This is a genomic window from Cupriavidus sp. FW305-3-2-15-C-LB2, assembly GCF_058787575.1.
On the sequence record NZ_JBYSZW010000048.1, the window covers coordinates 1 to 55,538 of the forward strand.

Genomic DNA, 55,538 nt, shown 5'->3' on the forward strand with positions numbered 1-55,538 from the left:
CACCCCACCCGCCCGCAACTGCCGGCAGCGGCGCTTGCCACGCTGGCGGCGGTGCTGCTGCTCGCCGCTTGCAGCCGTGAACGCGCCGACACCTGGCAAGGCTATGTCGAAGGCGAATTCGTCAGCGTGGCCTCGCCGTTCGCCGGGCGCCTCGACACGCTGTCGGTGCAGCGCGGCCAGCAGGTCGGCCAGGGCGCCGCGCTGTTTGCACTCGAATCCGACGACGAGCGCGCCGCGCGCCAGCAGGCCGAAGACCAGCTGCGCGCAGCCGAGGCACAGCTGCAAGACATGAAGACCGGCAAGCGCCCGGTCGAAGTCGAGGTCAGCCGCGCCCAGCTGGCGCAGGCACAGGCCCAGGCGCAGCGCAGTGCCGCGGCCTTGCGGCGCGACCAGCGCCAGTATGAGATCGGCGGCATCGCGCAGGCGCAGCTGGACGAATCGCGCGCACAGGCCAGCAGCGACGCCGCCCGCGTGCGCGAACTGCAGCGCGATATCGACGTGGCCCGGCTGCCGGGCCGGGATGCGCAGCAAGCCGCGCAGGCCGCGCAGGTGGCGGCCGCGCGCGCGGCGCTGGCGCAGGCCGAGTGGAAGCTGTCGCGCAAGACCGTGGCCACGACCCAGGCGGGGCTGGTCTACGACACGCCCTACCGCCTCGGCGAGTGGGTGCCGGCGGGCAGCCCCGTGGTGCGCATGCTGCCACCGGGCAACGTCAAGGTGCGCTTCTATGTGCCGGAGACGGTGGTGGGCGCGCTGCGCAACGGCCAGGCGGTGCAGGTGCGCTGCGACGGCTGCGCCGCGCCGGTGGCGGCCACCATCAGCTACGTAGCCAACGAGGCCGAATACACGCCGCCGGTGATCTACAGCAACGAGACGCGGCGCAAGCTGGTGTTCCTGGTCGAAGCGCGCCCGGCGGCGGCCGATGCGCCCAAGCTGCGGCCGGGCCAGCCCGTCGAGGTGGTGCGGCAATGAACACCAGAGCGGACGGCGGCGCGGCCGCACTCGCCATCGACGTGCGCGGCCTGAACAAGCACTTCGGCGACAAGCACGTGGTCAACGACCTCAGCATGCAGGTCGCGCGCGGCGAGATCTTCGGCTTCCTCGGCCCCAACGGCAGCGGCAAGACCACCTCGATCCGCATGATGTGCGGGCTGCTGACGCCCGATTCCGGCGAGGGCACCTGCCTGGGCTACGACATCCGCAGCGAGTCCGACGAGATCAAGCGCCGCGTCGGCTACATGACGCAGAAGTTCTCTTACTGGGACGACCTGTCGATCCGCGAGAACCTGGACTTCGTCGCGCGCGTTTACGGCATGCCGAACCGGCGCGAGGCGGTCGACCGCGCGCTGGAAGACCTGGGCCTGGCCACGCGCTCGGCGCAGCTGGCCGGCGCGCTGTCTGGCGGCTGGAAGCAGCGGCTGGCGCTGGCGGCGTGCCTGCTGCACGAGCCCGAACTGCTGCTGCTCGACGAACCCACCGCGGGCGTGGACCCCAAGGCCCGGCGCGACTTCTGGGAGCAGCTGCACCAGCTGGCCGCGCGCGGCATCTCGGTGCTGGTCAGCACGCACTACATGGACGAGGCCGAGCGCTGTCACAAGCTGGCCTATATCGCCTACGGCAAGCTGCTGGCGCAGGGCACCGCCGATGAAGTGGTGGCCAGCCAGAAGCTGTCGACCTGGAGCGTGGAAGGCGACGACCTCGCCGCGCTGTCCGAGCAGCTGCAGGGTGCGCCGGGCGTGGAGCAGACCGTGGCCTTCGGCACCGCGCTGCATGTGACCGGGCGCGATGCGCAGGCGCTGGCTGATACGCTTGCGCGGCTGGCCGGACCGGGCCGGCGCGTCGAGCAAACCCAGACCAGCCTGGAAGACGTGTTCATCCACATGATGAGCGGGGCCGAAGACAATATGGCAGCCCGCAAGGCCAGGGAGGCGTCATGACAGCCGCCGCCCGCAACCCGGCCGCGCAACAGCGCTTCTCGTTGCAACGCTGGTGGAGCATCGTGCTCAAGGAATTCCTGCAGCTGCGGCGCGACCGCGTCACCTTCGGCATGATCATCGGGCTGCCGATCATGCAGCTGCTGCTGTTCGGCTTTGCCATCAACACCGATCCGCGCCACCTGCCGACTGCGGTGATTGCCGCCGACCAGAGCGAATTCACGCGTTCCTTCATCGCCAGCATGGAGCAATCGACGTATTTCAAGCTGGTCGGCACGCTGCCGGACGAACAGGCCGGGCGCGAGGCGCTGATGAAGGGCGAGGTGCAGTTCGTGCTGACCATCCCGCCCGACTTCACGCGCCGTCTGCTGCGCGGCGAACGGCCCGCGCTGCTGGTCGAGGCCGATGCCACCGATCCCTCCGCCACCGGCCAGGCCATCGCCGCGCTACCGCAGCTGCCCTACCGCGTGGCCACGCATGACCTGAAGGGATCGCTGGCGCCGCTGGCCGGCGGCAAGCCGCCCTTCGACGTGCAGGTGCAGCGGCTCTACAACCCGGAAGGCATCACGCAATACAACATCATTCCCGGCCTGATGGGCGTGATCCTGACGATGACCATGGTGATGATGACCGGCCTGGCCATGACGCGCGAACGCGAGCGCGGCACCATGGAGAACCTGCTGGCCACGCCGGTGCGGCCGCTCGAGGTGATGACCGGCAAGATCGTGCCCTATATCTTCATCGGCCTGATCCAGGCGACCATCGTGCTGCTGGCCGCGCGCTGGATCTTCAGCGTGCCGTTCGTCGGCTCGGTGCTCGCGGTGTACCTGGCGGCGCTGCTGTTTATCGCGGCCAACCTGACGGTGGGCATCACGCTGTCGTCGCTGGCGCAGAACCAGCTGCAGGCGATGCAGCTGACGTTCTTCTACTTCCTGCCCAACATCCTGCTGTCCGGCTTCATGTTCCCGTTCGCCGGCATGCCGGGCTGGGCGCAGGCCATCGGCAACATCCTGCCGATGACGTATTTCCACCGCATGGTGCGCGGCATCCTGCTCAAGGGCAACGGCTGGGTCGAGCTATGGCCCAATGTGTGGCCGATGGCGCTGTTCATCGTGGTGGTGATGGCAATTGCGGTGCGCTTCTACCGCCGCACGCTGGACTGAAGGGGTTGGCCATGCAACGACTCACGCCTCTGTTTGCCGCCGCGGCACTGTTGTGCGGCTGCGCCGTCGGCCCCGACTTCCGTGCGCCCGCGCCGCCCGATGACGCCGGCTACGTGCCGGGACCGCAGCCGGTGGCAACCGTCGCGGCCGACAGCGCCGACGCCGCCGGGCAATCCCACGCGCAAACCCTGGCCGCCGGCGCTGACGTGCCCGCGCAGTGGTGGACGCTGTTCCGCAGCCCGGCGCTGGACGCCACCATCCGCAGCGCGCTGGATGCCAGCCCGACGCTGGCGCAGGCGCGCGCCCGGCTGCGCGAGGCGCAGGAGAACCTGGCCGCGCGCACCGGCGCGACGCGCTGGCCCGCCGTCGACGCAAAACTGAACACCACGCGCCAGCAGGTCGACTTCCAGTCCCTGGGCATCACCGCGATCCCCAGCCCGGGCCCGTTCACGCTTTACGGCGCCACGGTGCAGGTGTCGTACGTGCTCGACCTGTTCGGCGGCCAGCGGCGCGAACTGGAAGGACTGCAGGCAGCGGTGGACTACCAGCGCTATGAACTGGAAGCCGCGCGCCTGGCGCTGGCCGCCAACGTGGCCACCGCGGCCATCCGCGAAGCCGGCCTGCGCGCGCAACTGGCCGATACCGCCGCCGTGGCGGCGGCCCAGCAGCGCCAGCTTGGCATCACCGAGGAACGCCTGCGCGCGGGCGGCGTCGCGCGCGTCGACGTGCAGCGCCAGCGCGCGGAGCTTGCGCAAGCCCAGGCCCTGGTGCCGGCCCTGCAGCGCCAGCTCGATGCCACGCGGCACCAGCTCGCGGTGTACACGGGCCAGACCCCGGCCTCGGCCACGCTGCCCGAATTCCGCCTCGACGACCTGCACCTGCCCGACACGCTGCCGGTCAGCCTGCCGGCCACGCTGGCACGCCGCCGTCCCGATATCCGCGCGGCCGAGGCCCTGCTGCACCAGGCCTCGGCCAATATCGGCGTGGCCACCGCCAACCTCTATCCGCAGATCACGCTGAGCGCCAGCGGCGGCACGCAGGCCACCGCGGCGCGCGACCTGTTCAGCAGCCTGAACGTATGGAGCCTGGCCGCGGGGCTGGTGCAGCCTGTATTCCGCGGCGGCGAGCTGCAGGCACGCAAACGTGCGGCGGAGGCGGCTTATGAGCAGTCGCTGGCCGCGTATCGGCAAGCCGTGCTGCAGGGCCTGCAGAACGTGGCCGATTCGCTGCGCGCACTCGAAACCGATGCCGCCGCGCTGCGCGAACGCGCCGACAGCGCGCGGCAGGCGCGCGATACGCTGGCGGTGGTGTCGGAGCAGTACCAGCTCGGCGGCGTCAGCCAGCTGACGGTGCTGGATGCCGAACGGCAGTCGCGCCAGGCGTCGCTGGAACTGGCGCAGGCGCGCGCCGACCGGCTGGCGGATTCGGCCGCGCTGCTGCAGGCGTTGGGGGGTGGGTGGTGGGAGGAGGAAGGCGGCGCTGTGGCGGCAGCACCGCGGTGATGGCGGCTGGCTAGGTCTTGTCGCTCTGCGTGTGCCAGTAGGTGCGCTTGCGCTTGCCGGTGCTGGCGGGCTTCACCTCCTGGCCGCCCAGCGATGACTTGTCGTCGCCGCCCGAGGCACCAGCCTTGCCGCCCCCGATCAGCACCGGGACCAGCCGGGTCGATCCGTCGGTCTGCGTGACCGACACCATGCCGAACACCGGCGACGGCGGCAGCCCGCCGTTGTCGAACCTGACAAACCGCGGCCCGTTGTTCATGCCAAGCCCGCTCAGGAATGACACCGCGTAGCCCCGCGCAACGCCCAGGTCGGGGTAGCAGGCTCCGGGCTCGACCTTGGAAGGCGTGTTGGTGCCGAAGTACGTGTAGCCCGCCACGGTCAGCGGCGCATTGACCGCCTTCTCGCCGAATTCCAGCGACAAGTAGAAGCCGCTAGCCACCGCCGAATCGCGGTAGGCCACGTTGGTCGCATCGACAAGATCGGCCGCCTTGACCGCCGTCCAGGTCGAAGGCAGCCTCCCATCGACGTTCGGGTCTTTGACCATGAAGAAGCGGTTCTGCACGTTCTGCGCCGCGCCAGGGGTCTGGCTCAGCGAGTACAGCGGCTTTTCGCGGTCGCCCGAGGCGATCATCACCGCGTCGTACTTGCCGGTCGCGACGACATCGGGCGGATAGAGAAACTTGCGCGCCTCGTTGGTGTCCACTGCGCCGCCCAATTGCGCGAGCTTGCCGACCGTCCACGTCGACGGAGTATCCGTATCCGTCGATCCGAAGTCGATACGCCAGACATTGCCGCCGACGTCGCCGACATAAGCCTTTTCGGCATAGCCATCACCATTGCGGTCCACCACGGCAACGTCGGAAGGAATCGCGCGGCTGTTGATGGTGACGCAGGTGCCCGTGCTGATGCCAGCGCAATTGGCCAGGGCTGCCCAGACCACGTCGCCCGTCCCGGCGTCGAGCACGATCACGCCGCGGCCTTGCTTGTTCGTCGCCGTGGCGATGCCATTGAGCGCTGGGTCGGTATCCTCGCCATCGGGGTCGTAGCCCGCACCCATGATCAGCACAGGCGTCGGGTAGCCGCGCACGCGCATCACCCGCGGCTGCGACCAGGTCTGCCCCAGTTCAGGGATGTCGGCGTTGGTCTTGCTCCAAAGGTACTCCGGCTTTGCCGGATCCTTGACGTCCAATGCATAAATCAGGCGACCGCCGCGCCGTGCTGTCAGGTAGATCTTTACCTGGGGCGTGGCCGGGGTGCTCAGGTCCTGGTAGACCGTCGTGGTGCCGTCGAAGAAATAGTCGCGTGGAACAAACTGGACCTCGGCGGTGTCCTGGGGGCTGCCCGTCAGCCGCACCTCGGGAGCGTTGCTATAGATCCGCGCCAGCTTGCCGTAGAACTCGGGAGCGATGAAGCCCCACAGTTCACCGCCCGCGCGCACCGTGCCCGCGGTGGTGGAAATGGCTGCAGTGCGGTTACCGTTGACGGCATGGAACACACCGTCATTGGCACCGTAGAAAACCACTACGCCAGTGGTGCCGCCGTAGTCGACCACCACCGGGCGCGAATGCAGCACGTCGCCGTGGATCGAGCCGCGCACCGTGACGTTGCCGCCGGGGCCGGGCTCCGCCTCTTTCTTGGGGTCGGTGCCGGTCAGCGTGGCGAAGACGTCCTTGCCGCGCACCCAACTGATCATATTGGCCACATCCGCGGCAGTGGTCTTCAGCAGCGACGGACCGTTGCCCTCGGTGAGGGCCTTGTTGGCGGTATCGAAATTCGCCAGCGCGGTCCCCTTGCTGCATTTCGCGTCGGCGCAGGTCAGCAGCCGGCGCCCGGCCTGACTGGTCAGGTAGTCTGCGCGCAGCATTTCTCCTGCGCCGCCCTTCTCGACGACCTCGCCGTCGGGTGAATCCTTGGCATTGCGCAGCAGCGACGAGGCATTCTTCCAGAACCCGTCCGAGGGCCAGTCCGTCACGATACTGGAGCTGCCCACCGCCTTCGGCGGATCCTCGGTCCAGTAGCTGCGGGCATTGGGCGATATAAACCCGGTCCCCGCGTTGCTAACCGCATTCTTCGGGGGCTGGTCGATCGCGCCTTGCACCCCGGCGTCGAGCATCACCAGATTGCCGTTGCTGTCATAGCCCAGCTTGTACTGTTTGAGGTTGCCCACCCAGCGCGGACGGGCCTTACCGTCCGGGCGGAACATGCCGATATAGACCTGGTTCAGGTACGAACCCTGCCCGTTCACGCTGACCGGCAGGCTGACCGAGGCAAATACGTTGTTGACCGCCTGCATCTCGTTGAAGATGTCCTTCAGCGCCTTCGAAAGCGCGTCGTCATCTCCGGCCCGGACTGTAAAGTTGCCGCCCCCGCCCTTCTGGGCCATGCTGGTGACGAACTGCAGGTAGTCCTGGCTTTGCTGACTGCCGTCAGTGACGCCGATGGTGTAGGTAATGATGTTCTGGCGCGTCGCCGTGGTCGAGCCCGCGTTGTTGGCGGCGTTCAGGTCCAGGTCGTTCAGGAAGCGCGCCCACTCATCGCCCCAGTTGTCGATGTTGTTGCCCTTGGGCAGCGGGATCGGAGTGAGCTGCGCGGTGGTGGCGCCCGCCTCCTTGAGCTTGTTGTAGGCATCCTGGCCGGAGTCCTGCGGCTTGCCGTTGTTGAGCGCGTTGGCAATGTAGATGATGAAGTTCTTCTGGCACGGGTTGGTGATCGGCGACTTGTATGTGGTGCCGGACAATCCCGTCTTGCCGGAGAAGAAGGCCCATGCCTCCTGCATGGCGCCGCCGACCTGCGAGTTGTTGGCACTGTCCTTGGTACGGTCGATGGTCTTGATGTAGTCGAGCATGTCCTGTCCGCCCGCACCTTTCTCCATCAGCACCAGCCCGGACGGCGCGGTGGGCGGCGTCACCTTCGGGAAGCGGAACTGGCCACCCGTATTGGTGCCCTGCCCGAACATCATCACGCCAAGGTTGATCTTGCCGTTCGTCTTGTCATCATTGATCAGGTCCGACACCGCCTTGTACAGTGCGCACTGCTCTGCGCCGACGTTGCTGTTATCGTTGTTGGCGCTCACCACGTTCTGCATTTCGCAATCGACCTGGGCATTGGCATTCCACGCCGATGCGTTGTCGAGTATCAGCAGCACGTTGGGACGCGACCCGGAGTTGGCCTGCAGGCCGGTGAACAGGTCGATGTCTTCGGCTATCGCCGCGGGCGCGGCAGCCAGCCCGAGCAGGGCTGTGGCACAGGCAGCGGAAGCGCGAAGCCGGCGAGCGGGCATGGACATGCTGGTTCTTCCTTTCAAGATCCGGATCTGGCCCGAGACTTCAGGGGCAAGTGGAGCCATACAGCGTGCGCACCGCAACGCCCTGGTGCACCGTCGCGACGGCGCCGGTTGTATTGACGTCATTGACGGTGGCTGCTACATCCCACTGCGTATCGTTGCAAAGCGAACTGATCGCACTGACACCGCTTGCGCCCATGACCAGGTTGCCATTGCCGGTGCTGCTGCCCAGCGTGCATTCGGCATCCTCCGGGTGCTTTTCCGGATCGATCACCTTGGCCACTGGCTTGCTGGTCACGCAGGTCGGTGCCGCCACCTGCGCGATGTAATCCGCCTTGCCGTCACCCGTCACGTCCACCGGCACATCCACCGCAACCGGCGCCTTGGTGAAGTCGTCGCTGATCACCTGCTCGATCGCCTGCTGCGCCACGTCGCGTGCTTCGGCGCTGTGCTGCTGGTTGCCCGCCACCTTGACGTTGACCAGCCCCGAATTGACCATGGCCACGGCGACCAGCAGGAACAGCACCATGAACACCAGCGTCACCACCAGCGTGACCCCGGATTGCCTGCGGCGCAGCGGCCTGCCCGTTGACTTCATCATTGCTCGCTCTTCGCTGTGTTGAATCGGTATGGCGTTATTGCTCGCGCAGCCCGGCCACATTGACCAGCCGCGCCACCTGGGCGTAGACGTGGCGCTTGTAGCCGTCATTGAACGGGCCTGCGGCCGCCGCGCGGCCGAGGTCATAGGTGCGGTTGTCTGAATGCCCGCCCGAGGGCTTCAGCGTGCGCGCCAGCAGGTGCACGCGCACCGTGGTGACATTGGCCAGGTTGTTGAGCACCACGCCCCAGTCATAGCCGGGAACGGCGGTGCAGACGGCGCTGTTGTTCGCGCGGGGATCGGACACGTAGCAGTCGGCCGAGCCGTTGCTGTCCTGGTCGACACCGTACAGCACATGCATGTCTTGCACCCCCTGCGCGACCGAGCGCGACTGGAACGCACCGTTGACCAGTTCGGCCATCTTCAGCGTGGGGATGCCGTCGCCGCCGTTGCTGCAGCGGTCGCAGCCGGCCAGGTAGAAGATGCGCACCATGGCGCGGCGCAGTTCAGCCGGCTGGGCCGGATCGCAGGCCTTGGTGCGCAGCCCGAAGGCCGCCGCGCCGCTGGCATCGAAGACAAAGGTCTGCGTGTCCTGCGAACAGGCCGATACCTGCAGGTAGGGCACGCCCGGTGCCGGGGCGGCAACCGCCGTGGTCGACACGCGCCGAATCACCAGCACCTCGGAAGTCGGCGCCAGGTCCGGCAGGCATGGTGCCGCCACGCCCGGCGCATAGCCGGTCAGCGCCACCGGCACGGTTTCGGCAGCAGGCGAGAAGCCAAGGGCGGCTGCATCCGTCGCGCACAGCGCCGGATCCGCGGCCTTGGTGCTGCGTGCAATGTTGCCGACGCCGAAGAACCCCGCCAGCTCCACTTCGCGCCGGATCTGCTCCAGCGCGTAGCGGCCGTTCTCGACCTGCTCGGCAGACTTGGTGAATTCGGTGCGCGACAGGCTGTTGGCAAGGTACAGGCTCGCCAGCGCGGTCAGCAGCACCAGGCCGATGGTGATGCCGATCATCAGCTCGACCAGCGAGATGCCGCGCTGGCGGCGCAGGCGGCGCGCGGACAGGCGCAGGGGGCTCATGACACGGTTCCCAGGGTGCCGATACGGATCTGCGTGCTGACCGCGCGGCGATAGGCATCGTTGCCGTACTGGCCCTTGCCGCAGCCCAGCGCGGGCGCGCCGGTGGTGGCCAGGCCCTGCCAGGCCACGGTGATGCGGTAGATATTGTTGACGGCGTCGACGGTCTCGATGCAGCCGCGCGCGCCGATCATGGCGCCGACGGCCTGGGCGGCATCAGCGGCGCTGGCCCCCAGGCGCATCTCGGCACTACCCAGCAGCGCGGTGTTCCAGGCCTGCAGGTCCGCATCGGCGGTAGCCTTCTGCGCGGCGGTGCCCTGCGTGCACGCCGCCGGCGGCGCCGCCGCGTTGCCCAGCTGCATGCCGGTCGCGCCGTTGGCATAGCACGATGCCACCTGGCGGTTGGCGTTGAGGCGCGCAACCATGTCCTGCAGCAGCGCCAGCGCCTGCACGCGCTGGTAGGACTCCATCTCGGTCTGGCCCGAGCGCGCCACCAGCCCGGCGGTGCCGAGCAGCGCGACCAGCAGGATCACTGCCGCCACCAGCACCTCGATCAGCAGGAAGCCGCGCTGCGTGCGGCGGACAGGCATGCTCGGCCGCAGCCGCGGAATTCTTTGCTTCATGAGCAGGCTCCCGTGTCGGAAGCGACGCGGCCTGTCTCGCTGACCTGCACGCAGACGCGCGACGCCGCTGCCGTATCGCCGTTGGGCGCCACTTCGAAAGTCATGGCCGCGCCCGTGAGGCGGCCGTCGTTGCCAAGCGCAAGGGCCCCGGCAGCGCTGGGCGTGATGGTCAGGCCGCCGTAGGGCCCGAAGCTGCGCACCGTCTCGGCGCCTGCGGTGACTGCCCAACCGGCAGTCCATGCGGCGCCGGTGGCTGCCAGCGTGACCGTGGCATTGCGCTTGACTGCCTCGCTGCGCGCCAGCAGCAGTGCCGAGGTCAGGTCATGTGAGGCGCCGCGCACGCGCTGGTTGGCGATCAGTGAAGAGAACGACGGCGCCGCCGCGACCGCGAGGATCGCCAGCACCGACATGGCGCACAGCAGTTCGACCAGGGTGAAGCCGCGGCGGGTGGGCCGGCCGGGCGAAGACGGCGGGAACGTGGCGCGCCGCATGGTCAGTTCCAGCAGTCGGTGCCTGAACCAGACGCGGATTTCGCGCCGGCACTGGTCAGCGTCAGCGAGCCGCAGTCGGCGTCGCCGGCGAGCTGGCTGCCCTTGGGCGTGGCCACGATGCTGTAGCCGGGCGGCAGCGCCGCGTTCGGCGTCACGGCGACGTCGTAGCGCGTTGCCTGCGCGGCCGGCACCGACATGCCCAGCGCGCCCAGATTGGCGGCATAGGCGCGGTTGTCGACCAGGTAGCGCTCCTGGGCGCTCGAGACCTCCAGCATGAAGGACTCGATCGCGGCCCGGTGCGAGCGCACGACGTGACGGCTGTAATTTGGAATGGCGACGGCGGCAAGAATGGCAATGACCGCCACGGTGATCATCACCTCGATCAGCGTGAAGCCATGCGCTGCCCTGGCGCCGCGCAGGCGCCAGCCCCGGCACGGATTGCCGGTTGCCCCAACTTCCCCAATGACCCGAAACGACGGGTTGACCCTCCCGCCGTGTCGCACTGCCGGGCTTCTATGTCCCATGCCGCGCTCCGATACCAATTATGTTCCGGATGACCAATTCCGGAGGTTATGGCGCGGAGTGTAAGTCACGATCTGCTAAGCGGGTAAGGAAAATATGATGCCGGCCGACCGGCGTTGTAGCGAACAGACAGTGATGTTACGAGACCTGCTCAGGACATACAGCCAAGGCATATGCAGACGTTAACCGTCAGTGAGGGGGAACCCTGACCCGCCCTGTTCGACCGGCCCGATGCGCGCGCGGGCGCACCTGTGCAACAATCGTTACAAACACCGAATCCGGAATGCCCATGCCGCCCGACAGCCCTACCCCATCGCCGCAAGCGCCGCCGCAGGACCTGGACGCCCTGCTGGCGCTGCTGCGCAGCAACTTCCCCACGCTCAGCACGCAGTTCCAGGGCGGCGCGCGCTACCTGCTCGACCATCCGCAGGACGTGCCGGTGCTGTCGATGCGCAAGATCGCGGCCAGTGCCGGGGTGCAGCCTGCCACCCTGGTGCGGCTGTCGCAGCATCTCGGCTTCGAGGGCTGGCAGGGGCTGCGTGAACTGTTCGTCGATGCGCTGCGCGGCGGCAGCCAGCCGTACGCGCGCCGCGCGCGCAAGGTGGTGCGTGAAAGCAGCTCCAGCCGCATGCTGGGCGAGATGCTGGACGCGCAGCACCACAACCTGGACATGATCGCCGCCAACAACGAGAAGACGCTGCAGCAAGCGGCGGAACTGCTGTCGCATGCGGCGTGCGTGCATGTGGCGGGTTTCCGCTCGTGCTTTCCGATCGCGTTCACCTTCCACTATGTCTACCGGCTGTTCCGCGGCACGGTGCACCTGATCCGCGCCGATGCCGGCACGCTGGAGATGGAGCTGCGCGGCCTGGCGCCCAAGGATGCGGTGCTGGTGGTCAGCTTCGCCCCCTACTCGCAGGAAAGCATCCGCGTCGCCGCCGCCGCGCGCGAGTGCGGCTGCAAGGTGATCGCGCTGACCGACAGCACGGTCGCGCCGATCGCGCTGGCGGCGGACTGCACGTTGCTGTTCTCGGTGGAAAGCCCGTCGTTCTTCCCGTCAGTCACCGCCGGCGTGGCCGTGGTCGAGGCCCTGGTCGAGCAACTGCTGGCGCGCAAGGGCAAGGGCGCGATCCGCGCGCTGGAACAAGCCGAGGGCGAGCTCCACCGGACCGGGGCGTATGTGGTGGCGGGGCGCGAGTGAGGGTGGCCCCCAGTCACTCATCACTACTGCGTGCACTTCTCCCGGTACGCCTGCTGCAGCGACCTCTTCGGCCGGTCACGCTCCAGTTCCGGAATCATGCGGCCCTGCGCGGTCTCGATGGCCGGCTGGGTGGCACGGTATTCGCGCTTGGGTGCTTCGGCGATCTGCGCGGCCAGGGCGCGGCATTCGTCCGACTGGATGCTGCCCGGCGTCGCGGCCGGGTCGGGACGGTAGGGCGTGGTGCCCTGCTGCACCGCTTCGTTGATGGCGGCGGCGGCAGCGCTGTCCCCGTCCGGCCTCTGCGCATGCGCGCTGCAGGCCATCGCCAGGGCGGCGATGGCGGCAATGCGGGTCAGGGTTCGCTGGCTCGGCATGACTTCTCTCCTGTGGCTCGATGAATTTATGCAAAGGCTGCCAGCTTAATCGTTCGCGGCCTGTCTGACACTACCGGCATTTCCGGCATTTGCGGCGTCGATGCCACCTGCGCCTGCCTGGGTACGCGCCGCCTCGCGCCAGTCCTGGCGCCGGCGCCGCATCTGCCCCAGCGCCAGCCGGGTCATGCTGGCCCAGCCGGACGGCCGCGGATCGGCCAGCATGCTGAGCGCGCGCGCGTAGTCCAGCGTCAGGCCGGGCGTCCAGGCCATGGTCTTGGCGCGCTTGCCGATCTGCGCCGCCACCCACAACTCCGGCTTGGTCAGCAGGCGCCAGAGCGGCCGCCAGCCCCTGGCCTCGCGCCAGACCCGGGCCGACGCGCCTTCCAGCGCCGCTTCCAGCGCGTGCGAGACGGTGCTGGAACAGTTGCGGTGGGTCAGGTTGTAGATGGTGTTCTGGCGGTAGGCGTTCCAGAAGCGGCCCAGGCGCCCGGGGTCATAGTTGCGGATGCCCACGGTCGACGGGCACCAGGCGCGCGATTCGGTCTGGTAATCCGGCTGGAACTTGCCGCCCACGTCGTTTTCGCGGGTGGCGCGCAGGATGCGGGTGAATTCGTCGGGCGAGCGGTCGATCTCCTCGGCCGGGTACAGGCTGATATAGATGCCCTCGGGCGATTCCAGCGCGGCATGGCCGGTGGAGATCACGCCGTCGCGGTCCACCGCGGCGATATAGCGGTCGACCAGCGGCTGGCGGCGCGCTTCGCCGCGGGCGGACCCGACCGGGGTCCAGACATGCACGGTCAGCGCGTGCTCGCCGGGTCCGGGCGGACCGTCCCAGATGGTCATGTCGGGCGCATCGGCGGCAGCAGCCGTATCGGTTGCCGGACCGGCGGCGGGAGCGGCCCGTGGTTGGGCCACAGGACAATACGGCCAACAGCAAGCTGTGGCGCGGAGATTCCGCTAGGGCGCGCGACGCCCGCCTCCTTCGTCCCGCTCGAGCTCCCAGTCGCGGCGCATCATGACATAGGTGAACGAGGTGGACCAGCCGATCAGGATCAGGCCGACCAGCGGCTCGATGCTGGCGATCAGGCGGCTGGCGCCCACCGGGACGATGTCGCCCAGGCTCTGCGTGGTGAAGGTCTCCAGCGCAAAGTAGGCGTAGACCAGCGCGCCTGGCTGCGTGTGGACGCCGGACACGCTGGAAACGCCCATCGCGGTCAGTCCGCCCAGGCCCAGCACCCCGTCGGCGAACCAGAAACCCAGCGCGAACACCAGCGCTTCCAGGCAATGGACCACGATGATGCAGACGATCAGCACGCCGATGTTCATGCGCCCGCTCCAGCGCCGGGGGTGTATCGCTGACAGCAGCCGCAGTGCCTCGTAGTGGATGCCGACCACGGTCACGGTCAGGACGGCGGCGCACAGCAGGGCCAGCGAATAGTGTTCGGCGGAGGTTTCCATGCGCAGCGGCAGGCCTGGTCGGTGTCCGGGACGATCGGGAACAGCGCGGAAAAAAAAGCCGCCCTCCAAAATAACACTGGAAGGCGTGCAGGAAAACCAGGGAGCGGGCGCGGCGGGCGCGCGGCCGTGCTCGTAGCCCTGGCAGAGGGTCGGTGGCGGCCGGGTGGCCGCCGCATGGATCAGCTGCTGCTCTTGCAGGAGAGGTTGACGTACAGCCCGCCGCCCCATTTGAAGTTGCGGTTGCCACTGACCTGCACCTGGACAATGTCGTTGGCCGCCACCGCCGTCGTGGCCGGCGCCGAGCAGGTCCGCACGGTGGCGCCGAGCGAACAGGCGGACGCATCGGTGATGGCAAGCGGGGAGATCGTTTCCAGCGCCGCGCCGCTGGCGACACGGTATGCCGCCAGGGTGTACTTGACCTCGTCATCGGGCACCGGGCCCGCCAGGCTCGCGTTCAGGGTCAGGCCGCCGCTGCAGCCCACCGGCATCACAGCGCCGAAATTCGGATCGTTGCTTTGCCGGTCCAGCGCGGTGCCGGTCATGACATAGGTGCCATTGCCATCCGGCGAGTCGTACACAGCAAAGTTGGCGGTATAGATCGTCGCGCCGGCGCCTGTCTCTCCTTGCTGGCCCTGGGGGCCGGTGGCGCCAGTTTCACCGGTGTCGCCCTTCTCGCCCTTCTCGCCCTGCGGACCTTGCGCCCCGACCGGACCAGTCAGGCCAACCACGGAGACCCCGGCCGGCCAGCCCTCGGCCGTCTTCGGGCCGAACAGCGTATTGGTGGCCGTATTGAGGTAGAAGCTGCCTTTGCTGCCATCGGCAGCGGTGGGATCTGCCGCGCCGTGCAGCAGCACGGCGCCGGGCGCCCCGGCCACGCCTTGCGGGCCGACCAGCGACACGCCGGCAGGCCAGGCCCCGTCAGCCTTGGGTCCGTAGAGCGTCGAGGTCAAGGCATTGAGGTAGAAGTCGCCGTCCGTGCCAACGTCCGCCGCGGGCGCATTGGCGCCGGACAGGATGGTCTTGCCGTTCGCGCCGGCCGGGCCGGCCGCGCTGGCGGATGGCGCGGCGCTGGCTGGCGCGGAATCGCCGCCACCGCCACCGCATCCTGCGAGCAGGATAGCGAGGCAGGCGAGCGGGATCGCCGCGAGTTTCAGGTCAATGCGTTGCACGATGGAAGCCCCCCGGTTTCTCATGAATGGCATGCCCGGATCTGTGCCGGGTGAGTTCAATCTAGAGATCGCGGTGATTCCGATAAATCGTGCATTTGCACGGGCTGTTTCATTAATGAAGCGCGTTTCCGGAGCGGCGAAAAACTGCCCCGTCCTAATAGCGTCAACGCCCGTTTGAAATCCCGGATGACTCGGGATAATAATTATGAAAATACCCGGATTGCCGCGCCTGGCGGTAACACGGCGGGCACCTGGCCCGATTCAGAGCGGGCGAATTCAAGCACCACACGACCGCATCCGTGCGCGCCGGTGCGGCCAAAAAATACCGGCAATATCTCGCCCGAACGGTTGAGTTGCGGATGGGATAGCGTGGCTCCGGGCTGTTCAAAGGAGAAACGAATAATCGCCATTTACCCCTTCGTGGGGGAATATGCGCGGCACCGGCAAACGGCCAGGCGCAGCATGGCGCGGCGATGGACTATGCTGGAAATCCCAACAGCGTCCTCGCGGAGGCCATCGTGCGCAAATCTGTCCTAGTCCTTACGGCACTGCTGCTGGCCAGCGCCCCCGGCCTGGCGCTGGCCCATAACTGCCCCAACGAGATGAAGGCCATCGACGCCAAACTGTCGACCAAGCCGGCGCTGTCGCCGGAAAATTCCGCCAAGGTTGCCAAGCTGCGCGCCGACGGCGAGGCCTATCACAAGGCCGGCAAGCATGACGAATCGATGAAATCGCTGCTCGAAGCGAAAAAGATCCTGGGTATCTGAGACCGATCGCAAAGAAGAGCCGCCACGCGCCCAGGCGCGGCGGCTTTGTTTATTTTTCCCGCGGTCGTCGCCGCAGCAGGCCGGGTCAGGACCCCGATCCAACCTGCTGGACCACACCGTTGGGCGCCACCAGGTAATATTCCGCGCCAATCCCGACCCAGCGCGTGCCCTTGCGCGGCGCGGGCAGGTTGTATTGCTTGTAGTCGTCGATCACATACTGGCGGTCCCTGAACTCGGTGGGCAGCCGGTCACCCTTCTTCCACTGCTGCACCTGCATATAAGGCGAGTTCTGCGCCGCCGGCGCGGAGGCGGCCATGGGATCTGCCATCGGCTTGGACTTGGCACCACCCTGCGCCATCGCAAACGGCGCCGCCAGCACGCTTGCCGCCAGCAACAGTGCCGGCATCGCTTTCTTGGTCTTCATCGTGATCTCCTTGCGTACGGGAAAACCGAACTGCCGGAGGATCCGGACAGCATCTACCAGATTAGTCACAAATGCGGACAACTGCGGCATCCGCCGTCCATGCGCTGGCGCTCGATTTGACCGACGGGGCATTCGCGCCCTGACAGATTGTTCACAATTGTTTGCCGGTTGGCACCCATTGGGGGGGAGCCGCCGACGCCACCCGTGACTAGAATGGGTCCTGACAGAAACAATTTGTTACGGGCGGCCACCACTCAGCTGTCAGCGGGCCGCGGCCCCGCGACCCCGCGACCCGCGCCGCGGGCGCGTACCGCCCTCGATGTTCCCTGGCTTACGCCCTGTTCACGGCGCTTCGCACGCGGGCACCCGTCCCTGCCAGAGAACCATAAAAACTGGGGACTCTCCGTGTTGCACGATACTGGTCAATTCCTGGCCCTGGTCAATCCCGCCATGGCCATCCTGCTTTCGCTCTGCTTCCTGCTGGCCTGGAACCATGAGCGCACGCGGCACTACCTGCTGGAGCTAGGTGCCTGCTATTTGCTGTACGCGGTTGCCATCACCTTGCAGATCATCTGGCAGCCGCGCAACGGCGGCGGCAACGCCACCGTCACCGGTGCGCTCTACCTGGGCAGCGCCGTGCTGATGCTGCGTGGCATGCTGGCGCGCATCGGCGCGCGCGTCGATACCTGCGCGCTGGTGTCGCTGCCGCTGGCCCTGTTTGCTGCGCTTGCCTGGTTTGATTTCATGCAACCCCAGCTGGTCGCCCGCATCTACATCCTGAATGTCGGCATCGCGCTGATCCTGCTGCTGGGCATCGCGCCGCTGGCCCGCCTGCGCACAGGCAGCACCGCGGACCAGGTGCTGTTCTGGGTCTTCCTGCTGTTTGCCCTCCATTTCCTGCCGCGCACGGTGCTGACCATTGCTCCGGTCATCGGACAGGACGCTGCCGCCCTCACCCGCTCGGCCTACTGGCTGTGGCTGCAGGTCACCATGGCATTGCTGCTGCTCACGCTGGCGCTGGCGCTGCTGGCGGCGACCACGCTGGACGTGATCGACGGCCTGCGGCATGAACGCGACACCGATCCGCTGACGCAGCTGCACACGCGCCGCAGCCTGGAGGCGCTGGCCGCGCGGGAAATCCCGCCACCTCAGGGCAAGCCGCTGAGCGTGCTGCTGTGCGATCTCGATTTCTTCAAGTGCATCAACGACAATTACGGCCACAGCGCCGGCGACGCGGTGCTGGCGCAAATCGGCCGGATCATCGCCGCCGGCATCCGGCGGCGCGATATCGCCGCGCGCCTGGGCGGCGAGGAGTTCGTCGTGCTGTTGCCCGATACCCCGCCCGATGCAGCCTTGCACCTGGCCGAACGCTTGCGCCAGACGCTGGAGAGCACGGAAATGGACGTCCTGCCGGGCATGCACACGGTGACCGCCAGCTTTGGCGTGGCCACGCTGCGGCCCGGCGAAGACCTGGAAGCCCTGCTGATGCGCGCGGATAACGTGCTGTATGCGGCCAAGAACAAGGGCAGGAATTGCGTGGAGTGGGAACGGGAGGCCGGCTTGCCGGTGCTGGCATGATGCTGCCGTGCCTCCCGTCCGGCGCGGCTAAGCAACCGTGGGCGTGCCCACCACCGCAAACTCCGGCCCGTCATAGCTCTGCGCCACGGACACGCCGCCATCGAGCAACCGCTGGCTCCAGTGGTCGAGCGCCGCGCGCGCGGCCTGGCTGACATCGCGGCCCAGGGCAAGGCGGACGGCCGCCGGCGCTTCCAGCCCGAAGCTGCGGGTGGTTCCCCACGCAATTTGGTCCCGTTCGAAATCCCCGATCGCCTGCTCGACGCACAAGCCGCTGTCGGCCACCGCGGAAGCCAGGACGACATCGGGATGCCTGCTGGTCCAGTCGACCACGTTGCCGATCTGGCGGATGCCCGCGGCGCGGCAGGCGGCGATGGCACCGTCGCGGCCGCCGTCGATCATCGCAAAGACGATATCTGCGCCGGCGCGGACCTGCGCGGCAACCGCGTCGCCGGCCAACGCCGGATCGTGCTGGTTGCCGCAGAAGGTCGTGAGTGCCGGCAGGCCAGGCACTACGCTGCGCACGCCATGGAGAAACGCCGCGCGCCCCTTCAGCCCGGGGCGCACCTTTTCGCCCGACAGATGGGCGACCACGCCGGTGCGCGAATCCGTCGCCGCCAGCACGCCGGCAAGGAAGGCGGACTGTTCCTGCAGCACCTCATAGCTCGCGGTGTTGGCGCACAGCACGCTGCCCTGCGTGACCACGAAGCGCCGGGCGGGATGGCGAGCCGCGGCAACAGAAACGGGATAGTCCCCCTGTCCGCCATGCGCAACGATCAGGTCCGGGCCGGTCTGGCACAGCGCCAGCAGCGCTGCTGCGCGCGCCTGCGGATCCGGATCGGCAATCCACGTCACCGCCACGTCGTGGCCGGCATTGCGTGCGCGCATGGCGCCGGCATGCCCGGCTTCATTGAAGCTGCCGCGTCCTTCGGGCCCGAACAGCACTACCTGGATGCGCGCGCTCATGACAGCGTCGCCCCGGTTGCCACGACCACAGGACCCCAGGCCTGCGCCTGCTGGCGTACGTAGGCGGCAAACTCATCGGGCCGGCGCTCGGCCAGCACAAAGCCCTGGGCTTCCAGGCGGCCGCGCAGGGCCGGTTGTTGCAGGATGACCTGCAGTTGTTGATGCAAGCGTTGCACGATGTCCTCAGGCAGGTTGGCCGGCGCGGAGACGCCGACGAAGTTTTCGGCCACCAGGCCGGGATAGCCGGCTTGCGCCACGGTGGGCAGCTGGGGCGCCTGCGGCACGCGTTGCGCCGAGGTCACCGCCAGCAGGCGCAAGGCGCCGGACTGCAGCAACGGCAGGTTCTGCGGCAGGGCATCCACCGCAAACGGGATCTGTCCGCCGAGCAGGTCGGCGCGCATCGGACCCGCGCCCTTGTATGGCACATGGGTCAGCCGCAACCCCGCCTGCTGGCCAAACACCTCGCCGACGATATGCGCCACCGACGCCGCCCCGCCGCTGCCGAACGGCACCGGCTCGCGCTGCGCGCGGATCCACGCCGCCAGCTCCGCGAGGTTGCGCGCCGGCACCGACGGATGCACGGCAAAGACGGTCGGCACCGCGCCGATGTAATGCACGTGCGTGAAGCTGCGTACCGGGTCGTAGGCGGGCCGCCTGAGCAGGAACGGCGAGATGCTCAGCGCCGCCGAGTTCGACATCAGCAGCGTGTAGCCGTCATTGGGCGCCGCGGCGACCGCAGCCGCGCCAATCGTCGATCCCGCCCCCGGCCGGTTGTCGGCCACGAATGGCTGCCCCAGCTTTTCCTGCAGCACCGGTGCCAGCAGCCGCGCCACGATGTCGCTGGACCCGCCCGGCGGGAAAGTCACCACCAGCCGCACCGGATGGCGTGGCCATGCCGCGGCACCGCTGTCCGCGCGCGCCGGCATCCCCGGCAATGCCGGCGCGGCCAGCGCCGCGGCAAGGAACTGTCTTCTCGAAATCACGGTGGCCCTCCGGCTTTACAGGCGATGGCGCAGGCCGACGCCGCCGCCGAACTTGTTGCCACGCACGCCCATGAAGGCGGGCAGCGCATAGCTGCCGCTGATGCGGTTGAAATCGGCTTCCGCATAGACGCTGGTGCGTCTGGACAAGCTGTACTCCGCCACGCTGGTCAGCATCAGCCGGTGGCCGCTGGCGGCGCTCTGCCGGTCATAGCCGGCCGCCAGCGACACCGCCAGCGCGGGCATTGCCTGCACCGTGGCGCCGCCGGTCAGCACATGGTTGCGGGTCGGGCTCAGGTGGTAGCGGTTGTCCAGGTAGCCGAGCGCCAGCTTGACGCGCCCCAGCTGGCTGCTGCCGCCGATGCCCCAGATCGTGCGCTTCTCTTCGGTGGCCAGCGCATTGGTGCTCTGGAACAGGGCACCAATGTCGATCCGTGCCGTGGTCCAGGCCAGCGCCAGCCCCCGGCTGCTGCTGGCCGCCGCATCGCCCGGCACTTCGCCGAAGGTATAGTGCGCCGCCGCCGAGAACGCGCCCCACCTGCCCGCGTACTTCGCCATGTTGTCTTGCCGCGGACCGGTATAGCCGTTAAGAATGGCCACCGCATCGAGATTGGGATGGCCATAGGGCTGGAAGCGGAAGGTCGCGTCATAGGCCGTGGTGAACTGGCGTCCGAACGTCAGCTTCCCCCACGCCTGGTGCTCGATCCCCAGGTAAGACTGCCGGCCGAACAGCCGGCCTGTACCCTGCGTGCCAACCTGTCCGTAGTTCGACGCCGCGGTGCCTTGCAGCGAAGTACCCGAGGCCAGGTCGAAGCCGCTTTCCAGGTTGAACAGCGCCGACCATCCCGCACCCAGCGCCTCATTGCCGCGCGCGCCCCAGCGCGAACCGCTGAAGTAGCCCTCGCTCAGTTCAGCCAGGCGCTCGTCCCCGCGGTTGTTGTCCGAGTAGCGGACCATGGTGTCGATCAGGCCGTAGACCGATATGGAAGTCGATACTGATTGCGCCTGCGCCTGCTGCGTAACGCCGCAGCTCGCCCCCGCCAGCACGCCGGCAAGCGCCATGGCGTGACTGCGCCTTGTGTTCCCCACCTTCACGCACCACCCTCAGTTTGCATACAAATTAAGAATGCAAAATATAGGGTGTGGCCGCACATCCGCATACGAATGTGTGCGCATGAGGAAATGCGGTTTGCGCGGAAAATGCGGACACAAAAAAGCCCGCTTATGCGGGCTTTCGGGGGTGATGCTTGAAGCGAGTCCGTGCTCAGAACGGGATATCGTCGTCCATATCCTCGAAACCATTCGAGGCGGGCTGCTGCGGCCGGCGCGCAGCGCCACCGCTCTGGCCGCCGCCCTGGCCGCCGCGGCCACCGCCGTAGCCGCCGCCCGACGCTTCGCGGCTGTAGCCACCACCGCCGCCTGCGCCGCCACCGTAGCCGCCTTCGTCACCGCCACCGCCGCCACCACCCTGGCGCGAGCCCAGCATCTGCATCTGGTCGGCAACGATTTCAGTGGAGTACTTGTCCTGGCCCGACTGGTCCTGCCACTTGCGGGTGCGGATGCGGCCTTCGATATAGACCGACGATCCCTTGCGCAGGTACTGGCCGGCGATTTCGGCGATCTTGCCGAAGAACGAGACGCGGTGCCATTCGGTGGCCTCCTTCATCTCGCCGCTCTGCTTGTCCTTGTAGCGATCGGTGGTCGCCAGGCGGATATTGGTCACGGCGTCGCCGCTGGGCAGGTAGCGGGTTTCCGGGTCTGCGCCGAGGTTGCCGACGAGAATGACTTTGTTGACCGATGCCATGAAATGTTCTCCAAAAGCCACGCGCTGTGTTGAAAAGCGTGGCAATACGATGACGGTAAAGCGGATGTAGTGTGACGCGATACTGCGGCGACGTAAACGAACATCGCGCCCCCGGCCAGACGTCGGGTGGCGCGATCATGCTAGGCCTTTTCCAGGCCGGATTCTTTACGATGTGATGCGGATCAGGCCGGCGTTGCCGGTGCAGCTTCCTGCCCGCGCGCCGGCGGCGCCTTCATGCTCCAGGCGATTATAAGCCAGAGCAACAGCACCACCGCGCAACCGACGAACACGGCGCTGCGCCCCTCGTGCTTGAGCAGCCAGCCACCGGCCGCGCCGCCCAGGAACAGGCCCAGCGCCTGCGTGGTGTTGTAGACGCCCAGCGCCGCCCCGCGCGCGGCCGCGGCGTAGCGCGACACCAGCGAAGGCTGCATCGCTTCCAGCACGTTGAACGCGACGAAGAAGAGCAGCAGCACGCCGACGATGGCCCACAGCCCGTGCACGGCGGCAAACAGCAGCTGCACCGCGGTCATCAGCGCGACCGCGCCCAGCAGCACCGGGCGCACGCGGCCGTAGCGCTCGGCCGCCATCATCGGGCCCAGCATCAGCACGAAGGACACCAGCACCACCGGCAGGTAGACCTTCCAGTGCTGGTCCAGCGGCATGCCGGCATCGGCCAGCATGGTGGGCACCACCATGAACATGGCCACCTGGGAAGCGTGCAGCGCCAGCACGCCGACGTTCAGGCGCGCCAGGTCGGCGTTGAGCAGCACCTTGCGGAACGGCAGGCGCACCGGATGCGGCGGCGGCGGGGTCGGCACCAGGAACAGCGTCACGCCGATGGCCACCAGCCCCAGCACCGACATCAGCCCGAAGATGCCGGACATGCCGATGCTGTGCAGCAGCGGCGAGGCAATCACCAGCGACAGCGCGAAGGTCAGGCCGATGCTGCCGCCCACCATCGCCATCGCCTTGGTGCGATGCCGTTCGCGCGTCAGGTCGGCGATGCAGGCAGTGATGGCCGCGGAGATCGCGCCCGTGCCCTGCAGCGCGCGGCCGGCGATGATGCCGCTGAGCGTGTCGGAAAAGGCGGCCACCAGCCCGCCGGCGATGAACAGCAGCAGCCCGGCCACCATCACCGGCTTGCGCCCGATGCGGTCGGACAGCCAGCCCAGCGGGATGTGCAGGAATGCCTGCATCAGGCCATAGATGCCCATGGCCAGGCCCACGCGCTGGGCGTCGTGCCCGTCGGGCAGGCTGTGCGCGTATTCGGCAAAGACGGGCAGGATCAGGAACAGGCCCAGCATGCGCAGCGCGAAGATGCTGGCCAGCGACACGGCGGCGCGCAGCTCGGCGCGGGTCATGCGTTCGCGGGCGGGGGCCTGGGATGCGTCAGCGGCACCCGCACCCGGGGAAGAAGACTGGATCGACGGCATTGCGATCGTGGGATCGTGGAATCTGTCAGGCTGGCTGCCGGTGCATCGCAACGGCAGTTTCGATCGGGATCGCGGGGGGAAGTTGCCGCCCGGAACCCGGGGCCGGCGGCGGCTTCGCCGGGCGCCTGCATGGCGCGGGCCACCCCGGAAACCGAAGTTGGGTATATTAACAGGTTTGCTCCTTCGCGCTTCCCGGGTCACCTGGCCATGCCAGCTGGCCCCCGGGCGTGTGCCCGGGCGCGCATTCCGGCCGTCGCCAGCGGTCGGAAGTGCCAAATACGGTACTTGTTTCTGGGTTTTGCGATTCCTTCAGACAGCCTTGCCAACCCCGGCAGGGCGGCCTGTCTGGCGACGACTTTTCGGCATATGGAAGAAATCAAGATCCGTGGGGCGCGTACCCACAACCTGAAGAACATCAATCTCGACCTGCCGCGCAACCGGCTGATCGTGATCACCGGCCTGTCGGGCTCGGGCAAGTCCTCGCTTGCCTTCGACACGCTCTATGCCGAGGGCCAGCGCCGCTACGTGGAGTCTCTGTCCGCCTATGCCCGCCAGTTCCTGCAGCTGATGGAAAAGCCGGACGTGGACCTGATCGAAGGCCTGTCGCCGGCGATCTCGATCGAGCAGAAGGCCACCAGCCACAACCCGCGTTCGACTGTCGGCACCGTCACCGAGATCCACGACTACCTGCGCCTGCTGTACGCCCGCGCCGGCACGCCCTACTGCCCCGACCACAACCTGCCGCTGCAAGCGCAGAGCGTGTCGCAGATGGTGGACGCCGCGCTGGCGCTGCCCGAGGACACCAAGCTGATGATCCTGGCGCCAGTGGTGGCCGACCGCAAGGGCGAGCATTCGGACCTGTTCGACAGCATGCAGGCGCAGGGCTTCGTGCGCTTTCGCATCCGCTCGGGCGGCGGCACCGCGCACGAGGCCGAGGCCAAGGTCTATGAGGTCGATGCGCTGCCGAAACTGAAGAAGACCGAGAAGCACACCATTGAAGTGGTGGTGGACCGCGTCAAGGTGCGCGCCGACATCAAGCAGCGCCTGGCCGAATCGTTCGAGACCGCGTTGCGCCTAGCCGATGGCCGCGCGCTTGCGCTGGAACTCGACAGCGGCAAGGAGCATATGTTCAGCTCCAAGTTTGCCTGCCCGATCTGCTCGTACTCGCTGCAGGAGCTGGAGCCGCGGCTGTTCTCGTTCAACAACCCGATGGGCGCCTGCCCTAGCTGCGACGGGCTGGGCCAGATCACCTTCTTCGATCCCAAGCGCGTGGTGGCCTTCCCCAACCTGTCGCTGGCCTCGGGCGCGATCAAGGGCTGGGACCGCCGCAACCAGTTCTACTTCCAGATGCTGCAAGGCCTGGCAGCGTACTACGACTTCGACACCGAGACCCCGTTCGAGGAGTTGCCGGAAAACGTGCAGCAGTCGGTGCTGCACGGCTCGGGCGAGCAGGAAATCCCGTTCACCTATATCAACGAACGCGGCCGCACCACCGTGCGCGAGCATGTGTTCGAAGGGATCATCCCCAACCTGGAGCGCCGCTACCGCGAAACCGATTCGGTCGCCGTGCGCGAGGAACTGGCCAAGTACCAGAACAACCAGCCCTGCCCCGCCTGCCAAGGCACCCGCCTGCGCACCGAGGCGCGCCACGTCAAGCTGGGCGAGGGCGAGCAGGCACGCGCGATCTTCGAGATCAACGGCTGGCCGCTGCGCGACGCGCTGACCTACTTCCTGACGCTGGACATGCACGGCGCCAAACGCGAGATCGGCGACAAGATCATCAAGGAGATCTCGGCGCGGCTGAACTTCCTGAACAACGTCGGGCTGGACTACCTGTCACTGGAGCGCAGCGCCGATACGCTGTCGGGCGGCGAGGCCCAGCGCATCCGGCTGGCGTCGCAGATCGGCTCGGGTCTGACCGGCGTGATGTATGTGCTGGACGAGCCCTCGATCGGCCTGCACCAGCGCGACAACGACCGTCTGATCGGCACGCTCAAGCACCTGCGCGACATCGGCAACTCGGTGCTGGTGGTCGAGCACGACGAGGACATGATCCGCGCCTGCGATTACGTGGTCGACATCGGCCCGGGCGCCGGCGTGCACGGCGGCATGATCGTGGCCGAGGGCACGCCGCGGCAGATCGAGGAGTCGCCGGCATCGCTGACCGGCCAGTACCTGTCCGGCCAGCGCCGCATCGAGGTGCCGAAGGAGCGCGCCGCGCCCGACGATGAGCGCCTGCTGCGCATCGTCAACGCCAGCGGCAACAACCTGCGCAACGTCACCGCCGAAGTGCCGGTGGGCCTGCTGACCTGCATCACCGGCGTGTCCGGCTCGGGCAAGTCGACGCTGATCAACGACACGCTCTACCATGCGGTGGCGCGCCACCTGTACGGCTCGACGCCGGAGCCGGCGCCGCACGACCGCATCGAGGGGCTCGAGCATTTCGACAAGGTCATCAACGTCGACCAGAGCCCGATCGGACGCACGCCGCGTTCCAATCCGGCCACCTATACGGGCCTGTTCACGCCCATCCGCGAACTGTTCGCCGGCGTGCCGTCGGCAAAGGAGCGCGGCTACGACCCGGGCCGCTTCTCGTTCAACGTCAAGGGCGGGCGCTGCGAATCGTGCCAGGGCGACGGCGTGCTCAAGGTCGAGATGCACTTCCTGCCCGACGTCTATGTGCCGTGCGATGTCTGCCACGGCAAGCGCTACAACCGCGAGACGCTGGAAGTCCTGTACAAGGGCAAGAACATCTCCGAGGTGCTGGACCTGACCGTCGAGCAGGCGCACGAGTTCTTCAGCGCGGTGCCGGTGGTGCGGCGCAAGCTGCAGACGCTGCTGGACGTGGGCCTGGGCTATATCCGGCTGGGCCAGTCGGCGACCACGCTGTCGGGCGGCGAGGCGCAGCGCGTCAAGCTGTCGCTGGAGCTGTCCAAGCGCGACACCGGGCGCACGCTCTATATCCTGGACGAGCCCACCACCGGGCTGCACTTCCACGATATCGAGCTGCTGCTCAAGGTCATCCACAAGCTGCGCGACCAGGGCAATACCGTGGTCATCATCGAACACAACCTCGATGTCATCAAGACCGCGGACTGGCTGATCGACATGGGGCCGGAAGGCGGCGCCGGTGGCGGCCAGGTGATCGCGCGCGGCACGCCGGAGGATGTGGCCAGGAGCAAGGCGAGCTTTACGGGCAAGTATCTGAAGCCATTGCTGGAGCGGTAAGGCCTTAGGAATTTTCGGATACAGGCCCGGCAAGAATTGTCGCGACTCGCTTACGCAAGCGATTGCACAAGTTGAGGTGTATCAAGATGAGGTGAGCTTGCCGCTGCTGAGGCGGGCCTGCCCCTTCAGTCCAGCCCGGCGTTGGGCAGCACCCGCGCGCGGCGCGGCGCTCCGCCCGGCTGCAGTTCGATCGCGACGCCGCCACCGCTGTCGGCGCCGTGGCCGCTCAGCGCGGTGATCACCACTTGGTGCGTGACCAGCAGGTAAGGCCCGCCGCGCGGATCGAGCCCGTCGATAAAGCGCGAAAGCTGCGCGGTCTGCGCTTCCCGGCGCTGTGCATCCGCGCCAAAAAATGAATTGAGCAATGGCTGGACCCGCACCGGACCCAGGTCGATCAGGCGGGCGGTGTCCTGGCAGCGGCACCAGGCGCTGCTGTAGACCCGCGTCGGCCGGAAGCCCGCCGCCTTCCAGCTGCTACCGAGCCTCGCCGCCTGCTGCCGGCCGTTCGCGTCCAGGTTGCGCTGGGTCGAACAGTCGTCCAGCTTGAAGCCCGGCGGATCGCCGACCCCCGGCGCACTCGCATGCCGCAGCACGACGACGACATTGGGGCGCTTCAGTTCACTGACGGCGATTTCGCCCTGTGATGCCGGAACGACCTGGGCGGCGGCCACGCACGGCGCCATGGCAAGCCATGCGAGGAAGAGGCGAAGAAGCGGCATCGGCGTCTCCGGTGACGGGCCAGTCCATCCGGTATAGCAGGTACGCGTGCCATGCGAGGATCCCTGCCCGCTTGCATTCACCACCCCGCGCCCTACCATGAACCGGATGGCGGCAAGCCGCGCCGCCATTCTGGAGCCAGCCATGGAACTGACGGTCGTACCGGTCACCAAGCCGGAAGCCACCAACTTCATCTTCGGCCATTCGCATTTCATCAAGACCGTGGAAGACCTGCACGAGGCGCTGGTCGGCACGGTGCCGGGCATCCTCTTCGGGCTGGCGTTCTGCGAGGCCTCGGGCAAGCGCCTGGTGCGTTGGTCGGGCACAGATGAAGACCTGATCGACCTGGCCTGCGAGAACGCCCGCGCCATCGGCGCCGGGCATACCTTCGTGATCTTCCTCGGCGACGGGTTCTTTCCGGTCAACGTGCTGGCCGCGGTGCGGGCAGTGCCGGAGGTGTGCCGCATCTTCTGCGCAACGGCCAACCCGACCGAGGTGATCATCGCCCAGACCGATGCCGGACGCGGCGTGGTGGGCGTGATCGATGGTGCCTCGCCGCTGGGGATCGAGACCGATGCCGATGTGGCCGAGCGCAAGGCGCTGTTGCGGAAGTTCGGCTACAAGCTCTAGCGTCGCCGCTCAGTGCTGCGCTGCCTGCACCGCCGGCACCGCCGGCACATCGTCTTCCTTCATCCGGCTGCGGTTGAGCACCCCAGCCTGCTCCAGCACCGGATAAGCCGTCGCACAGAACAGCGAATTCAGCCGTTTGAGCTCGCTGATCACATCCAGGTGCAATGAGCTGGTCTCGATGCTCTCGGCGGTCTGCACCGCCACGCGCTGCAGGTGGGTGCGCGCGTACTTGCGCTCCAGCTCGCGGAAGTTCGCTTTTTCCGCCATCAGCGCCTGGGCGCTCTTGAGGTCGCCGTTGAGAAACACCGACAGGCCCAGCCGCAGATTGGCGACCAGGCGCGCGTGCATCTCGGCGATTTCCTGCATTCCCGCCTCCGAGAACATCAGGTTGTGGGCGATCTTCTTGTCCTTGGTATCGAGCAGGATGCGCTCGATGATGTCGCCCGCGTGTTCCAGGTTGATGGTGAGCGAGATGATCTCGGTCCAGCGCTGGCCGTCGCGCTCGTCCAGCGCTTCCAGGCTGATGCGCGTCAGGTAGAGCTTGATCGCGGTGTAGAGGTCATCCACCTCGTTGTCGATGCGGCAGGTGGCGTCGGCCAGCTTGGCGTCGTTGGTGCGCAGCACGCGCAGCATGTTGTCCAGCATCTGCTCGACGCGGTCGCCGATGCGCAGCACTTCGCGCGCGGCGTTGGCCAGCGCCAGCGTTGGCGTGGACAGCGCGGCCGTATCGAGGTGGCGCGGCGTGACCTGGCTGTCGCCGGTGTTGCGCCCGGGCAGTACCTTCTCGCACAGCCGCGCCAGCGGCGCGGTGGCGCCCAGCAGCAGCACCGCCAGCGCGACGTTGAACAGCAGATGGAAATTGACGATCAGCCGTTGCGGGTCATGGTCCAGCAGCGCCAGCAGCTCCTCGGCCTGGCCCAGCAGCGGCAGCGCCACCAGACAGCCCAGCAGGCGCGACAGCAGGTTGCCCAGCGTCACGCGTTTGCCCGGCTGGTTGTTGCCCGAGGTGGTCAGCAGCGCCGAGATGCCCGAACCCAGGTTGGCCCCCAGCACCAGCGCCAGCGCCACGTGGATCGACACCACGCCGGCCGAGGCCAGCGCGCCGCAGAACAGCACCACGGCCAGGCTGGAATAGCACAGGATGGTCAGGAAGGCGCCGACCAGCATGTCCAGCCCCGCGTCGCCGGTCAGCGAGGCGAACAAGACCTTGACGCCGGCAGCCTGCACCACGGGACGGGTGGCGATGGAGATCAGCTCGAGCGCCAGCGTGATCAGGCCCAGGCCGATCAGCACGCGGCCGACGTGGCCGGCCCTGCTGCCCTTCCAGGTCAGATGGCAGATCACGCCGACAAAGATCAGCAGCGGCGACAGCCAGGACAGGTCCAGCGAGAACACCTGCACCATCAGCGCGGTGCCGACGTTGGCGCCGAGCATGATGGCCAGCGCCGGTGCCACGGCGATCAGGCCCTGGCCGACGAAGGAGCTGACGATGACCGCGGTGGCATTGCTGCTCTGGACCAGCCCGGTGACGCCGAGCCCGGCAAGGAAGGCGGTGAAGCGGTTGGAGACGCTGGTCGACAGGACATGGCGCAGGTTCGCGCCGTAGACGCGCAGGATGCCGACCTTGACGATGTTGGTGCCCCAGACGAGCAGGGCAACGCCTGATAGCAGGTGAAGGAGTACGCCCATGGTGCGCCTTTGTGTGACCAGTGCCGACAAAACCCTGGAGGCTAAGCCCGGTCATCGTGTAGTTGTCAATGAGGCATTATGCGCCCGTCACCCGACAGCGGCAACGGCATGGGCGCGGCGCGCGGGCAATGGGCAACACCGGCGCGCGGATGCGCGCCAGCGGCGCCGCTCAGGGCAGCGCGACCTTGATCCCCAGCCCGACGAAGATCGCCCCGGCGGCGCGGTCCAGCCAGCGGCCGGTGGCCGGGCGGCGGCGCAGCCAGGCGCCCAGCCAGCCCGCGCACAGCCCGAACAGCGAGAACACCACCGCCGTCTGCAGCATGAAGACCACGCCCAGCAGCAGGAACTGCAGCCCCGGGTGCGCGGCATCGGCGCGCACGAACTGCGGCAGGAACACCAGGAAGAACAGCGTCACCTTGGGATTCATGATGTTGCCGAGCACGCTCTGGCGGAACACGCGCGCGAGCGGCACCGCATCGACATCACCGCCCTGCGCCAGCCCGCCCTTTGCGCGCAGCGCCTGGATGCCGATCCAGATCAGGTAGGCCGCGCCCGCATACTTGATCAGCTGGAACGCCAGCGGCGACGAGCGCAGCACCGCGGCCAGCCCCACCGCCGCAATCACAGTGTGGAACAGGCACCCGACCGAAAAGCCCAGTGCCGCGACCAGCCCCGCGCGCCGGCCCTGCGCCATGCCGCGCGCCAGCACCTGCAGGTTGTCGGGCCCCGGGGCCACAGTCACGGCAATCGAAGTCAGCAGGAACAGCAACAGGTCAGGCATGGGGTCTCCTTGCGTGGAAATCTTGCGGGCCGGTCAGCGTGGCTCAGTGCCCTTCGAACTTGCACACGGTGAACAGCGGCAGCCCGCCGTCCTGCAGCAGCTTCGAGCCGCCCAGTTCGGGCAGGTCGACGATGGCGGCGCCCTCCACCACCGTCGCGCCCAGGCGCTCCAGCAGCTTGCGTCCGGCCATCATGGTACCGCCGGTGGCGATCAGGTCGTCGACCAGCAGCACGCGGTCGCCGGACTTGCAGGCGTCTGCATGGATCTCGACGGTGGCGCTGCCGTATTCCAGCTCGTACTCCTCGGCCACGGTCTGGAACGGCAGCTTGCCCTTCTTGCGGATCGGCACAAAGCCCAGGTTCAGCTCATACGCGACGATCGCGCCCAGGATAAAGCCGCGCGCGTCGATGCCCGCCACCAGGTCGAGCTGCGCATCCATGTAGCGGTGCACGAAGACATCGATCAGCACGCGCAGCGTCTTGGGGTTCTGCAGCAGCGGGGTGATGTCGCGGAACATCACGCCCGGCATGGGCCAGTCCGGCACCGTACGGATGCGCTCGCGCAGGTAGCCGGTGACGTCGCCGAGCTCGGGGGACTGGATGATGGAGTCTGCCATAGGGGTCTGGAAACGGTAGGCGCGCAGCGTGGCGCGCCAATCAGAAAGAGGGGTCGCAGTGGGTCGCGGCAGGATGGCCGCCGGCGCGGTAACCAGTTACCACCCGCGCCATCGGGGCGGCCAGCACAATGGCCCTGCCGGCCCGCTTGGCTGGCCAGGGGCCGGGCTGCCGCGTCCGGCACCCGCCGGACACCCGTAACCATACAGGAGAGCGCGATGGCAAAGAAGATTCTGATGCTGGTGGGCGACTACGCCGAAGACTACGAAACCATGGTGCCGTTCCAGGCACTGCAGATGGTCGGCCACACCGTGCATGCGGCCTGCCCGGACAAGCAGGCGGGCGACGCCTGCGCCACCGCTATCCATGACTTCGAGGGCGACCAGACCTACACCGAGAAGCGCGGCCACAACTTCACCCTCAACGCGAGCTTTGCCGAGATCGACCCCGCCGGTTACGACGCACTGGTCATCCCCGGCGGCCGCGCGCCGGAATACCTGCGCCTGAACGCGCGCGTGCTGGAGATCGTGCGCCACTTCGCCCAGGCGGACAAGCCGATCGCCGCGGTCTGCCACGGCGCCCAGCTGCTGGCCGCGGCAGGCGTGCTCGAAGGCAAGACCTGCTCCGCCTACCCGGCCTGTGCGCCCGAGGTGAAGCTGGCCGGCGGCACCTATGCCGATATTCCCGTCGACCAGGCCCATACCGACGGCAACCTCGTCACGGCCCCGGCCTGGCCCGCGCATCCGGCCTGGCTGGCGCAGTTCCTTGCCGTGCTGGGCACGCGGATCGTACATTAGAGCTTTCCGCACGCGGCGCCCCCACGCGTGAAGGCACGGCCCGCCCCATCCGCGAGCCGTGCACATGCCCGCAGGCTGCGCCGCCCGCACGGGAGCATCCATGTGTGAAATCTTTATCCGCGCCAATCCGGCGTCGTACCAAAGCCAGTCGCGCTCGCTGCGCCTGCATGGCGTGGCCACCAGCATCCGGCTGGAGAGCCTGTTCTGGGAGGTGCTGGAAGAACTGGCGCGGCGCGACGACATGACCGTCAACCAGCTGATCACGCGCCTGCACGATGAACTGACCGAACATCGCGGCAGCGAGGCGGTGGCCGGCAATTTCTCGTCCTTCCTGCGCGTGTGCTGCCTGCGTTACCTGATGCTGCAGGGCGAAGGCCGCATCCCGGCCGATGCCAGCGTGCCGATCCGCTCGCTGGACGCACGCGCCGTGCTCGACAACCTGCCGGAATCCTGGGTCGAGGCGCGTCCGCACTGACGCGCACGACGCCCTGGCTCAGCCGTTCAGGATGCGAGTTTCCGCAGCCTCCAGCGCCTCGGGCGGGCCGCGCAGCACCACGATATCGCCCGGCTCCAGCACGGTCTCGGGCTCCGGATCGAAGGCGCGGATGCCGCGCCGGCGCACCGCGGTCACCTCCACGCCGATCCGCTCCAGCCCCAGCACGCCAAGACGCCGCCCCACCGCCGTGGATTGCGGCCCGAGCGACACGGAATGCAGCCGTACCGAATCGCGCTCGACCATGTCCTCATCATCGTCGCGGCCGTGGAAATAGCCGCGCAGCAGGCTGTAGCGCGCGTCGCGCGCCTCCTGCACGCCGCGCAGCACATGCCGCATCGGCACGCCCAGCAGCACCAGCGCGTGCGAGGCCAGCATCAGGCTGCCCTCGATGATCTCGGGCACCACCTCGGTGGCGCCGGCCTTCTGCAGCGTATCGAGCTCTGAATCGTCCACCGTGCGCACGATAACCGGCAGCGCCGGCGCCAGTTCCTGCACGTGGTGCAGCACCTTGAGCGCCGATGGGGTGTTGGCATAGGTGACGATCAGGGCGGCGGCGCGGTGGATGCCGGCGGCGATCAGCGCCTCGCGCCGGCCCGCGTCGCCGTAGACCACGGTATCGCCGGCCGCGGCGGCCTCGCGCACGCGATCGGGGTCCAGGTCCAGCGCCACATAGTTGATGCCCTCGCGCTCCAGCATGTGCGCCAGGTTCTGCCCGCTGCGGCCGAAGCCGCAGATGATCGCGTGCTTCTCGGTCTGCAGGCTCTGCGCGGCAATGCGGGTCATGTTCAGCGACTGCATCAGCCATTCGTTGGCGGCAAAGCGCAGCACGATGGCGTCGCTGTACTGGATCAGGAATGGCGCGGCCAGCATCGACAGCAGCATCGATGCCAGGATCACCTGGATAAGCACCGGGTCGACCAGGTTCAGGCCGTCGATCTGGTTCAGCAGCACGAAACCGAATTCGCCGGCCTGCGCCAGCCCCAGCCCGGTGCGGATCGCCACCCCCTGGCGCGAGCCGAAGACCCGCGCCAGCAGCGCGATCAGCACCAGCTTGAACAGCACCGGCACCACCAGCAGCGCCAGCACCAGCCATACGTGGTCGAGCACCACTCGGATATTGAGCAGCATGCCGATGGTGACGAAGAACAGTCCCAGCAGCACGTCGCGGAACGGCTTGATGTCCTCTTCCACCTGGTGGCGGTAGGGCGTCTCGGAGATCAGCATGCCCGCCATGAAGGCGCCCAGCGCCATCGACAGGCCCAGCCGCTCGGTCAGCGCCGCCATGCCCAGCGTCACCAGCAGAAGGTTCAGCATGAACAGTTCCTGCGAGCGGCGCGCCGCCACCACGTGGAACCAGCGGCTCATCAGGCGCTGGCCCAGGAAGAAGATGACGCCCAGGGCCACCACGATCTTGACCGTGGCCAGGCCCAGCGCCACCATCAGGTCGCCCGGATCGCGCGACAGCGCCGGGATCACGATCAGCAGCGGCACCACCGCCAGATCCTGGAACAGCAGGATGCTGATGATATTGCGGCCCTGCTCGCTCTCAAGCTCCATGCGCTCGGACAGCATCTTGGAGACGATCGCGGTGGAAGACATCGCCAGCGCCCCGCCCAGCGCCACCGACGCCTGCCAGGACAGCGGGAACAGCCAGTTGAAAGCCCAGCTGGCCGGCACCACCGCCAGCATCGACAGCACCACCTGCGAGCCGCCCAGGCCGAACACCAGCCGCTTCATCGAGCGCAGCTTGGTCAGGTTGAACTCCAGCCCGATCGAGAACATCAGGAAGACCACGCCGAATTCGGCCAGGTACTTGGTCTGCGCGGTGTCGCTGGCCAGCCCCAGCGCATGGGGGCCGATCAGGATGCCGACGGCCAGGTAGCCGAGCATCGGCGGCAGCTGCAGCATGCGGAATGCGACCACGCCGAAGACGGCGGCGGCCAGCAGCACCAGGGTCAGTTCCAGCGGAGAATGCATCAGGCGGTCTGGGTGACCGGCCAGGCGCGCGTCCGACCCGGCACGGGCACCCTGCCGGCAAAATACGGCGAGCACGGCAAGCACGACGTGCGCCATGGGTCGGGCCAGGCGCCATCGCATTCGTTGGTATACTTCGTCGCCATGATAGCCAATTTCGATGCGGATCGAGCACTCAGGCTCGCCCGCGACACTCTCCAGACCGAAGCCGATGCGGTTTCCGCACTTTCCGGACGCCTGAACGGCGACTTTGCCCGTGCCGTGCTGCTGATCCTGCAATGCACCGGGCGCGTGGTCGTCTCGGGCATCGGCAAGTCCGGCCATATCGGGCGCAAGGTCGCGGCCACGCTGGCCTCTACCGGCACGCCGGCGTTCTTCGTGCACCCGGCCGAAGCCAGCCACGGCGACCTGGGCATGGTCACGCGCGACGACGTGCTGATCGCCTTCTCCAATTCGGGCGAGACCGGCGAGCTGCTGTCGATCATCCCGATCGTCAAGCGCATCGGCGCGCGGCTGATCTCGGTCACCGGCAACCCCGACTCCAACCTGGCCAAGCTGGCCGACGTCCACCTGGACGCGGCGGTCGAGAAAGAAGCCTGCCCGCTGAACCTGGCGCCGACGGCCAGCACCACCGCGGCGCTGGCGCTGGGCGATGCGCTGGCAGTGGCGGTTCTCGATGCGCGCGGCTTTGGCGAGGAAGACTTCGCGCGCTCGCACCCCGGCGGCGCGCTCGGGCGCAAGCTGCTGACCCATGTGCGCGACGTGATGCGCACCGGCAACGCCGTGCCCGAGGTGCGTGAAAACACCCCGCTGGCCCAGGCGCTGATGGAAATCACCCGCAAGGGCATGGCCATGACCGCCGTGGTGGACCCGGACGGACACGCCATCGGCGTCTTCACCGACGGCGACCTGCGCCGCCTTCTGGAAACCCCGCGCGACTGGAAGACCGTTCCCATCGGCGACGTCATGCACCGCAACCCGCACGTGGTCAACGAGAACCAGCTCGCCGTCGAAGCGGTGCAGGTGATGGAGGCCAACCGCATCAACCAGCTGCTGGTGGTGGATGACGACGGCCGCCTGACCGGCGCGCTGCATATCCACGACCTGACCCGCGCCAAGGTCATCTGAGCGGGCGCGGGCCCGGCACAACCGGCACAACGCCAAGGACACCATGCAGGCACTCCTCGCCTCCCTCAGCGGCATCGTCATGCGGCTGCTGCCGCTGCTGCTGATGGCCTTCGTGGCGGGCAGCACGTTCTGGCTGGTCCAGATCAACTCCCCCAAGGAAGACCCGGCCGCGCAAAGCGCCAAGAAGCATGAGCCCGACTACTTCATGGACCGCTTCTCGGCCACTGAGCTGGCGCCGGACGGCAGCACCAAAATCCGCTTTACCGGCGAGCGCATGGTCCATTTCGAGGATGACCAGACCTACGAGGTGACCCGGCCCGCCATGCGCGCGTATGAGCCGGACCGCCCGCCGGTCACCGCCCGCGCCGATATGGGCCGCATGAACGCCGAGGGTTCGGTGATCGACCTGTACGGCAACGGCTTCGTCATGCGCCAGCAGGGCGTGGACGTGTCCAAGGACCCGCAGCTGACCGCCGCATCCAGTTATTTCCAGCTGCTGGTCAATGACGACATCGTCAAGACCGACAAGCCGGTCAAGCTGACGCGCGGCCCGTCGGTGATGACCGCCAACGGCCTGATCTTCAACAACGTCACGCGCGAAGTACAATTGCTCGGCAATGTACGCGGCACCATCATCACCGGGCCGACCCCTGGCCGCGCGCCGGGGTCCTGAGCCCCGGCCCGGGGGCCGCACCAACCCGCACCAACGTACCCAGACGCCCTCAAGCAACCCTGCCAACATGACTGCTTCCCTGACGACATCGTCCCGTCGACGCACCGCCCCGGCCCTGCTCGCCCTGGCCATGGCCTTCGGCCTGCTGGCCCAGCCCGCCCTGGCCGAGCGCGCGGACCGCGACAAGCCGATGGTGCTGGAGGCGGACAACGCCAGCTATGACGACGTCAAGCAGATCTATACGCTGACCGGCAATGTGGTGCTGACCAAGGGCACCATGATCCTGAAGTCCGACGCCGCCGAACTGCGCACCGATCCCGAGGGCTACCAGTTCGCGGTGGCCACCGCCAAGCCGGGCAAGCAGGCCTACATCCGGCAGAAGCGCGAAGGCGTCGACGAATACATCGACGGCTGGGGCGACCGCATCGAGTACGACGGCAAGCAGGAGTACTCCAAGCTGATCGGCAATGCCCGCATGGCGCGCCTGCAGGGCGCCAAGCAGGTCGACGAGATCCGCGGCGCGGTGCTGACCTACGACAGCCGCAAGGAGTTCTACACGGCTGCCGGCGGCGGTAGCGGCGATGCCGCGGCCGCCAATCCGTCCGGCCGCGTGCGCGCGGTGCTGTCGCCGCGCCAGGACCAGAAGGCCGGCGCCACGGGCAGCGGCGGCTCGCCGCTGGACCTGAAGCCGGCGCCCGCGCCTGCCAACAAACCCTGACGCCTGGCGCCGGCTGCGTGCATCGCATGCGGCCGGCGCCAGAAACGCCTGAACGCCAGACTGTGCCAATGACCGATACCGCAACCATCGCCGACAAGCCTTCCGTCGAAGCCTCCACCGTCCTTGCCGGCGGCAGCACGCTGGTCGTGCGCCACCTGAAGAAACGCTATGGCTCGCGCACGGTGGTCAAGGACGTCTCGCTCGACGTGAAGAGCGGCGAGGTGGTCGGCCTGCTCGGGCCCAACGGCGCGGGCAAGACCACCTCCTTCTACATGATCGTGGGCCTGGTGGCGCTGGACGAAGGCGATATCGTGCTCGACGGCGACCACATCAGCGGCCTGCCGATCCACGAGCGCGCGCGCATGGGGCTGTCGTACCTGCCGCAGGAAGCCTCGGTATTCCGCAAGCTCAACGTCGAAGAGAACATCCGCGCGGTGCTGGAGCTGCAGGTGAGCAACGGCAAGCCGCTGCCCAAGGCCGAGATCGAGCGCCGCCTGGATTCGCTGCTCGACGACCTGCAGATCGCGCACCTGCGCAACAACCCGGCGCTGTCGCTGTCGGGCGGCGAGCGCCGCCGCGTGGAAATCGCGCGCGCGCTGGCGTCGTCGCCGCGCTTCATCCTGCTGGACGAACCCTTCGCCGGCGTGGACCCGATCGCCGTGGGCGAGATCCAGCGCATCGTCAGCTTCCTCAAGGCACGCAATATCGGCGTGCTGATCACCGACCACAACGTGCGCGAGACGCTCGGCATCTGCGACCACGCCTACATCATCAGCGAAGGCACGGTGCTGGCCGCGGGCCAGCCCGAGGAAATCATCGCCAATGACGCAGTGCGGCGCGTCTACCTGGGCGAGAACTTCCGCATGTGATGCAGCGGCCTGCCATGGAGCGGCAGGCTATTCGCGGGCGCACGTGGGCCTGCCACAGCCAGCAGCGATCAGACCGCATAAGCGATAGCAATTTCCGTTCCAACAACGGAAAGATGCGCATAGAATAGGTCGCATGAAACCGTCGCTACAGCTCCGCCTTTCCCAGCATCTGGCCCTGACCCCGCAACTGCAGCAGTCGATCCGGCTGCTGCAGCTTTCCACGCTGGAACTGCAGCAAGAGGTCGAACAGGCACTGACGGAAAACCCTCTGCTCGAACGCGAGAACGACTGGATCGAAAGCCCGCTGCGCGTGGCGGCCGACGGCTCGGTCAACCTGCAGAGCGCACCGGCGCCCGCGCCGGCAGAGCCGCAGGGCAATGGCGAGGCCCGCGCCGACGGCGCGGCTGACGACGACAGCTATGGCGACAGCGGCAACGGCGACGACTATGGCAGCAGCGACTGGAGCCTGGACGACTTTGCCCGCCGCCCCCAGGGCGACGAGGACGAAAAAACGCCGATGCAGCTGCGCGAAGCCGAGCCCACGCTGCGCGAGTACCTGATGGAACAGCTCACGCCGCTGAAGATCTCGGCGCGCGACAAGGGCCTGGCCATCTTCCTGATCGAATCGCTCGACGACGATGGCTACCTGAGCGCATCGCTTGAGGAGATCTGCACGGAGTTGCCGGAAGAACTCGAGTTCGAGATCGAGGAGGTCCACGCCATCCTCACGCTGCTGCAGAGCTTCGACCCGCCCGGCGTGGGCGCGCGCAACGCCGCCGAGTGCCTGGCCCTGCAGTTGCGGCGCCTGACGCACCCGCAGCGCGAACTGGCCCTGAACATCGTGACCAGCCACCTGGAGTTGCTCGCAGTACGCGACTACACGCGGCTGAAGAAGGCGCTGCAGGTGGATGAAGCGGCGCTGAAGTCCGCACACGAACTGATCCGCTCGCTGGCGCCCTACCCCGGCCATGCATACAGCCGCCCGGAGGCGGACTTCGTGGTGCCGGACGTGTTCGTGCGCAAGGGAGGCGGCGGCTGGATCGCGCAGCTCAATCCGGATGTGATGCCGAGGCTGCGCATCAATGACATGTATGCGCAAATCCTGCGTGGCGCAAAGGGTGAGTCCGGCACCGCCGGGCTGCAGCAGAAGCTGCAGGAGGCGCGCTGGCTGATCAAGAACATCCAGCAGAGGTTCGACACAATCCTGCGTGTCTCGCAGGCCATTGTCGAGCGTCAAAAGAACTTTTTCAGCCACGGCGAAATCGCCATGCGCCCCTTGGTTTTGCGGGAGATTGCCGATACACTGGGTTTACACGAGTCAACCATCTCCCGGGTGACGACCAATAAATATATGGCAACGCCGATGGGTACTTTCGAACTGAAGTACTTCTTCGGCAGCCACGTGTCCACCGAAACCGGTGGCGCGGCTTCGTCAACGGCCATCCGCGCCTTGATCAAGCAACTGATAGGAGCCGAAGACCCGAGGAATCCCCTTTCCGACAGTCGCATTGCCGAACTGCTGGGCGAACAAGGCTTCGTTGTCGCACGCCGCACCGTTGCCAAGTATCGCGAAGCCCTGAAGATCCCCGCAGTCAATCTCCGCAAGTCTTTGTAGCCGAGCCCACCGCCTGCCTGGTGAGGCTCTTTCAGAAGGAGAAGCGCTATGAACTTCAAGATCAGTGGACACCACCTGGACATCACGCCCCCTCTGCGTGAGTACGTGGAAACGAAGCTGGAGCGAATCGTCAGGCATTTCGATCAAGTCATTGGCGTTAGTGTGCTGCTCTCTGTCGACAACCATAAAGAAAAGGACCGGCGTCAGTACGCGGAAATCAATCTACATCTCAAGGGCAAGGACATCTTTGTCGAAGCGCATCACGAAGACCTGTATGCAGCGATCGACGCACTCGTCGACAAGCTGGACCGTCAGGTGATCCGCTACAAGGATCGCGTGCAAGGCCACGACCGCGAAGCGGTCAAGTACCAGATGGCCGCAGCGCAAATGCAGCAATGACCGTGCCCGGCAGCCCCGCAGCGGGCTGCTGAATCAGGATTGAACAGGCAAGCCGCGCCAAGAAGCGCGGCTTTTTTGCGCCCTCGCGTTCCCGGTTGCCGCCGGCATGCCGCGCCCGCACTGGCGGCGCGGCCCGGCTGTGGCGCCGGAGCCGATGCTTTTCACCCGAATGAGCAAGGGTGTTCGCAAGCGCTGCGCCAAGGTGTATGCTGCGCCATACAAAGAGAGGGAATCCTGGCCGTGCCCCGCACCGGTGCACCGGCTCCCCGCCGCGGAGGCACCATTGCATCACCATGTATCTTTCTGCACCGGCTTGCCCCGTTGCGCTGCACAATGCGGGAGTAGTCGCTGCTCTATAATGGGCCGGACGCCTCCGGCCAGGCCAACGGCAGGCCGGAGCCAGCCCACTGCCCGGCGGAACGGTCCGCCCGCTAACTGAAATCCTGCGCATCGCCCATGAATCGTTTGGCCAAATTGCTGCCACCCGGCAACATCACCCTCGACGTCAGCGTCACCAGCAAGAAGCGTGTGTTCGAGCAGGCCGGGCTCCTCTTCGAGAACAACCATGGTGTGGCGCGCGCCATCGTGACGGACAACCTGTTCGCGCGCGAGTCGCTTGGATCCACCGGCCTGGGCGCCGGCGTGGCAATCCCGCACGGCCGCATCAAGGGCCTGAAGCAGCCGCTGGCCGCGTTCATGCGCCTGGCCGAACCAATTCCGTTCGAATCGCCCGATGGCAAGCCGGTATCGCTGCTGATCTTCCTGCTGGTGCCCGAACAGGCTACGCAGCAGCACCTGGAAATCCTGTCCGAAATCGCGCAACTGCTTTCCGACCGCGACATGCGTGAAGGGCTGGCCACGCTGCCCACGCCCGATGCCGTCCATCAGTTGCTGATCGCATGGCATCCCTGATCCCCTGATCCCTCAAGCGGGCCGGCACCAGACCGGGCAGGCGCCAAGGCGCTTCGCAAACCGCCCCACCAGTCATACCGCATGGAACTCACCGGCGTCACCTCCCAGTCCATCTTCGACGACAACGCAGCCGACATCAAACTCTCGTGGGTGGCCGGCCTGGAAGGTGCGGATCGCGCCTTCGATGTGGAGTTCGCCCGCGAAGCCACCTCCGCCGCCGACCTGGTGGGCCACCTGAATCTGATCCACCCCAACCGCATCCAGGTGCTCGGCAAGCCCGAGATCACTTATTACCAGCGGCTGGACGACGAGACCCGCAAGCGCCAGATGGGCGAGCTGATCCTGCTGGAGCCGCCCTTCCTGGTGATCGCCGACGGCATGGAGCCGCCGCCCGACCTGGAACTGCGCTGCACGCGCTCGTCCACGCCGCTGTTCACCACGCCGGTGTCGTCGGCCGCGGTGATCGACCACCTGCGCCTGTACCTGTCGCGTATCTCCGCGCCGCGCGTGACCATGCACGGGGTATTCCTCGACATCCTGGGCATGGGCGTGCTGATCATGGGCGAATCGGGCCTGGGCAAGAGCGAACTGGGCCTGGAACTGATCTCGCGCGGCCACGGGCTGGTGGCCGATGATGCCGTGGACTTCGTGCGCCTGGGGCCGGATTTCATTGAAGGCCGCTGCCCGCCGCTGCTGCAGAACCTGCTTGAAGTACGCGGTCTGGGCCTGCTCGACATCAAGACCATCTTCGGTGAGACCGCGGTGCGCCGGAAGATGAAGATCAAGCTGGTGGTGCAGTTGGTGCGTCGCAATGACGGCGAGTTCGAGCGGCTGCCGCTCGATTCGCAATACCTCGACGTGCTGGGCCTGCCGATCCACATGGTCAAGATCCAGGTGGCGGCCGGGCGCAACCTGGCCGTGCTGGTCGAGGCCGCGGTGCGCAACACCATCCTGCGCCTGCGCGGCATCGATACGCTGCGCGACTTCATGGACCGGCAGCGCGCCGCGATGCAGGCCGATGCAGTATCGCGCGGCCAGGGCCGCTTGCTCTGAGCGCCGGCGTTTTCATTTGCTTACAACGGCGTTGACGCAGAACGTCAACGTTCTTCAGGCATGCTCCGTTTTGTGCTGTAATGGGCATCGCGCCCGTTACGGAAGCTGCAACGCCGGCAATGGCGCGCGGCCATGAAGTTTTCCACACCCAGGAGAGCAAGCATGAAGAAATTGATCGCGATGTGCGCGCTGGTCACCCCGATGATCGCCGCCAGCGCTTTTGCACAGACCACCGCCACGCCGGCAACCCCCGCGACGCCAGCCAAGCCGGCGGCCACCGCACCGGCAACGCCGGCCATGCCTGCCACGCCCGCCACCCCGGCTACCCCGGACAAGCCCGCAGCCAACGCCCAGCAGGACAAGATGAAGGCCTGCAATACGCAAGCCGCCGGCAAGAAGGGCGACGAACGCAAGGCGTTCATGAAGGAATGCCTGTCCAAGGGCGCGTCCAAGACCCAGCAGGAGAAGATGGCCTCCTGCAGCAAGTCGGGCAAGGGCAAGAAGGGCGACGAATACAAGGCCTACATGAAGGAATGCCTGTCCAAGGCAGCCTGAGCCGCAACCAGCGCCGCAAGCTGACGACAAAAACATGGCGAACCGCGAGGTTCGCCATGTTTGCTTTTGCGCGTGGTGTCATGACGCCTTCATCACGTGATGCTATGCTTCAGTTGCTATGCGCATCATCCTCATCACCGGCATATCCGGTTCCGGCAAGTCCGTCGCACTGAACGTGCTCGAAGACGCAGGCTACTACTGCGTGGACAACCTGCCGGCTCAGTTCATCCCGGAACTGACCCGCTATCTCGACAGCCAGGGCTATACGCACCTGGGCGTCGCCACTGACATCCGCAGCCGCGAGTCGCTCGACCAGTTGCCCGACACCGTGCGCGCGCTGGCCGCTGAGCACCAGGTCGAGGTGGTGTTCCTGACCGCCAGCACCGACGCACTGGTGCAGCGCTACTCCGAGACGCGCCGCCGCCACCCGCTCTCGGTCCGTACCGACGGCGTGCCGGGCCCGGGCGGTGAACCCGCCTTCAACGACACCGCGCTGATGGAAGCGATCGAGATGGAGCGTGCGCTGCTGAGCCCGCTGGCCGAGGCCGCGCACCGCATCGACACCAGCAATGTGCGCACCAATACGCTGCGCAGCTGGATCAAGGAGCTGATCCGCGACGACAGCCAGCGGCTGACGCTGCTATTCGAGTCATTCGGCTTCAAGCACGGCGTGCCCAGCGATGCGGACATGGTGTTCGACGTGCGCTCGCTGCCCAACCCCTATTACGACCTGGCCTTGCGCCCGCTGACGGGGCGCGACACGCCGGTGATCGACTTCCTGCAGGCCCAGCCAATGGTGCTGGCGATGGCCGAGGATATCCGCGCCTACGTGGAAAAGTGGCTGCCGAGTTTCATTGCCGACAACCGCAGCTACCTGACCGTGGCGATCGGCTGCACCGGCGGCCAGCATCGCTCGGTCTATATTGCGGAAAGGCTTGCCAACTACTTCCGGGCGCATGGTAATGTGCTGGTGAGACACCGAGAGCTCGCACCGGCGGGCTGACGCAGGCGGGACTGCCCACTGGCATCATTGGCATCTGCGCGCCGCGTTGGCCGGCTGGCCCATTGCTGCGCGATACCCAAGCTGGCACTGCATGTCCTCGACCGACCTCTACCGTCCCACGGCATCAGAAGATCCGCCGCGGACGCTCGACAACCTGCCGCTGTTCCCGTTGCACACCGTGCTGTTTCCCGGTGGACGGCTGCCATTGCGCGTGTTCGAGGCGCGCTATGTCGACATGGTGCGCAACTGCCTGCGCGACAACACTCCCTTCGGCGTTTGCCTGATCGAAAGCGGCGAGGAAGTGGCCCGGCCGGACCAGCCCACCGTGCCGGAACTGATCGGCTGCCTGGCGGAGATCGTCGACTGCAACATGGAACAGCTGGGCGTGCTCTTGATCCGTGCGCGCGGCCGCGAGCGCTTCCATATCGTCAGCCATGACACCCGCGACGACGGCCTGCTGGTTGCGCGCGCCGAGGTGCTTCCTCCCGACATCATCGACTGCAAGCTGGAGCTGCTGGGCGAATGCCTGGATGCGCTGCGGCGCATTGTCACGCGGCTCCATGCCGAGCAACCCGACCGCCTGCCATTCGACGAGCCCTACCTGTGGGACGACCCGAGCTGGGTCGCCAACCGGCTGTGCGAGTTGCTGCCGGTGCCGCTCAAGGCCAAGCAGATGCTGATGGCGTTGCCCGATGCCGGCATGCGCATCGAGATCGTGCACCGCTACATGCGCCAGAACCACATGCTCTAGGCGCTCAGAACAGCCCGCCGCGGGCCTGGTCCTCCAGCAGCCTGCGCACCGGCGCGGGCGTACCCACCGCATCGAGATCGTCAAGCGAGATCCAGCGCTGCGCGGCTTCCGCGGCGCCGTCCTGCGCCATCAGGCTTGCGCCGTCCGCGCTCACATCGACCCGGATGGCACGGATCAGCAGGCGGAAGTGCGTGAACACATGGGTCAGCTCGCCGGTCAGTGCGGCGCGCGCGGGCTTGCCGAAGGCGCGGGCATAGTCGAGCGCCCCCGCCTCGGCGGCTTCCGTGTCGAAGGGCACGCTGTCGACCGGCATCTCCGGCAGGCTCCACAAGCCGCCCCAGATGCCGCTGCCGGGGCGCAGGCGCAGCAGCACTTCGCGCTGGCGCCGCACCAGCAGCATTACCGTGCTGCGCTCGGGGATGGCCGCGCGCGGCTTGGGCGTGGGCAGCACGCCGGTGAGCCCGTCGCGGCGCGCCACACAGTCGGCCGACAGCGGGCACGCACCGGCATCGGCCAGGCAGGCCGGCTTGCCGCGCGAGCACACCGTGGCGCCCAGGTCCATCAGCCCTTGCGTATAGGCGATCATGTCCTCGGCCTGGCGCGGGCCTGCGGCCGGCAAGGCCAGCTCGGCCAGCTGCCACATGCGCGTTTCCACCACGCGCTCGCCCGGATGGCCGTGGATGCCGAAGCAGCGCGCGAACACGCGCTTGACGTTGCCATCCAGGATTGGAGAACGCACGCCGGCGCTGAACGCGGCGATTGCCGCGGCGGTGGAACGGCCGATGCCGGGCAATGTGGCCAGCACCGCGGGATCGGTCGGGAAACGGCCACCATGCTCGCTCACCACCTGCATAGCGCAGCGGTGCAGGTTGCGTGCGCGCGAGTAATAGCCCAGCCCCGCCCATAGCGCCATGACCTGGTCGGCAGGCGCCGCCGCCAGCGCCTGCACCGTGGGCAGCTGCGAGACAAAGCGCTGGAAGTAGTCGATCACCGCGCTCACCTGGGTCTGCTGCAGCATGATCTCCGACAGCCAGATGCGGTACGGGTCGCGCGTGTTCTGCCACGGCAGGTCGTGCCGGCCATGCTGGCGCTGCCAGTCGACCACGCTGGCGCCGAAGTCGGGCGGCACGCAGATATCGTCGGGGATGGCGGGAACGGCGCGAGGGGCTGGTTTGCGGGGCATCTGGGTGAAACGTTCTGAAGCGCGGGGCGCGCGGCGCACCAAAGGAAAAGGCGCCGCTAAGTGCGGCGCCACATGATATACCGGCTTCAGGATCAGGCCACCGCAAGGCTCGCGCTGTCGGCTGCAGCCGTCGGCCGCAGCAGCCGCTGCGCGTAGCCCTCGATACGGCCGCTGCGCTCGTCCAGGCCGTTGAGCACTTCCTCGAGTTCGGCAATGCGGCTTTCCAGCGTGTCGGTGGCCTCGTGGATGCGCTCGATCGAATCGACGCGCCGGCGCAGCTGCTTCTGGTGCTCGCGCACCTGCGCTTCCAGCGGCGTCATTACCGACTTGAGCCAGACCTCGATATCGCGGTTCAGGTCGCGGAAGTTCTCCAGCACGCGGCTGGCCATGGTGCTGAAGGCGCTCTGGACCAGCTGCGGGCGCGAGCGCGTCAGCATGCTGACCGTGCCGAAGTGCGCATGCACCAGGCGCAGTGTTTCCTCAAGCTCGGCCACGTAGCGCTCGGCAGTGAACTGCATCGGCGCGGGCAGCGTGAAGCCGTGCTCGGCGTTGAAGCGCCGGTACATGCTTTCGATCAGCTGGTGCAGCTGGCCGATCTTGTTGTCGGCATCGGTCACCAGCCTGGTCAGCTGCGCAAACAGCGCGTCCATGTCTTCGCGCAGTCCGCGCGAGAAGAAGCGCTCTTTCATCTGCTCGCGCGCGCTGCGCATGGTGAGGCGCACGTCGCGCAGTTGCAGGCTCTTGATGATGTCGGCGCTGTGGCGGCCGAAGACCAGGCGCAGCGCCTGGAACTTGCTGATGCTCTGCTCGAACTCTTCCTTCTCGCCCTGCACCCGCATCAACATGTGCTTGACCATCGCGTGGTTCTTGCCGCGCAGGCCGCGCAGCTCGAACAGCTGCTCGACGATATCGCGGCGGCGGCTCTGCAGCAGCTGCTGCGCGGCGCGCGCCATGTCCTGCACCAGCCGGTGCGCCTGATCCGAGACGATCTCGCGCCGGCGCGGGATCAGCTGGTCGGACAGCACGTGCTCGAACTCGGGCAGGCCGCTGCGCGCCAGCAGCTCGTCGTCGTGCGTGACCTTGGCCACCAGGCCCTTCTGCGCCGATACCGGATAGACGCGCGACTGTTCGATGCCCAGCACCTGCGCGGTGGTGGACACCTGCCGCGCGATCTCCTGCGCGATCTCGCCCGGCTCGCGCAGCGGATCCCACAGCCCGTCGATCTTGTTGAGCACCGCCAGGCAGCCGCGCCGGTGGCCGGCGCCGACATGGCTGCGCCACAGCTCCAGGTCGCTCTTGGTGACGCCCGCATCGGCGGCCAGCACGAACACCACCACATGGGCATCGGGGATCAGCCGCAGCGTCAGCTCGGGCTCGGTGCCGATCGCATTCAGGCCCGGCGTGTCAAGGATCACCAGGCCCTGGCGCAGCAGCGGATGCGGGAAATTGATGACGGCGTGGCGCCAGCGCGAGATCTCGACCATGCCCTCGGCATCGACCGCGTAGGCGGCATCGGGATCGTTCTCGTGGTACAGGCCCAGCGCCTCGGCCTGCGCCGGCGGCACGCGCACGGTCTGCACCACGTGCTGGAACGCAGCCAGCATGCCCTCGGGCGAAGACGGGTCCAGCGGCACCGAATGCCAGTGCGAAGCCGAGGTGCCGGCCTCCAGGAAGTCGGCGGTAGAGGCCTCCTGCAGGCGTGTCTCGATCGGCAGCAGCCGGATGCACGGCGGCTCGGCCTCGTCGTAGCGCAGCTCGGTCGGGCACATCGTGGTGCGCCCCGCCGACGACGGCAGGATGCGGCGCCCGTAGTCGGCAAAGAAGATGGCGTTGATCAGCTCGCTCTTGCCGCGCGAGAACTCGGCAATGAACGCGACCTTGAGCCGGTCGCTGCGCAGCACGCTCTGGATGCGCTGCACGCGGTCATCGGCCTGGGCGTCGTACAGGTCGTGCTGCTGCAGCCAGGACTGGAATTCGGCCAGTGACTGGAGGACCCCGGTTCTCCAGGCGCCGTATTGTTCGAATTGGTGGGCGAGCGTTGTCATGGAGCTGTTCGGCTGACTTGGTTTTACCTCGGGGCACGCCGCTTTCGCGCTGCGCCCGTGTTCGCACAATGCCGGCCCGACCACGGTCTACCTGCAGGCGGTGGGCCATTTTGTAACTTTTTATGACTGCGCACACGATACAGGTTTCCACGACGGTTTTGTGGAATTCACGCCCCTCCGTAATGGCTTGCACAAGGAGTGTTGCGCCGACCCATCGACAATCGCCGGCGGCGCGCATTGTGCGCCACACGGCGCCTGCCCGGGGTGGCCGCCAAGGCTCAGCGCTGGCAGTTCGGGCAGTAGAAGGTCGAGCGCTGGCCCTGCACGATCTGGCGCACCGGCGTGGCGCAGACCCGGCATGGCTGGCCGGCGCGGTCGTAGACCAGGCAATCCAGCTGGAAATAGCCGCTGGCGCCGTCGCTGCCGACAAAGTCGCGCAGCGTGCTGCCCCCGCGCTCGATTGCCTGTGCCAGAGTCTCGCGCACCGCCTGCGCCAGGCGGTCGCAGCGCGCGCGGCTCAGGCGCCCGGCCGGGGTGGTCGGACGGATGCCGGCGCGGAACAGGCTTTCGGACGCATAGATATTGCCCACGCCGACCACGATGCCGCCGGCCAGCAGCACGGTCTTGATGGCGGCGCTGCGCCCGCGCGTGTGGCGGTGCAGCCAGGCGCCGTCGAAGGCAGGATCGAAGGGCTCGATGCCGAGCGTGCGCAGCAGCGGGTGCGACGGCAGTTCAGCCTCGGGCAGCGTGCTCCACAGGATGGCGCCGAAGCGGCGCGGATCGCGGAAACGCAACACGATGGTGCCCGGTTTGGTGTCCAGCGCGGCGCCGGGACCGGGGGCCAGCACCAGGTCAAGGTGGTCGTGCGCGCCAGGCGGCGGCGCCTCGGGCAGCACCCGCAGCGTCCCGGTCATGCCCAGGTGGACCAGCAGCCAGCCGGCCGGCTCGCCCGCCGCCTCGCTCACGCATTCCAGCAGCAGGTATTTGCCGCGGCGCTCGATCCGGCGCACCACGCGCTGGGCCAGCCGCATTTCCAGTTGCGGATCGACCGGCCAGCGCAGGCCGCGGTGGCGCACCGTGACCGCGGCGATGCGCCGTCCCACCACATGCGGCAGCAAGCCGCGCCGGGTCACCTCGACCTCGGGCAATTCTGGCATCGAACCTCTCCGTTGGTTACCGCTCAAAACTCCAGCGGCGCCTGCGGGCACCGGCCTGCGGCGCCAAGCAGCGCATTGTAGCGGCAGGCTACAATGCCCTTTATCAATGCGCTTTCTCTCATCCCTCGCCAGCGCGCGCCGGAGCAATCACTACATGTCGGACCTCATGCCGGACCTGATGCCGGACTCCACATTGCAAGCCACCGCGGGCGGCCTCCCGATCGCTTTTCCAGGCGCCGTTTCCCGCACAGCGCGCACGGCTGGCGCCCTGGCCCGGTTTTTCCAGGCGCCCCGCCGCCATGCGCGTGCGCTGGCCGCCTCGGCATTGCTGGCCCTGGCCGCCGGCACCAGCCACGCCGCGCCGCCTGCGGGCGCCATGCCATTGCCACCGGCACTGCAGCTGGCCGCGGCCGAAAGCGAGCGCCCCGCCGCCGCCAGGTCCGCACGCAGCGCGCTGCCGTCGCTGGAGCTGACCGACGACATCGTCTATATGGTGCTGGCCGCGGAGATTTCCATGCAGCGCGGCCTGGTTGGCCCGGCCTACCGGACCTACATGGAACTGGCCCGGCAGACCCGCGACCCGCGCTTCGCGCAGCGCGCCACCGAGATCGCCTTCAATGCGCGCATCCCGCAGCAGGCACTGGACTCCGCGCGCCTGTGGAAGGAGATTTCTCCGACTTCGCCCGCGGCAGCGCAGGTGCTGTCGACGCTGCTGGTGCTCAACGGCCGCTGGGACGATGCCCGGCCCCTGCTGCAGCAACAGCTGGCGGCGGTGCCGGCCAGCCAGCGAGGCGAGGCCATCCTGCAGCTGCAGCAGCAGCTGTCGCGCACCAGCGATGCGGCCGGCGCGGCCACACTGCTGCAGGACCTGACCAAGAATGACGCCAAGCTGCCGGAAACGCAGCTGGCACTGGCGCGCGCCAGGGAAGTCGCCGGCGACGAGCCGGGCGCGCTCGCCGCGCTCGACCAGGCATTGCGGCTGCGCCCGGGCTATGAAGCGGCCGCGCTGATGGCGGCCGAGCTGCGCGCCGAGAAGCAGCCCGACGAAGCCGTCGCGATCCTGAAGCGCTTCCTCGACAAGTCGCCCGATTCGGTCAACGGCCATATCACGCTGGCGCGGCTGTATCTGCTGCGCAACGACATGCAGTCGGCCCGGCAGGAGTTCGAGACCCTGCGCAAGGTAGCCCCGGGCGACCCGCGCGTGCCGCTGGCATTGGGCCTGACCAGCCTGCAGGCCAAGAGCTACGGCGAGGCCGAGCAGTACCTGAAGGAATACCTGCAGCTGGTCGAGAAGCAGCCCACCGCCAACCCCGACATTGCCTACCAGTACCTGGCGCAGATCGCCGAGGAGCGCAAGGACTACGCCGGCGCCATCCGGTGGCTGGACCGCATCGAGGACATCCGGCTGGCGCCCGCGGCGACCGCCAAGCGCGCACAGCTGCTGGCGCGCATGGGCAAGCTCGACGACGCCCAGGCGCTCTTCGGCGAGATGCTCACCGACGCCGAGGACATCTCCGATCCTGGCCAGCGCGCGCAGCGCATGACCGCCATCCGCCAGGCCGAGGTGGCCACGCTGATGGAAAGCAAAGCCTATGACCGCGCCCGCAAGCTGCTCAACGACCGCATTACGGCCGAGCCCGACAACGCCGACTGGATCTACGAGCTGGCCATGCTCGACGAGCGCCAGAAGCGTTACGACAGCATGGAGAAGGGCCTGCGCAAGGTGATTGCGCTGCAGCCGCAGCAGAAGCAGGGCTACAACGCGCTGGGCTACTCGCTGGCGGACCGCAACGAGCGGCTGCCCGAAGCGCTCAAGCTGCTGGAGCGCGCCTCCGAGCTGGGGCCGGACGATCCGTACATCATGGACAGCCTGGCCTGGGTCAAATTCCGCATGGGCGACCTGCGCCCGGCGGCCGACCTGCTGCGCAATGCCTATTCCAAGGCGCCCGAGGCCGAGATCGGCGCGCACCTGGGCGAGGTGCTGTGGCAGCTCGGCGAGCATGACGAAGCGCGCAAGACCTGGACCGAGGCCGTCCGCATCGACCCCGAGAACGAGACCCTGGTCGACACGCTGCGCCGCTACAAGGTCAACGTGCAAGTGTCCAAGTAACCCCGCCCGCCGCGACCCGCAGCCCGGGTCCGCGGCGCCGGATTTCCGTCAGCCGGCGGACGCCGCCGCGCCGCCGTTCTCACGACCAAGCCCATGAACCGATCCCGACGCCTGGCGCTCTTCTGCGTTGGCGCCCCGCTGCTGCTGCAGGCGTGTGCCAGCGTGGCACCGTCGCGCAGCTTTGATGGCGACCAGGCCGCCGCCAGCCAGCAATACACCGGCCGCTTCTCCGCCAACTACGTGCGCTACGGGCGCGACGAAGGCGTGCAGGGAAGCTTCCGCTGGGAAGAACAGGGCCGCAACGTGCGGCTGGACCTGGTGTCCCCGCTCGGCCAGACCCTGGCCGTGGTCACCGCCACACCGTCCGGCGCCACGCTCGACCTGCCCAACCAGCCGCCGCGCAACGCGCCAGAGGTCGACACCCTGATGGAGGAAGCGCTCGGCTTTGCGCTGCCGGTGGCCGGCATGCGCGACTGGCTGCACGGCCGCGCCACGCAGGGCGCGCCCGCGCGCACCACGCGCGACGAGCAGGGCCGGCTGGCCACGCTGGCGCAGAACGGCTGGACCGTGCGCTACGTCGCCTGGCAGGACGCAGCCGCCCAGGTGCCGCGCCGCATCGACCTGGCGCGCGACGCCGGCAGCAATCCGCTGTCGGTGCGCCTCGTGATCGATCCCCGGACGCCGTGAACCACGCCATGCATCGCAGCCAGCCCCTGCCCCCGCCCGAACTGCGCGACTGCCCCGCGCCGGCCAAGCTCAACCTGTTCCTGCACGTGACCGGCCGCCGCGCCGACGGCTACCACACGCTGCAGACCGTGTTCCAGCTGGTCGACTGGTGCGACACGCTGCATTTCCGCCGGCGCGACGACGGCGTGGTCGCACGCGTCACCGACGTGCCCGGCGTGCCGGCCGAGACCGACCTGGTGGTGCGCGCCGCGCGCGCGTTACAGGCGGCCACCGGGGCCACGTTCGGGGCCGACATAGCCATCGACAAGGTGCTGCCGATGGGCGGCGGCATCGGTGGCGGCTCGTCCGATGCCGCCACCACGCTGCTGGCGCTGAATCACCTGTGGGGACTGGGCCTTGCGCGTGCCGAACTGATGCGCATCGGGCTGGCGCTGGGCGCCGACGTGCCAGTATTCGTGTTGGGCCAGAACGCCTTTGCACAGGGCATCGGCGAGGACCTGACGCCAGTCGAGCTGCCCGAGAGCTGGTTCGTGGTCATCCACCCGAAACAGCATGTCCCCACCGCTGAAATTTTTTCGGACGAGTGCTTGACAAGGGATACGCCGCTCTCCATAATTGCGGTCTTCGCTGCTCGCACAAACAAATTCGATTTCGGTCGCAACGACCTGGAACCGATAGCAACAGCGAAGTTCGGCGAAGTCGCCCGAGCCCTGGCATGGCTGAAGCAACACAATCAGCATGCCAGGATGACCGGTTCCGGAGCCTGCGTGTTTGCGCGTTTTCCCGACGCAACAACAGCGCAGCAGGTTTTGGAAAGGTTGCCTCCCGAATGGGACGGCAGGTGTGTGCGCAGTCTGGCACGTCATCCGCTCGCAGCGCTCGCGTAGCAAGTTTTCGTTCGGCGCGGTACGGCAGTCTGGTACCACGAAGAACGGCCCGGTTGTGTAGGGGAGTCGCCAAGTTGGTCAAGGCACCGGATTTTGATTCCGGCATTCGAAGGTTCGAATCCTTCTTCCCCTGCCATTACATTCCTATAGTGTCCTTACGGACTCTCTGTATCAGTCACCGGCTTTGCCGGTGACACCAAGCTCCCCCAGCAGCAAGACAGGTGCCCCGAATGAGCAGCGAAGGCTTGATGGTATTTACCGGCAACGCCAACCCCAAACTCGCGGAGGCTGTCGTACAGCACCTCGGCATTCCCCTGGGCAAGGCGTTGGTTGGCCGTTTCTCCGACGGCGAAGTTCAAGTTGATATCCAGGAAAACGTTCGCGGCAAGCACGTCATCGTGCTGCAGTCCACCTGCGCGCCGACCAACGACAACCTGATGGAGCTGATGGTGATGGTCGACGCGCTCAAGCGCGCCTCGGCACGCAGCATCACCGCCGCCATGCCCTACTTCGGCTATGCGCGCCAGGACCGCCGCCCGCGTTCGGCGCGCGTCGCGATCTCGGCCAAGGTCGTGGCCAACATGCTGGAAGTCGCCGGTGTCGAGCGCGTGCTGACGATGGACCTGCACGCTGATCAGATCCAGGGCTTCTTCGATATTCCCGTCGACAACATCTACGCTTCGCCGGTACTGCTGGGCGACCTGCGCGAGAAGAACTACGGCGACCTGCTGGTGGTGTCGCCGGACGTCGGCGGCGTGGTCCGTGCCCGCGCACTGGCCAAGGAACTGAACTGCGACCTGGCGATCATCGACAAGCGTCGTCCCAAGGCCAACGTGGCCGAGGTGATGAACATCATCGGTGAAGTCGACGGCCGCAACTGCGTCATCATGGATGACATGATCGACACCGGCGGCACGCTGTGCAAGGCCGCCCAGGTGCTGAAGGAGCGCGGCGCGCTGAAGGTCTTCGCCTACTGCACGCACCCGGTGCTGTCGGGTGGCGCGGCCGCCCGCATCGCGGACTCGGCGCTGGACGAAGTGGTGGTGTGCGACACCATCCCGTTGTCCGAAGAAGCCGCCAAGTGCACCAAGATCCGCCAGCTCTCGACCGCCCCGCTGCTGGCCGAGACCTTCACCCGCATCGTCAAGGGCGACTCGATCATGTCGCTGTTTGCGGGTTCCTGATAGAATTTAAGGCTTTACTGCGTTGATCGCCGTTTTTCGGCGATCAACGTGACTTGATCGGCGCATCATTTTCTGTTTGCGCCGCAACGAGGCTGTCTGGTCGCGGACGGCCTTCTTACTTTTGGAGTCATCATGAAAGTTGTCGCTTTCGAGCGTAGCGTACAGGGAACGGGTGCGAGCCGCCGCCTGCGCAATTCGGGCAAGACCCCCGGCATCATCTACGGCGGCGCCGCCGAGCCGAAGATGATCGAACTGGATCACAACGCGCTGTGGCACGCCCTGAAGAAGGAAGCGTTCCACTCGTCGATCCTGGAACTGGAAGTCGCTGGCAAGTCGGAACAGGCCCTGCTGCGCGCATTCCAGATGCACCCGTTCAAGCCGCTGGTGCTGCACGTCGATTTCCAGCGCGTGTCGGCCAACGACAAGATCCACGTCAAGGTGCCGCTGCACTTCATGAACCAGGAAACCGCTCCTGGCGTGAAGCTGGGCCACGGCATCGTCAACCACATCCTGAACGACCTGGAAGTTTCGTGCCTGCCGGCCGACCTGCCCGAGTTCATCGAAGTGGACCTGGCCGCCGTCGAGCTGAACCAGACCGTCCACCTGTCGGACATCAAGCTGCCGAAGGGCGTGACCGTGATCACCCACGGTGACGACAACCCGGCCGTCGCCAGCATCTCGCAACCGGCTGGTGCCGTGTCGGAAGCTGCCGAAGGCGGCGAAGCCGCTGGCGAAACGCCGGCTGCCTAAGCTGCAGCAGCGGTCGCGGCCTGCCGGCCGCGCCACGAAGAAACCGCCGCTTCTTGCGGCGGTTTTTTTTCGCCCGGCAGCCGCCTGCCGGTTTTTCGGTATCCTTGGCGCTTGTGGCGCAGCCTTGCGCGCCAACGACCCAGTCAAACGCATGATCAAGCTCATCGTCGGCCTCGGCAATCCCGGTGCGGAGTACGAGGCCACCCGACACAACGCCGGCTTCTGGCTGGTGGACCAGCTGGCCCGCATGGGCGGCGCCACGATGCGCGTGGAAGGCCGCTTCCACGGCCTGGCCGCGCGTGCGCGGCTGTGGGACCAGGACATCTGGCTGCTCAAGCCGTCGACCTTCATGAACCGCTCCGGCCTGGCCGTGGTGTCGCTCGCGCGCTTCTACAAGGTCCTTCCCGACGAGATCGTGGTCGCGCACGACGAGATGGACCTGCCGGCGGGCGCGGCCAAGCTCAAGCGCGGCGGCGGCGCGGGCGGCCACAACGGGCTCAAGGACATCTCGGCCCACCTGTCCACGCAGGACTACTGGCGCCTGCGCCTGGGCGTGGGCCATCCGCGCAACGCGCCCGGCGGCGCCGGCGCGGGCCGCGAGGACGTGGTCAACTTCGTGCTCAAGCCACCGCGGCGCGAGGAGCAGGAAGCCATCGATGCCGCCATCGACCGCTGCATCGAGCCGCTCGGCCTGCTGGCACGCGGCGATGCTGAACGCGCCATGGCGCAGCTGCATACCACGCGCTGACAAATACGCATATTCCTGCGACAAGCGTATGAAAACGGGCCGCATCTGCGGCCCGTCGTGGTTTGGCGGCCCAAGACTGCTGTTGCAGACAATATGTCATCAAAGTGCCATGGGCGGCACATACATTCCGTGGTTTCCAATCGCTTCGGTATCGCATGGTGGCCGATGCGCATGACAACCCACAGGAGGAAAGCCCATGTCGTACCTGACCGATCAAGCGCGGGCCGCCAGTCGCGCTGCCAAGCCCGACGCTGACGTGCCCGGCCAGATGCTCGAAGACATCGTAGCCGCCAACCCGGCCCGCCGCCGGGTGCTGCGCGGCGGCCTGGGCCTGTCGCTGGCCTCGGCGTTCGGCAGCGGCCTGCTGGCCGCCTGTGGCGGCGATGACGATCCCGCACCGGCACCGGCCCCCGCACCTGCTCCGGCCCCAGCGCCCGCCGCGGCCGCCCCGAGCTACGACGTCACCTTCGAGCCGGTCACCAAGTCGACCGCGGATGCCGTGGTCGTGCCCAATGGCTACAGCGTCGACGTGCTGTTCTCCGCCGGCGACCCAGTCGAAGCCGGTGCCACCGGCTATGCCGGCGCGTTCCAGTCCTCGGCCGAAACCGAGCGCCAGGCCGGCGGCAACCACGACGGCATGCACTACTTCGCGCTGCGGGGTGTCGATCCGCAGAAGGGCGGCCTGCTCGCCATCAACCACGAGCTGCCGGACTACAAGATCCTGTTCGCGGGCGGCACCTATGACGCCGCCACGGCCAGCCCCGAGCAGAAGCGCATCGCGCTGTCGGCGGTCGGCATCTCGGTGATCGAAGTGGAACTGGCAGCCAGCGGCAAGTGGCAGGTCAAGCG

The 55,538-nt window shown here is 67.4% G+C and carries 53 protein-coding genes, 1 tRNA gene and 1 pseudogene (1 of these 55 running past the window's edge); 30 read left to right on the forward strand and 25 right to left on the reverse strand.

The genetic code is table 11. The annotated features are described in order from the left end of the window. The first annotated feature begins 18 nt into the window (after positions 1 to 18). Genes AC3WRR_RS27415 through AC3WRR_RS27430 form a run of 4 tightly spaced genes read left to right on the forward strand, consistent with a single transcriptional unit; the run spans position 19 to position 4,596 of the window. Positions 19 to 969, forward strand: coding sequence for an HlyD family secretion protein (locus AC3WRR_RS27415; protein WP_492298654.1), 951 nt, complete (start codon positions 19 to 21; stop codon positions 967 to 969). Further along, a complete protein-coding gene (locus AC3WRR_RS27420; RefSeq protein WP_492298633.1) occupies positions 966 to 1,934 on the forward strand; it encodes an ABC transporter ATP-binding protein in 969 nt (322 codons plus the stop codon). The genes AC3WRR_RS27415 and AC3WRR_RS27420 overlap by 4 nt, the downstream gene beginning before the upstream one ends. Beyond that, positions 1,931 to 3,094 carry an ABC transporter permease gene (locus tag AC3WRR_RS27425; RefSeq protein WP_010814421.1) on the forward strand — a complete coding sequence of 388 codons (1,164 nt, stop codon included), beginning with the start codon at positions 1,931 to 1,933 and terminating at the stop codon, positions 3,092 to 3,094. Before AC3WRR_RS27420 ends, AC3WRR_RS27425 begins: the two co-directional genes overlap by 4 nt. A gap of 11 nt (positions 3,095 to 3,105) precedes the next feature. Next, complete coding sequence (locus AC3WRR_RS27430; RefSeq protein ID WP_492298635.1) at positions 3,106 to 4,596, forward strand: efflux transporter outer membrane subunit; 1,491 nt, start codon at positions 3,106 to 3,108, stop codon at positions 4,594 to 4,596. 10 nt (positions 4,597 to 4,606) lie between these two features. Here AC3WRR_RS27430 and AC3WRR_RS27435 read toward each other — a convergent pair whose 3' ends face one another. The 6 genes from AC3WRR_RS27435 to AC3WRR_RS27460 are packed head-to-tail and all read right to left on the reverse strand — an operon-like array spanning position 4,607 to position 11,190. Continuing rightward, positions 4,607 to 7,879: a pilus assembly protein gene (locus tag AC3WRR_RS27435; protein ID WP_011614506.1), complete on the reverse strand. Its 3,273-nt coding sequence runs from the start codon at positions 7,877 to 7,879 to the stop codon at positions 4,607 to 4,609. A 40-nt stretch (positions 7,880 to 7,919) separates the two neighbouring features. Then, on the reverse strand, positions 7,920 to 8,477 hold the full coding sequence (locus tag AC3WRR_RS27440; RefSeq protein ID WP_010814418.1) for a pilus assembly PilX N-terminal domain-containing protein: 558 nt from the start codon (positions 8,475 to 8,477) through the stop codon (positions 7,920 to 7,922). A gap of 34 nt (positions 8,478 to 8,511) precedes the next feature. Continuing rightward, the gene (locus AC3WRR_RS27445) at positions 8,512 to 9,555 is read right to left on the reverse strand and encodes a PilW family protein (RefSeq protein ID WP_010814417.1); all 1,044 of its coding nucleotides are present in this window, start codon (positions 9,553 to 9,555) and stop codon (positions 8,512 to 8,514) included. Then, positions 9,552 to 10,175 carry a type IV pilus modification PilV family protein gene (locus tag AC3WRR_RS27450; protein ID WP_492298638.1) on the reverse strand — a complete coding sequence of 208 codons (624 nt, stop codon included), beginning with the start codon at positions 10,173 to 10,175 and terminating at the stop codon, positions 9,552 to 9,554. Before AC3WRR_RS27450 ends, AC3WRR_RS27445 begins: the two co-directional genes overlap by 4 nt. Next, positions 10,172 to 10,666 carry a GspH/FimT family pseudopilin gene (locus AC3WRR_RS27455; protein ID WP_010814415.1) on the reverse strand — a complete coding sequence of 165 codons (495 nt, stop codon included), beginning with the start codon at positions 10,664 to 10,666 and terminating at the stop codon, positions 10,172 to 10,174. Before AC3WRR_RS27455 ends, AC3WRR_RS27450 begins: the two co-directional genes overlap by 4 nt. 2 nt (positions 10,667 to 10,668) lie before the next feature. Further along, positions 10,669 to 11,190, reverse strand: coding sequence for a type IV pilin protein (locus AC3WRR_RS27460; RefSeq protein ID WP_058697904.1), 522 nt, complete (start codon positions 11,188 to 11,190; stop codon positions 10,669 to 10,671). A gap of 287 nt (positions 11,191 to 11,477) precedes the next feature. Here AC3WRR_RS27460 and AC3WRR_RS27465 point away from each other — a divergent pair, with 287 nt between their 5' ends. Continuing rightward, positions 11,478 to 12,386, forward strand: coding sequence for a MurR/RpiR family transcriptional regulator (locus AC3WRR_RS27465; RefSeq protein ID WP_454749215.1), 909 nt, complete (start codon positions 11,478 to 11,480; stop codon positions 12,384 to 12,386). 23 nt (positions 12,387 to 12,409) lie between these two features. Here the strand turns inward: AC3WRR_RS27465 and AC3WRR_RS27470 are convergent, their stop codons facing one another. The 5 genes and pseudogenes from AC3WRR_RS27470 to AC3WRR_RS27490 form a co-directional block, all read right to left on the reverse strand. Next, positions 12,410 to 12,760, reverse strand: coding sequence for a hypothetical protein (locus AC3WRR_RS27470; protein ID WP_010814412.1), 351 nt, complete (start codon positions 12,758 to 12,760; stop codon positions 12,410 to 12,412). Positions 12,761 to 12,805: 45 nt separating this feature from the next. After that, positions 12,806 to 13,657: pseudogene (locus tag AC3WRR_RS27475) on the reverse strand (DUF308 domain-containing protein); the annotation flags it as partial. Between the two features lie 60 nt (positions 13,658 to 13,717). Next, positions 13,718 to 14,218, reverse strand: coding sequence for a two pore domain potassium channel family protein (locus AC3WRR_RS27480; protein ID WP_439668524.1), 501 nt, complete (start codon positions 14,216 to 14,218; stop codon positions 13,718 to 13,720). Between the two features lie 179 nt (positions 14,219 to 14,397). After that, positions 14,398 to 15,387: a collagen-like protein gene (locus AC3WRR_RS27485; RefSeq protein WP_454749214.1), complete on the reverse strand. Its 990-nt coding sequence runs from the start codon at positions 15,385 to 15,387 to the stop codon at positions 14,398 to 14,400. A gap of 203 nt (positions 15,388 to 15,590) precedes the next feature. Then, positions 15,591 to 15,797 carry a hypothetical protein gene (locus AC3WRR_RS27490; protein WP_454749213.1) on the reverse strand — a complete coding sequence of 69 codons (207 nt, stop codon included), beginning with the start codon at positions 15,795 to 15,797 and terminating at the stop codon, positions 15,591 to 15,593. Between the two features lie 108 nt (positions 15,798 to 15,905). On the opposite strand from AC3WRR_RS27490, the gene AC3WRR_RS27495 reads away from it, so the two are divergent. Next, a complete protein-coding gene (locus AC3WRR_RS27495; RefSeq protein ID WP_492294495.1) occupies positions 15,906 to 16,154 on the forward strand; it encodes a PA2433 domain-containing protein in 249 nt (82 codons plus the stop codon). A gap of 85 nt (positions 16,155 to 16,239) precedes the next feature. Here the strand turns inward: AC3WRR_RS27495 and AC3WRR_RS27500 are convergent, their stop codons facing one another. Further along, positions 16,240 to 16,578: an RcnB family protein gene (locus AC3WRR_RS27500; protein ID WP_011614497.1), complete on the reverse strand. Its 339-nt coding sequence runs from the start codon at positions 16,576 to 16,578 to the stop codon at positions 16,240 to 16,242. A 405-nt stretch (positions 16,579 to 16,983) separates the two neighbouring features. On the opposite strand from AC3WRR_RS27500, the gene AC3WRR_RS27505 reads away from it, so the two are divergent. Next, the gene (locus AC3WRR_RS27505) at positions 16,984 to 18,156 is read left to right on the forward strand and encodes a GGDEF domain-containing protein (protein ID WP_454749212.1); all 1,173 of its coding nucleotides are present in this window, start codon (positions 16,984 to 16,986) and stop codon (positions 18,154 to 18,156) included. Between the two features lie 27 nt (positions 18,157 to 18,183). On the opposite strand, the gene AC3WRR_RS27510 is transcribed toward AC3WRR_RS27505, so the two are convergent. The 5 genes from AC3WRR_RS27510 to AC3WRR_RS27530 all read right to left on the reverse strand — a co-directional run bounded on the left by AC3WRR_RS27510 (position 18,184) and on the right by AC3WRR_RS27530 (position 23,336). Next, complete coding sequence (locus AC3WRR_RS27510; protein ID WP_454749211.1) at positions 18,184 to 19,119, reverse strand: BMP family lipoprotein; 936 nt, start codon at positions 19,117 to 19,119, stop codon at positions 18,184 to 18,186. Beyond that, entirely contained in the window at positions 19,116 to 20,102 is a 987-nt protein-coding gene (locus AC3WRR_RS27515) for a Bug family tripartite tricarboxylate transporter substrate binding protein (protein ID WP_492298640.1), read from the reverse strand. Before AC3WRR_RS27515 ends, AC3WRR_RS27510 begins: the two co-directional genes overlap by 4 nt. A gap of 15 nt (positions 20,103 to 20,117) precedes the next feature. After that, entirely contained in the window at positions 20,118 to 21,161 is a 1,044-nt protein-coding gene (locus AC3WRR_RS27520) for a porin (RefSeq protein ID WP_492298642.1), read from the reverse strand. Positions 21,162 to 21,363: 202 nt separating this feature from the next. Continuing rightward, a complete protein-coding gene (locus AC3WRR_RS27525) occupies positions 21,364 to 21,903 on the reverse strand; it encodes a single-stranded DNA-binding protein (protein WP_011614492.1) in 540 nt (179 codons plus the stop codon). A 182-nt stretch (positions 21,904 to 22,085) separates the two neighbouring features. Next, complete coding sequence (locus AC3WRR_RS27530; RefSeq protein ID WP_011614491.1) at positions 22,086 to 23,336, reverse strand: MFS transporter; 1,251 nt, start codon at positions 23,334 to 23,336, stop codon at positions 22,086 to 22,088. Between the two features lie 366 nt (positions 23,337 to 23,702). Between AC3WRR_RS27530 and uvrA the strand changes: the two genes are divergently transcribed. Next, positions 23,703 to 26,564, forward strand: coding sequence for an excinuclease ABC subunit UvrA (uvrA, locus tag AC3WRR_RS27535; protein ID WP_010814400.1), 2,862 nt, complete (start codon positions 23,703 to 23,705; stop codon positions 26,562 to 26,564). Positions 26,565 to 26,689: 125 nt separating this feature from the next. Here uvrA and AC3WRR_RS27540 read toward each other — a convergent pair whose 3' ends face one another. After that, the gene (locus AC3WRR_RS27540) at positions 26,690 to 27,283 is read right to left on the reverse strand and encodes a histidine phosphatase family protein (RefSeq protein WP_010814399.1); all 594 of its coding nucleotides are present in this window, start codon (positions 27,281 to 27,283) and stop codon (positions 26,690 to 26,692) included. Between the two features lie 142 nt (positions 27,284 to 27,425). Here AC3WRR_RS27540 and AC3WRR_RS27545 point away from each other — a divergent pair, with 142 nt between their 5' ends. Then, a complete protein-coding gene (locus tag AC3WRR_RS27545) occupies positions 27,426 to 27,911 on the forward strand; it encodes an adenosine-specific kinase (protein WP_010814398.1) in 486 nt (161 codons plus the stop codon). A 9-nt stretch (positions 27,912 to 27,920) separates the two neighbouring features. Here AC3WRR_RS27545 and AC3WRR_RS27550 read toward each other — a convergent pair whose 3' ends face one another. The 3 genes from AC3WRR_RS27550 to AC3WRR_RS27560 all read right to left on the reverse strand — a co-directional run bounded on the left by AC3WRR_RS27550 (position 27,921) and on the right by AC3WRR_RS27560 (position 30,997). Then, positions 27,921 to 29,600: a Na/Pi cotransporter family protein gene (locus AC3WRR_RS27550; RefSeq protein WP_010814397.1), complete on the reverse strand. Its 1,680-nt coding sequence runs from the start codon at positions 29,598 to 29,600 to the stop codon at positions 27,921 to 27,923. A gap of 169 nt (positions 29,601 to 29,769) precedes the next feature. Beyond that, positions 29,770 to 30,381, reverse strand: a complete 612-nt coding sequence (locus AC3WRR_RS27555; protein WP_010814396.1) for a LysE family translocator — start codon at positions 30,379 to 30,381, stop codon at positions 29,770 to 29,772. Between the two features lie 43 nt (positions 30,382 to 30,424). After that, positions 30,425 to 30,997 (reverse strand): adenine phosphoribosyltransferase, encoded by a 573-nt coding sequence (locus AC3WRR_RS27560; protein ID WP_010814395.1) that lies wholly within the window; start codon positions 30,995 to 30,997, stop codon positions 30,425 to 30,427. 216 nt (positions 30,998 to 31,213) lie between these two features. Between AC3WRR_RS27560 and AC3WRR_RS27565 the strand changes: the two genes are divergently transcribed. Together AC3WRR_RS27565 and AC3WRR_RS27570 are read left to right on the forward strand one after the other, a co-directional pair. Beyond that, a complete protein-coding gene (locus AC3WRR_RS27565) occupies positions 31,214 to 31,792 on the forward strand; it encodes a DJ-1/PfpI family protein (protein WP_010814394.1) in 579 nt (192 codons plus the stop codon). A 100-nt stretch (positions 31,793 to 31,892) separates the two neighbouring features. After that, positions 31,893 to 32,267, forward strand: a complete 375-nt coding sequence (locus AC3WRR_RS27570) for a ribbon-helix-helix domain-containing protein (RefSeq protein WP_010814393.1) — start codon at positions 31,893 to 31,895, stop codon at positions 32,265 to 32,267. Positions 32,268 to 32,285: 18 nt separating this feature from the next. Here AC3WRR_RS27570 and AC3WRR_RS27575 read toward each other — a convergent pair whose 3' ends face one another. Further along, complete coding sequence (locus tag AC3WRR_RS27575) at positions 32,286 to 34,265, reverse strand: monovalent cation:proton antiporter family protein (RefSeq protein WP_010814392.1); 1,980 nt, start codon at positions 34,263 to 34,265, stop codon at positions 32,286 to 32,288. A gap of 141 nt (positions 34,266 to 34,406) precedes the next feature. Between AC3WRR_RS27575 and AC3WRR_RS27580 the strand changes: the two genes are divergently transcribed. The 11 genes from AC3WRR_RS27580 to AC3WRR_RS27630 all read left to right on the forward strand — a co-directional run bounded on the left by AC3WRR_RS27580 (position 34,407) and on the right by AC3WRR_RS27630 (position 43,938). Then, positions 34,407 to 35,390, forward strand: coding sequence for a KpsF/GutQ family sugar-phosphate isomerase (locus tag AC3WRR_RS27580; protein ID WP_010814391.1), 984 nt, complete (start codon positions 34,407 to 34,409; stop codon positions 35,388 to 35,390). Between the two features lie 43 nt (positions 35,391 to 35,433). Beyond that, entirely contained in the window at positions 35,434 to 36,063 is a 630-nt protein-coding gene (gene lptC, locus AC3WRR_RS27585) for an LPS export ABC transporter periplasmic protein LptC (RefSeq protein ID WP_010814390.1), read from the forward strand. Positions 36,064 to 36,130: 67 nt separating this feature from the next. Then, positions 36,131 to 36,781 carry a lipopolysaccharide transport periplasmic protein LptA gene (gene lptA / locus AC3WRR_RS27590; protein WP_011614488.1) on the forward strand — a complete coding sequence of 217 codons (651 nt, stop codon included), beginning with the start codon at positions 36,131 to 36,133 and terminating at the stop codon, positions 36,779 to 36,781. A 68-nt stretch (positions 36,782 to 36,849) separates the two neighbouring features. Next, positions 36,850 to 37,650: an LPS export ABC transporter ATP-binding protein gene (gene lptB / locus AC3WRR_RS27595; RefSeq protein ID WP_010814388.1), complete on the forward strand. Its 801-nt coding sequence runs from the start codon at positions 36,850 to 36,852 to the stop codon at positions 37,648 to 37,650. A gap of 133 nt (positions 37,651 to 37,783) precedes the next feature. After that, entirely contained in the window at positions 37,784 to 39,265 is a 1,482-nt protein-coding gene (locus tag AC3WRR_RS27600; RefSeq protein WP_492298644.1) for an RNA polymerase factor sigma-54, read from the forward strand. A gap of 48 nt (positions 39,266 to 39,313) precedes the next feature. Continuing rightward, on the forward strand, positions 39,314 to 39,664 hold the full coding sequence (gene hpf / locus AC3WRR_RS27605) for a ribosome hibernation-promoting factor, HPF/YfiA family (RefSeq protein WP_010814386.1): 351 nt from the start codon (positions 39,314 to 39,316) through the stop codon (positions 39,662 to 39,664). A 456-nt stretch (positions 39,665 to 40,120) separates the two neighbouring features. Then, positions 40,121 to 40,576 (forward strand): PTS IIA-like nitrogen regulatory protein PtsN, encoded by a 456-nt coding sequence (gene ptsN / locus AC3WRR_RS27610; protein WP_010814385.1) that lies wholly within the window; start codon positions 40,121 to 40,123, stop codon positions 40,574 to 40,576. An 81-nt stretch (positions 40,577 to 40,657) separates the two neighbouring features. After that, positions 40,658 to 41,629: an HPr(Ser) kinase/phosphatase gene (hprK, locus tag AC3WRR_RS27615; RefSeq protein ID WP_010814384.1), complete on the forward strand. Its 972-nt coding sequence runs from the start codon at positions 40,658 to 40,660 to the stop codon at positions 41,627 to 41,629. A gap of 162 nt (positions 41,630 to 41,791) precedes the next feature. Next, complete coding sequence (locus AC3WRR_RS27620) at positions 41,792 to 42,184, forward strand: PsiF family protein (RefSeq protein ID WP_010814383.1); 393 nt, start codon at positions 41,792 to 41,794, stop codon at positions 42,182 to 42,184. Between the two features lie 118 nt (positions 42,185 to 42,302). Further along, positions 42,303 to 43,187, forward strand: coding sequence for an RNase adapter RapZ (gene rapZ / locus AC3WRR_RS27625; protein WP_010814382.1), 885 nt, complete (start codon positions 42,303 to 42,305; stop codon positions 43,185 to 43,187). Positions 43,188 to 43,278: 91 nt separating this feature from the next. Next, entirely contained in the window at positions 43,279 to 43,938 is a 660-nt protein-coding gene (locus AC3WRR_RS27630; protein WP_010814381.1) for an LON peptidase substrate-binding domain-containing protein, read from the forward strand. A 4-nt stretch (positions 43,939 to 43,942) separates the two neighbouring features. On the opposite strand, the gene mutY is transcribed toward AC3WRR_RS27630, so the two are convergent. The 3 genes from mutY to mutM all read right to left on the reverse strand — a co-directional run bounded on the left by mutY (position 43,943) and on the right by mutM (position 48,323). Then, entirely contained in the window at positions 43,943 to 45,121 is a 1,179-nt protein-coding gene (mutY, locus tag AC3WRR_RS27635; RefSeq protein ID WP_492298646.1) for an A/G-specific adenine glycosylase, read from the reverse strand. Positions 45,122 to 45,213: 92 nt separating this feature from the next. Beyond that, positions 45,214 to 47,166, reverse strand: coding sequence for a dynamin family protein (locus tag AC3WRR_RS27640; protein ID WP_011614482.1), 1,953 nt, complete (start codon positions 47,164 to 47,166; stop codon positions 45,214 to 45,216). A gap of 278 nt (positions 47,167 to 47,444) precedes the next feature. Then, positions 47,445 to 48,323: a bifunctional DNA-formamidopyrimidine glycosylase/DNA-(apurinic or apyrimidinic site) lyase gene (gene mutM, locus AC3WRR_RS27645; protein ID WP_492298648.1), complete on the reverse strand. Its 879-nt coding sequence runs from the start codon at positions 48,321 to 48,323 to the stop codon at positions 47,445 to 47,447. Between the two features lie 154 nt (positions 48,324 to 48,477). Between mutM and AC3WRR_RS27650 the strand changes: the two genes are divergently transcribed. The 8 genes from AC3WRR_RS27650 to AC3WRR_RS27685 all read left to right on the forward strand — a co-directional run. Further along, positions 48,478 to 50,433 carry a tetratricopeptide repeat protein gene (locus AC3WRR_RS27650; protein WP_011614480.1) on the forward strand — a complete coding sequence of 652 codons (1,956 nt, stop codon included), beginning with the start codon at positions 48,478 to 48,480 and terminating at the stop codon, positions 50,431 to 50,433. A gap of 93 nt (positions 50,434 to 50,526) precedes the next feature. Next, a complete protein-coding gene (gene lolB / locus AC3WRR_RS27655) occupies positions 50,527 to 51,120 on the forward strand; it encodes a lipoprotein insertase outer membrane protein LolB (RefSeq protein ID WP_492298650.1) in 594 nt (197 codons plus the stop codon). Positions 51,121 to 51,128: 8 nt separating this feature from the next. After that, positions 51,129 to 52,007 (forward strand): 4-(cytidine 5'-diphospho)-2-C-methyl-D-erythritol kinase, encoded by an 879-nt coding sequence (gene ispE / locus AC3WRR_RS27660; protein ID WP_010814375.1) that lies wholly within the window; start codon positions 51,129 to 51,131, stop codon positions 52,005 to 52,007. 59 nt (positions 52,008 to 52,066) lie between these two features. Next, positions 52,067 to 52,143 (forward strand) — tRNA-Gln (locus tag AC3WRR_RS27665). Positions 52,144 to 52,237: 94 nt separating this feature from the next. After that, positions 52,238 to 53,191, forward strand: a complete 954-nt coding sequence (locus AC3WRR_RS27670; RefSeq protein ID WP_010814374.1) for a ribose-phosphate pyrophosphokinase — start codon at positions 52,238 to 52,240, stop codon at positions 53,189 to 53,191. 132 nt (positions 53,192 to 53,323) lie between these two features. After that, the gene (locus tag AC3WRR_RS27675; RefSeq protein ID WP_010814373.1) at positions 53,324 to 53,941 is read left to right on the forward strand and encodes a 50S ribosomal protein L25/general stress protein Ctc; all 618 of its coding nucleotides are present in this window, start codon (positions 53,324 to 53,326) and stop codon (positions 53,939 to 53,941) included. Between the two features lie 151 nt (positions 53,942 to 54,092). After that, positions 54,093 to 54,689, forward strand: a complete 597-nt coding sequence (pth, locus tag AC3WRR_RS27680; protein WP_010814372.1) for an aminoacyl-tRNA hydrolase — start codon at positions 54,093 to 54,095, stop codon at positions 54,687 to 54,689. Between the two features lie 196 nt (positions 54,690 to 54,885). Further along, a protein-coding gene (locus AC3WRR_RS27685; protein ID WP_492298652.1) for a PhoX family protein crosses the window boundary here: on the forward strand, positions 54,886 to 55,538 show its beginning. 1,198 nt of this gene lie beyond the right edge of the window; the window shows 653 of its 1,851 coding nt (coding positions 1-653); the start codon lies at positions 54,886 to 54,888; the stop codon falls past the right edge of the window.

Bases quoted from the DNA above. Each gene is read 5' to 3' on its own strand.
- AC3WRR_RS27420 (WP_492298633.1), top strand. From the start codon at position 966: ATGAACACCAGAGCGGACGGCGGCGCGGCCGCACTCGCCATCGACGTG.
- AC3WRR_RS27425 (WP_010814421.1), top strand. From the start codon at position 1,931: ATGACAGCCGCCGCCCGCAACCCGGCCGCGCAACAGCGCTTCTCGTTG.
- AC3WRR_RS27430 (WP_492298635.1), top strand. From the start codon at position 3,106: ATGCAACGACTCACGCCTCTGTTTGCCGCCGCGGCACTGTTGTGCGGC.
- AC3WRR_RS27435 (WP_011614506.1), bottom strand. From the start codon at position 7,879: ATGTCCATGCCCGCTCGCCGGCTTCGCGCTTCCGCTGCCTGTGCCACA.
- AC3WRR_RS27440 (WP_010814418.1), bottom strand. From the start codon at position 8,477: ATGATGAAGTCAACGGGCAGGCCGCTGCGCCGCAGGCAATCCGGGGTC.
- AC3WRR_RS27445 (WP_010814417.1), bottom strand. From the start codon at position 9,555: ATGAGCCCCCTGCGCCTGTCCGCGCGCCGCCTGCGCCGCCAGCGCGGC.
- AC3WRR_RS27450 (WP_492298638.1), bottom strand. From the start codon at position 10,175: ATGAAGCAAAGAATTCCGCGGCTGCGGCCGAGCATGCCTGTCCGCCGC.
- AC3WRR_RS27455 (WP_010814415.1), bottom strand. From the start codon at position 10,666: ATGCGGCGCGCCACGTTCCCGCCGTCTTCGCCCGGCCGGCCCACCCGC.
- AC3WRR_RS27460 (WP_058697904.1), bottom strand. From the start codon at position 11,190: ATGGGACATAGAAGCCCGGCAGTGCGACACGGCGGGAGGGTCAACCCG.
- AC3WRR_RS27465 (WP_454749215.1), top strand. From the start codon at position 11,478: ATGCCGCCCGACAGCCCTACCCCATCGCCGCAAGCGCCGCCGCAGGAC.
- AC3WRR_RS27470 (WP_010814412.1), bottom strand. From the start codon at position 12,760: ATGCCGAGCCAGCGAACCCTGACCCGCATTGCCGCCATCGCCGCCCTG.
- AC3WRR_RS27480 (WP_439668524.1), bottom strand. From the start codon at position 14,218: ATGGAAACCTCCGCCGAACACTATTCGCTGGCCCTGCTGTGCGCCGCC.
- AC3WRR_RS27490 (WP_454749213.1), bottom strand. From the start codon at position 15,797: ATGGCGATTATTCGTTTCTCCTTTGAACAGCCCGGAGCCACGCTATCC.
- AC3WRR_RS27500 (WP_011614497.1), bottom strand. From the start codon at position 16,578: ATGAAGACCAAGAAAGCGATGCCGGCACTGTTGCTGGCGGCAAGCGTG.
- AC3WRR_RS27510 (WP_454749211.1), bottom strand. From the start codon at position 19,119: ATGAGCGCGCGCATCCAGGTAGTGCTGTTCGGGCCCGAAGGACGCGGC.
- AC3WRR_RS27520 (WP_492298642.1), bottom strand. From the start codon at position 21,161: ATGGCGCTTGCCGGCGTGCTGGCGGGGGCGAGCTGCGGCGTTACGCAG.
- AC3WRR_RS27525 (WP_011614492.1), bottom strand. From the start codon at position 21,903: ATGGCATCGGTCAACAAAGTCATTCTCGTCGGCAACCTCGGCGCAGAC.
- AC3WRR_RS27530 (WP_011614491.1), bottom strand. From the start codon at position 23,336: ATGCCGTCGATCCAGTCTTCTTCCCCGGGTGCGGGTGCCGCTGACGCA.
- uvrA (WP_010814400.1), top strand. From the start codon at position 23,703: ATGGAAGAAATCAAGATCCGTGGGGCGCGTACCCACAACCTGAAGAAC.
- AC3WRR_RS27540 (WP_010814399.1), bottom strand. From the start codon at position 27,283: ATGCCGCTTCTTCGCCTCTTCCTCGCATGGCTTGCCATGGCGCCGTGC.
- AC3WRR_RS27545 (WP_010814398.1), top strand. From the start codon at position 27,426: ATGGAACTGACGGTCGTACCGGTCACCAAGCCGGAAGCCACCAACTTC.
- AC3WRR_RS27550 (WP_010814397.1), bottom strand. From the start codon at position 29,600: ATGGGCGTACTCCTTCACCTGCTATCAGGCGTTGCCCTGCTCGTCTGG.
- AC3WRR_RS27555 (WP_010814396.1), bottom strand. From the start codon at position 30,381: ATGCCTGACCTGTTGCTGTTCCTGCTGACTTCGATTGCCGTGACTGTG.
- AC3WRR_RS27560 (WP_010814395.1), bottom strand. From the start codon at position 30,997: ATGGCAGACTCCATCATCCAGTCCCCCGAGCTCGGCGACGTCACCGGC.
- AC3WRR_RS27565 (WP_010814394.1), top strand. From the start codon at position 31,214: ATGGCAAAGAAGATTCTGATGCTGGTGGGCGACTACGCCGAAGACTAC.
- AC3WRR_RS27570 (WP_010814393.1), top strand. From the start codon at position 31,893: ATGTGTGAAATCTTTATCCGCGCCAATCCGGCGTCGTACCAAAGCCAG.
- AC3WRR_RS27575 (WP_010814392.1), bottom strand. From the start codon at position 34,265: ATGCATTCTCCGCTGGAACTGACCCTGGTGCTGCTGGCCGCCGCCGTC.
- AC3WRR_RS27580 (WP_010814391.1), top strand. From the start codon at position 34,407: ATGATAGCCAATTTCGATGCGGATCGAGCACTCAGGCTCGCCCGCGAC.
- lptC (WP_010814390.1), top strand. From the start codon at position 35,434: ATGCAGGCACTCCTCGCCTCCCTCAGCGGCATCGTCATGCGGCTGCTG.
- lptA (WP_011614488.1), top strand. From the start codon at position 36,131: ATGACTGCTTCCCTGACGACATCGTCCCGTCGACGCACCGCCCCGGCC.
- lptB (WP_010814388.1), top strand. From the start codon at position 36,850: ATGACCGATACCGCAACCATCGCCGACAAGCCTTCCGTCGAAGCCTCC.
- AC3WRR_RS27600 (WP_492298644.1), top strand. From the start codon at position 37,784: ATGAAACCGTCGCTACAGCTCCGCCTTTCCCAGCATCTGGCCCTGACC.
- hpf (WP_010814386.1), top strand. From the start codon at position 39,314: ATGAACTTCAAGATCAGTGGACACCACCTGGACATCACGCCCCCTCTG.
- ptsN (WP_010814385.1), top strand. From the start codon at position 40,121: ATGAATCGTTTGGCCAAATTGCTGCCACCCGGCAACATCACCCTCGAC.
- hprK (WP_010814384.1), top strand. From the start codon at position 40,658: ATGGAACTCACCGGCGTCACCTCCCAGTCCATCTTCGACGACAACGCA.
- AC3WRR_RS27620 (WP_010814383.1), top strand. From the start codon at position 41,792: ATGAAGAAATTGATCGCGATGTGCGCGCTGGTCACCCCGATGATCGCC.
- rapZ (WP_010814382.1), top strand. From the start codon at position 42,303: ATGCGCATCATCCTCATCACCGGCATATCCGGTTCCGGCAAGTCCGTC.
- AC3WRR_RS27630 (WP_010814381.1), top strand. From the start codon at position 43,279: ATGTCCTCGACCGACCTCTACCGTCCCACGGCATCAGAAGATCCGCCG.
- mutY (WP_492298646.1), bottom strand. From the start codon at position 45,121: ATGCCCCGCAAACCAGCCCCTCGCGCCGTTCCCGCCATCCCCGACGAT.
- AC3WRR_RS27640 (WP_011614482.1), bottom strand. From the start codon at position 47,166: ATGACAACGCTCGCCCACCAATTCGAACAATACGGCGCCTGGAGAACC.
- mutM (WP_492298648.1), bottom strand. From the start codon at position 48,323: ATGCCAGAATTGCCCGAGGTCGAGGTGACCCGGCGCGGCTTGCTGCCG.
- AC3WRR_RS27650 (WP_011614480.1), top strand. From the start codon at position 48,478: ATGTCGGACCTCATGCCGGACCTGATGCCGGACTCCACATTGCAAGCC.
- lolB (WP_492298650.1), top strand. From the start codon at position 50,527: ATGAACCGATCCCGACGCCTGGCGCTCTTCTGCGTTGGCGCCCCGCTG.
- ispE (WP_010814375.1), top strand. From the start codon at position 51,129: ATGCATCGCAGCCAGCCCCTGCCCCCGCCCGAACTGCGCGACTGCCCC.
- AC3WRR_RS27670 (WP_010814374.1), top strand. From the start codon at position 52,238: ATGAGCAGCGAAGGCTTGATGGTATTTACCGGCAACGCCAACCCCAAA.
- AC3WRR_RS27675 (WP_010814373.1), top strand. From the start codon at position 53,324: ATGAAAGTTGTCGCTTTCGAGCGTAGCGTACAGGGAACGGGTGCGAGC.
- pth (WP_010814372.1), top strand. From the start codon at position 54,093: ATGATCAAGCTCATCGTCGGCCTCGGCAATCCCGGTGCGGAGTACGAG.